At 74.5% G+C, this 56,650-nt stretch carries 54 protein-coding genes and 1 riboswitch (1 of these 55 cut by a window edge); of the genes, 23 read left to right on the top strand and 31 right to left on the bottom strand.

From position 1 onward, the window contains the following. The 3 genes from F593_RS0104495 to F593_RS0104485 all read right to left on the bottom strand — a co-directional run. On the bottom strand, positions 1–824 hold the start of the coding sequence (locus F593_RS0104495; RefSeq protein WP_022927566.1) for a 3-hydroxyacyl-CoA dehydrogenase/enoyl-CoA hydratase family protein. The gene continues 1,207 nt to the left of window position 1, outside the view; 824 of the gene's 2,031 nt are visible here — the first part of the coding sequence; its start codon is at positions 822–824; its stop codon lies beyond the left edge, outside the window. A gap of 146 nt (positions 825–970) precedes the next feature. Beyond that, complete coding sequence (locus F593_RS0104490) at positions 971–1,459, bottom strand: PadR family transcriptional regulator (protein ID WP_022927565.1); 489 nt, start codon at positions 1,457–1,459, stop codon at positions 971–973. Between the two features lie 130 nt (positions 1,460–1,589). Continuing rightward, positions 1,590–2,261, bottom strand: a complete 672-nt coding sequence (locus tag F593_RS0104485) for a hypothetical protein (RefSeq protein WP_022927564.1) — start codon at positions 2,259–2,261, stop codon at positions 1,590–1,592. A gap of 151 nt (positions 2,262–2,412) precedes the next feature. Here F593_RS0104485 and F593_RS0104480 point away from each other — a divergent pair, with 151 nt between their 5' ends. Next, a complete protein-coding gene (locus F593_RS0104480) occupies positions 2,413–2,832 on the top strand; it encodes a hypothetical protein (RefSeq protein ID WP_022927563.1) in 420 nt (139 codons plus the stop codon). 24 nt (positions 2,833–2,856) lie between these two features. Here F593_RS0104480 and F593_RS30230 read toward each other — a convergent pair whose 3' ends face one another. Continuing rightward, entirely contained in the window at positions 2,857–3,969 is a 1,113-nt protein-coding gene (locus tag F593_RS30230; protein WP_022927562.1) for a hypothetical protein, read from the bottom strand. A 78-nt stretch (positions 3,970–4,047) separates the two neighbouring features. Between F593_RS30230 and F593_RS0104470 the strand changes: the two genes are divergently transcribed. From F593_RS0104470 to F593_RS22430, 4 genes are all read left to right on the top strand, one after another. Further along, positions 4,048–5,394: a D-glucuronyl C5-epimerase family protein gene (locus F593_RS0104470; RefSeq protein WP_022927561.1), complete on the top strand. Its 1,347-nt coding sequence runs from the start codon at positions 4,048–4,050 to the stop codon at positions 5,392–5,394. A gap of 73 nt (positions 5,395–5,467) precedes the next feature. Then, the gene (locus F593_RS22435; protein WP_022927560.1) at positions 5,468–6,655 is read left to right on the top strand and encodes an ArsA family ATPase; all 1,188 of its coding nucleotides are present in this window, start codon (positions 5,468–5,470) and stop codon (positions 6,653–6,655) included. Further along, a complete protein-coding gene (locus F593_RS0104460; RefSeq protein WP_022927559.1) occupies positions 6,652–7,116 on the top strand; it encodes a hypothetical protein in 465 nt (154 codons plus the stop codon). The genes F593_RS22435 and F593_RS0104460 overlap by 4 nt, the downstream gene beginning before the upstream one ends. 5 nt (positions 7,117–7,121) lie before the next feature. Continuing rightward, on the top strand, positions 7,122–8,174 hold the full coding sequence (locus F593_RS22430; RefSeq protein WP_022927558.1) for a hypothetical protein: 1,053 nt from the start codon (positions 7,122–7,124) through the stop codon (positions 8,172–8,174). Between the two features lie 9 nt (positions 8,175–8,183). On the opposite strand, the gene F593_RS0104450 is transcribed toward F593_RS22430, so the two are convergent. Then, positions 8,184–8,486: a hypothetical protein gene (locus F593_RS0104450; RefSeq protein WP_022927557.1), complete on the bottom strand. Its 303-nt coding sequence runs from the start codon at positions 8,484–8,486 to the stop codon at positions 8,184–8,186. 62 nt (positions 8,487–8,548) lie between these two features. Then, positions 8,549–9,904 (bottom strand): hypothetical protein, encoded by a 1,356-nt coding sequence (locus F593_RS22425; RefSeq protein ID WP_022927556.1) that lies wholly within the window; start codon positions 9,902–9,904, stop codon positions 8,549–8,551. Between the two features lie 129 nt (positions 9,905–10,033). Here F593_RS22425 and F593_RS0104440 point away from each other — a divergent pair, with 129 nt between their 5' ends. From F593_RS0104440 to F593_RS22405, 6 genes are all read left to right on the top strand, one after another. Then, complete coding sequence (locus F593_RS0104440; RefSeq protein ID WP_028721430.1) at positions 10,034–10,957, top strand: AAA family ATPase; 924 nt, start codon at positions 10,034–10,036, stop codon at positions 10,955–10,957. A gap of 141 nt (positions 10,958–11,098) precedes the next feature. Then, a complete protein-coding gene (locus tag F593_RS22415; RefSeq protein WP_022927554.1) occupies positions 11,099–12,562 on the top strand; it encodes a VWA domain-containing protein in 1,464 nt (487 codons plus the stop codon). 42 nt (positions 12,563–12,604) lie between these two features. Then, entirely contained in the window at positions 12,605–13,135 is a 531-nt protein-coding gene (locus F593_RS0104430; RefSeq protein ID WP_022927553.1) for a PaaI family thioesterase, read from the top strand. A gap of 98 nt (positions 13,136–13,233) precedes the next feature. After that, positions 13,234–14,031 (top strand): ABC transporter ATP-binding protein, encoded by a 798-nt coding sequence (locus tag F593_RS0104425; protein WP_022927552.1) that lies wholly within the window; start codon positions 13,234–13,236, stop codon positions 14,029–14,031. Next, positions 14,028–14,813, top strand: coding sequence for an ABC transporter permease (locus F593_RS22410; protein ID WP_022927551.1), 786 nt, complete (start codon positions 14,028–14,030; stop codon positions 14,811–14,813). Before F593_RS0104425 ends, F593_RS22410 begins: the two co-directional genes overlap by 4 nt. Before the next feature lie 53 nt (positions 14,814–14,866). Beyond that, positions 14,867–14,976, top strand: a riboswitch (TPP riboswitch). Between the two features lie 46 nt (positions 14,977–15,022). Then, entirely contained in the window at positions 15,023–16,096 is a 1,074-nt protein-coding gene (locus tag F593_RS22405) for an ABC transporter substrate-binding protein (protein ID WP_022927550.1), read from the top strand. Between the two features lie 148 nt (positions 16,097–16,244). Here F593_RS22405 and F593_RS0104410 read toward each other — a convergent pair whose 3' ends face one another. The 3 genes from F593_RS0104410 to F593_RS0104400 are packed head-to-tail and all read right to left on the bottom strand — an operon-like array spanning position 16,245 to position 18,878. After that, entirely contained in the window at positions 16,245–17,249 is a 1,005-nt protein-coding gene (locus F593_RS0104410) for a DNA-3-methyladenine glycosylase family protein (RefSeq protein ID WP_022927549.1), read from the bottom strand. Positions 17,250–17,292: 43 nt separating this feature from the next. Next, the gene (locus F593_RS0104405) at positions 17,293–17,610 is read right to left on the bottom strand and encodes a hypothetical protein (protein ID WP_022927548.1); all 318 of its coding nucleotides are present in this window, start codon (positions 17,608–17,610) and stop codon (positions 17,293–17,295) included. Positions 17,611–17,648: 38 nt separating this feature from the next. Then, positions 17,649–18,878, bottom strand: coding sequence for a GNAT family N-acetyltransferase (locus tag F593_RS0104400; RefSeq protein WP_022927547.1), 1,230 nt, complete (start codon positions 18,876–18,878; stop codon positions 17,649–17,651). 192 nt (positions 18,879–19,070) lie between these two features. Here F593_RS0104400 and F593_RS0104395 point away from each other — a divergent pair, with 192 nt between their 5' ends. Further along, entirely contained in the window at positions 19,071–20,375 is a 1,305-nt protein-coding gene (locus F593_RS0104395) for an aminotransferase class I/II-fold pyridoxal phosphate-dependent enzyme (protein WP_022927546.1), read from the top strand. A gap of 345 nt (positions 20,376–20,720) precedes the next feature. Next, positions 20,721–21,089, top strand: coding sequence for a hypothetical protein (locus F593_RS0104390; RefSeq protein WP_022927545.1), 369 nt, complete (start codon positions 20,721–20,723; stop codon positions 21,087–21,089). On the opposite strand, the gene F593_RS0104385 is transcribed toward F593_RS0104390, so the two are convergent. The 6 genes from F593_RS0104385 to F593_RS0104355 all read right to left on the bottom strand — a co-directional run bounded on the left by F593_RS0104385 (position 21,079) and on the right by F593_RS0104355 (position 28,341). Next, entirely contained in the window at positions 21,079–21,609 is a 531-nt protein-coding gene (locus tag F593_RS0104385; protein WP_022927544.1) for a hypothetical protein, read from the bottom strand. The genes F593_RS0104390 and F593_RS0104385 overlap by 11 nt on opposite strands. Before the next feature lie 12 nt (positions 21,610–21,621). Further along, positions 21,622–22,581 (bottom strand): TlpA family protein disulfide reductase, encoded by a 960-nt coding sequence (locus tag F593_RS27760; protein WP_022927543.1) that lies wholly within the window; start codon positions 22,579–22,581, stop codon positions 21,622–21,624. Beyond that, positions 22,578–25,427 (bottom strand): efflux RND transporter permease subunit, encoded by a 2,850-nt coding sequence (locus F593_RS0104370; RefSeq protein ID WP_022927542.1) that lies wholly within the window; start codon positions 25,425–25,427, stop codon positions 22,578–22,580. The genes F593_RS27760 and F593_RS0104370 overlap by 4 nt, the downstream gene beginning before the upstream one ends. Positions 25,428–25,675: 248 nt before the next feature. Beyond that, on the bottom strand, positions 25,676–26,797 hold the full coding sequence (locus F593_RS0104365) for an ABC transporter ATP-binding protein (protein WP_022927541.1): 1,122 nt from the start codon (positions 26,795–26,797) through the stop codon (positions 25,676–25,678). A 9-nt stretch (positions 26,798–26,806) separates the two neighbouring features. Beyond that, entirely contained in the window at positions 26,807–27,604 is a 798-nt protein-coding gene (locus F593_RS0104360) for an ABC transporter permease (protein ID WP_022927540.1), read from the bottom strand. After that, on the bottom strand, positions 27,601–28,341 hold the full coding sequence (locus F593_RS0104355) for an MlaE family ABC transporter permease (protein WP_028721427.1): 741 nt from the start codon (positions 28,339–28,341) through the stop codon (positions 27,601–27,603). Before F593_RS0104355 ends, F593_RS0104360 begins: the two co-directional genes overlap by 4 nt. Positions 28,342–28,645: 304 nt before the next feature. Here F593_RS0104355 and F593_RS0104350 point away from each other — a divergent pair, with 304 nt between their 5' ends. Next, positions 28,646–29,191: a hypothetical protein gene (locus F593_RS0104350; protein ID WP_022927538.1), complete on the top strand. Its 546-nt coding sequence runs from the start codon at positions 28,646–28,648 to the stop codon at positions 29,189–29,191. A 90-nt stretch (positions 29,192–29,281) separates the two neighbouring features. Here the strand turns inward: F593_RS0104350 and F593_RS22395 are convergent, their stop codons facing one another. Continuing rightward, positions 29,282–29,653, bottom strand: a complete 372-nt coding sequence (locus F593_RS22395) for a P-II family nitrogen regulator (protein ID WP_022927537.1) — start codon at positions 29,651–29,653, stop codon at positions 29,282–29,284. Further along, a complete protein-coding gene (locus F593_RS22390; RefSeq protein ID WP_022927536.1) occupies positions 29,650–31,182 on the bottom strand; it encodes an ammonium transporter in 1,533 nt (510 codons plus the stop codon). The genes F593_RS22395 and F593_RS22390 overlap by 4 nt, the downstream gene beginning before the upstream one ends. 361 nt (positions 31,183–31,543) lie before the next feature. Between F593_RS22390 and F593_RS0104335 the strand changes: the two genes are divergently transcribed. Beyond that, positions 31,544–33,691 (top strand): glutamine synthetase III family protein, encoded by a 2,148-nt coding sequence (locus tag F593_RS0104335; protein WP_022927535.1) that lies wholly within the window; start codon positions 31,544–31,546, stop codon positions 33,689–33,691. Positions 33,692–33,885: 194 nt separating this feature from the next. Here the strand turns inward: F593_RS0104335 and F593_RS22385 are convergent, their stop codons facing one another. Then, complete coding sequence (locus F593_RS22385; protein WP_022927534.1) at positions 33,886–34,338, bottom strand: DUF488 domain-containing protein; 453 nt, start codon at positions 34,336–34,338, stop codon at positions 33,886–33,888. 109 nt (positions 34,339–34,447) lie between these two features. Between F593_RS22385 and F593_RS0104325 the strand changes: the two genes are divergently transcribed. Together F593_RS0104325 and F593_RS22380 are read left to right on the top strand one after the other, a co-directional pair. Continuing rightward, the gene (locus tag F593_RS0104325; protein ID WP_022927533.1) at positions 34,448–35,398 is read left to right on the top strand and encodes an NAD(P)-dependent oxidoreductase; all 951 of its coding nucleotides are present in this window, start codon (positions 34,448–34,450) and stop codon (positions 35,396–35,398) included. Between the two features lie 132 nt (positions 35,399–35,530). Continuing rightward, positions 35,531–39,217, top strand: a complete 3,687-nt coding sequence (locus F593_RS22380) for a methionine synthase (protein WP_022927532.1) — start codon at positions 35,531–35,533, stop codon at positions 39,215–39,217. 79 nt (positions 39,218–39,296) lie between these two features. Here F593_RS22380 and F593_RS22375 read toward each other — a convergent pair whose 3' ends face one another. From F593_RS22375 to F593_RS0104305, 3 genes are all read right to left on the bottom strand, one after another. Further along, on the bottom strand, positions 39,297–40,256 hold the full coding sequence (locus F593_RS22375; protein WP_051160429.1) for a TerC/Alx family metal homeostasis membrane protein: 960 nt from the start codon (positions 40,254–40,256) through the stop codon (positions 39,297–39,299). 228 nt (positions 40,257–40,484) lie between these two features. Beyond that, positions 40,485–41,048 carry an MOSC domain-containing protein gene (locus F593_RS0104310; RefSeq protein ID WP_022927531.1) on the bottom strand — a complete coding sequence of 188 codons (564 nt, stop codon included), beginning with the start codon at positions 41,046–41,048 and terminating at the stop codon, positions 40,485–40,487. 75 nt (positions 41,049–41,123) lie between these two features. After that, positions 41,124–41,915, bottom strand: coding sequence for an SDR family NAD(P)-dependent oxidoreductase (locus tag F593_RS0104305; RefSeq protein ID WP_022927530.1), 792 nt, complete (start codon positions 41,913–41,915; stop codon positions 41,124–41,126). 119 nt (positions 41,916–42,034) lie between these two features. On the opposite strand from F593_RS0104305, the gene F593_RS0104300 reads away from it, so the two are divergent. Beyond that, positions 42,035–42,853: a shikimate 5-dehydrogenase gene (locus F593_RS0104300; RefSeq protein ID WP_022927529.1), complete on the top strand. Its 819-nt coding sequence runs from the start codon at positions 42,035–42,037 to the stop codon at positions 42,851–42,853. A 315-nt stretch (positions 42,854–43,168) separates the two neighbouring features. Further along, positions 43,169–43,450 (top strand): hypothetical protein, encoded by a 282-nt coding sequence (locus F593_RS0104295; protein WP_157251567.1) that lies wholly within the window; start codon positions 43,169–43,171, stop codon positions 43,448–43,450. A 97-nt stretch (positions 43,451–43,547) separates the two neighbouring features. On the opposite strand, the gene F593_RS22370 is transcribed toward F593_RS0104295, so the two are convergent. From F593_RS22370 to F593_RS0104275, 4 genes are all read right to left on the bottom strand, one after another. Beyond that, a complete protein-coding gene (locus tag F593_RS22370) occupies positions 43,548–44,387 on the bottom strand; it encodes an alpha/beta fold hydrolase (protein WP_022927527.1) in 840 nt (279 codons plus the stop codon). Between the two features lie 253 nt (positions 44,388–44,640). Then, positions 44,641–46,998: a lysylphosphatidylglycerol synthase domain-containing protein gene (locus F593_RS22365; RefSeq protein ID WP_022927526.1), complete on the bottom strand. Its 2,358-nt coding sequence runs from the start codon at positions 46,996–46,998 to the stop codon at positions 44,641–44,643. Positions 46,999–47,118: 120 nt separating this feature from the next. Then, a complete protein-coding gene (locus tag F593_RS0104280; protein ID WP_022927525.1) occupies positions 47,119–48,504 on the bottom strand; it encodes a hypothetical protein in 1,386 nt (461 codons plus the stop codon). A 176-nt stretch (positions 48,505–48,680) separates the two neighbouring features. Beyond that, positions 48,681–49,031: a HesB/IscA family protein gene (locus F593_RS0104275; RefSeq protein ID WP_022927524.1), complete on the bottom strand. Its 351-nt coding sequence runs from the start codon at positions 49,029–49,031 to the stop codon at positions 48,681–48,683. 115 nt (positions 49,032–49,146) lie between these two features. On the opposite strand from F593_RS0104275, the gene F593_RS0104270 reads away from it, so the two are divergent. From F593_RS0104270 to F593_RS0104255, 4 genes are read left to right on the top strand one after another with little or no spacing between them, the layout of a single operon-like run. Beyond that, positions 49,147–49,371 (top strand): BolA/IbaG family iron-sulfur metabolism protein, encoded by a 225-nt coding sequence (locus tag F593_RS0104270; protein ID WP_028721424.1) that lies wholly within the window; start codon positions 49,147–49,149, stop codon positions 49,369–49,371. 11 nt (positions 49,372–49,382) lie between these two features. Then, positions 49,383–49,778 (top strand): Grx4 family monothiol glutaredoxin, encoded by a 396-nt coding sequence (gene grxD / locus F593_RS0104265; RefSeq protein WP_022927522.1) that lies wholly within the window; start codon positions 49,383–49,385, stop codon positions 49,776–49,778. 28 nt (positions 49,779–49,806) lie between these two features. Then, positions 49,807–52,221, top strand: coding sequence for a M14 family zinc carboxypeptidase (locus F593_RS0104260; protein WP_022927521.1), 2,415 nt, complete (start codon positions 49,807–49,809; stop codon positions 52,219–52,221). 31 nt (positions 52,222–52,252) lie between these two features. Further along, the gene (locus F593_RS0104255) at positions 52,253–53,161 is read left to right on the top strand and encodes a DegV family protein (RefSeq protein WP_022927520.1); all 909 of its coding nucleotides are present in this window, start codon (positions 52,253–52,255) and stop codon (positions 53,159–53,161) included. Positions 53,162–53,315: 154 nt separating this feature from the next. Here F593_RS0104255 and F593_RS22360 read toward each other — a convergent pair whose 3' ends face one another. The 6 genes from F593_RS22360 to F593_RS22350 form a co-directional block, all read right to left on the bottom strand. Continuing rightward, positions 53,316–53,540: a hypothetical protein gene (locus tag F593_RS22360; protein WP_022927519.1), complete on the bottom strand. Its 225-nt coding sequence runs from the start codon at positions 53,538–53,540 to the stop codon at positions 53,316–53,318. Further along, positions 53,537–54,037, bottom strand: coding sequence for a phage holin family protein (locus tag F593_RS27755; RefSeq protein ID WP_022927518.1), 501 nt, complete (start codon positions 54,035–54,037; stop codon positions 53,537–53,539). The genes F593_RS22360 and F593_RS27755 overlap by 4 nt, the downstream gene beginning before the upstream one ends. Then, positions 54,024–54,443 carry a hypothetical protein gene (locus F593_RS29715; RefSeq protein WP_022927517.1) on the bottom strand — a complete coding sequence of 140 codons (420 nt, stop codon included), beginning with the start codon at positions 54,441–54,443 and terminating at the stop codon, positions 54,024–54,026. Before F593_RS29715 ends, F593_RS27755 begins: the two co-directional genes overlap by 14 nt. Continuing rightward, positions 54,440–54,574, bottom strand: a complete 135-nt coding sequence (locus F593_RS30760; RefSeq protein ID WP_022927516.1) for a hypothetical protein — start codon at positions 54,572–54,574, stop codon at positions 54,440–54,442. Before F593_RS30760 ends, F593_RS29715 begins: the two co-directional genes overlap by 4 nt. A 74-nt stretch (positions 54,575–54,648) precedes the next feature. Then, entirely contained in the window at positions 54,649–55,260 is a 612-nt protein-coding gene (locus F593_RS0104230) for a TetR/AcrR family transcriptional regulator (RefSeq protein WP_022927515.1), read from the bottom strand. Beyond that, the gene (locus F593_RS22350) at positions 55,260–56,210 is read right to left on the bottom strand and encodes a carbon-nitrogen hydrolase family protein (protein ID WP_022927514.1); all 951 of its coding nucleotides are present in this window, start codon (positions 56,208–56,210) and stop codon (positions 55,260–55,262) included. The genes F593_RS0104230 and F593_RS22350 overlap by 1 nt, the downstream gene beginning before the upstream one ends. Positions 56,211–56,650: the final 440 nt, after the last annotated feature.

Below are 56,650 nucleotides of genomic sequence, written 5' to 3'. Positions count from 1 at the left end.
CGGGCGTGCACGAAGAAGCGGGCGGCCGGGGACGTGTCACCCCCGTCGTACTCCTCCACCATCTGCTGCTGCAGGTGCTGCGAGGGATCCAGGCCGAGCGAGTTCATCAGCACGAACGGGCCCATCGGGAGCGCCTTGCCCTTCAGGCCCTCGTCGATCTTCTGGATGGACAGGCCGCCCTCCTCCTGGGCGCGGAAGATCTCGGACGTGCCGGCCGCGAGGATGCGGTTGACGACGAAGCCGGGGACCTCGCCGACCACGATGGGCTGCTTCTTCGTCGTCTGCGCGAACGCGAAGGCCGTCGCGACGGTGTCGGGCGAGGTCATCTCGCCCTCGACGATCTCGAGCAGCGGCATGACGGCCGCGGGGAAGAAGTAGTGGCAGCCGATGACCTTGTCCGGGCGCACCGTGGCGGCCGCGATGTCGGAGATCATGAGGCCCGAGGTGTTCGACGCGAGGATCGCGTGGCCCGGGGTGACGGCGTCGAGCTCGGCGAAGACCGCCTGCTTGATCTCGAGCTTCTCCGGCACCGCCTCGATGACGAAGTCGACGTCACCGAACCCGTCGTAGCTCAGCGTCCCGTGGATGCGGCCGACGATCTCGGCGACCTGGGCCGCGGCCGCGCCCTCTTCGAGCTTGCCCTTCTTCACGAGCTTGCCGACCTGGCGCTCCGTGACCTTCTGGGCCTCGGCGATGCCGTGGTCCACGAGCTCCTGCTTGACGTCCTTGAGGACGACGTCGATGCCGGCGGCGGCGATCGTCTGGGCGATCTGCCCGCCCATGGTTCCGGCGCCGACGACGGCGGCCTTGAAGACAAACGACATGGCGCGGTGCTGCTCCTGGGGATCGGGTGCGGTGGCGACCCCGGCCGCAGCGCGGACGCGCGTGGGCCGGACGTCCCGGAGCCTATCGGTGCCGTTGACTGGCTGGTCGACCGAACTCGGCGACGACGTGCCGCGGGGCTCGCGGCTCAGTCCTGCAGCTCGCGACGGAGCGCCGCGACGGCCTCCGCCACCTCGTCCAGCGCCGGCAGCACGTCGTCGCGCAGCCCCTCCCGCGCCGCGATCCCCGCCGGGGTGATGCGGTAGAAGCGCCGCGAGCGGCGGACGGGATGCTCCCACTCTCCCACGCAGAGCCCCTCCTCCTCGAGCGTGCGCAGCAGCGGGTACATCGTGTTGGGGTTGACCGTCACGAGCCCCGCCGAGAGCTCGCGAATCCGCTCGATGAGGCGGTTGCCGTAGGCGGGCTCGTCGCCGTCGAGGAGCTGGAGGACGAGGAGCCGCACGAGACCCGCGCGCCGCAGCGCCCCGGAGAGCGGGTCGCTCGGCCCGCCGGGACGCCCGCCGCGGGCAGCGGGCTCGTCCGCGCCCTGCTCGGGTCGGACGGCCTCGCGCGCCGCCTCGCGCGCGGCGCGGCGCGCCTGCTGGCGGCGCTCCGTGGTGGATCCGTCCGACGCCACGGCCGCAGCATCGCAGGCGGGACGGGGCCCGCGCGAGCCGCGACCGCGTGGTGCCCCGCGTGCCACGGAGCGGCCGGGGACCGACCGGCCCACGGGCCGACCGGCACCCGCCGGCCGCCGCACCCTGGGCTCAGGCCCGCGGCGGGCCCAGGGTCGTCGTCGTGGAGATCGCGGTGGGCTGGCGCGTCACCGCGATCCAGTCGCCCTTGCCGGCCGTCACCGTCATCTCGTGCAGGTACACCGGCGTCCCGGCGACGACCTGCAGCGTGCCGGGGATGTCGACGGTCAGCTCGTAGGACCAGGGGGCGCCGATCCGGCGGATCCGCCCGGGAACCGCCACCGCGATCGAGGCCGGGTTCGTCATGGTCACGTAGAACCAGACGCGGGTGGCCCCGCCGTTGACGACGGTGATCCGCGGGCGGGTCTCCGCGAGGTCGGCGTCGGCCTTCGCGCCCCCGCGGCCCACGATCGACCCCTTCGGGCACGCCGACGGACCCTTGCGCGCGATCCGCTCGGCGGCGCAGGCCGGCGTCCTGCCGCCGTTGTAGACCGCCCCGCGGGGGAACCGCATGACGAGCCGTTGCAGCGTGACCCGCTCCTCGTCCTTCGGGAGCTCCCACCGCAGGCCGACGTCGAGCGTGACGGGGCGCGGCCGGCGGGCGGACGGTTCCGCGCCCGGGGCGACCCGCGCCTCGACGCGGACCTCGGACGTCTGCGGTCCGGCGGCCTGGACGGTGGGCACCGCCGCGAGGACGGCGACGGCCGCCAGCGGCAGGGAGCGACGGAGCGCACGGGCACGCATGGCGGAACCCTACCGGCGGTACGGGCGGCCGTCGGCACCGTACGCCGCCCCGGCGCACGCATCGGCTCGGGGGACAGGTCGCCGGCTCGGTGCGGCACGGCGCGAGGAGCGCATCGTCCCCCCGCGGGGCCGGGTCGGGCAGACTGGTGGGGTGCAGTCCGTGTTCGGCATCGTGGTCTTCTCCGTCGTCGGGATCTCCGGGCTGATCGCGATCGGCGCCTTCCTCTTCGCCGGGCCGCCGCACAGCTCCATCGGGGGCGGCGGGTTCGCGCCCCCCGCCCCGTCGTCCGGCAGCGAGCCGGCGGAGATGCGCGAGGACGACGTGCGGCAGATGCTCGAGGCCCGCAACCGCCGGCGGATCGCCCGCGGCGAGCCCGGCGGCGACGTCGAGGCCGAGCTGGCGGCGCTCCTCGCCCCCGAGGCGTCGAACGCCCCGGTGTCCGGCGAGGTGCGCGCGGAGGCCGAGGCGATCGTCACCGCCCGCCAGTCCCGCCGCCGGCGCCGCGGACAGCCCGAGGGCGACTTCGAGGCCGAGGTCGACGAGCTGTTGCGGACCATCGGCGCCGGTTAGCGCCAGGGTCGCAGGCGGCGCCGGCTACTCGACGTCGGCGCAGGCCTGGAGCTTGGAGACGCTCGTGCCGGCCGCCGCGACGCACTCGTCGTAGGCGGACGTGCCGGCGCCCGGCGCCGTGCCGGAGCCGGACGCCGACCCCGTGCCCGACGCCGTGCCGGAGCCGGAGCCGGAGGAGGCGGCACCGTCGTCGGCCGCGGCGCCTGTCTTCCCGGACGTGCCGGCCGTGCCGGACGCCTGGATCGCCTGAAGCAGCTGCTCGAGCGGCAGCGCGTTCTTCGGCGCCGTGATCTTCACGGGCTCGTTGACCTTCGACAGGCCGAGGTCGAGCACGACGCGGCCGGAGGTGAGGCGCATGTCGACCTTCATGCGCCGCAGCGCGCCCTCGCCGTCGGCGGCCCAGACGTCGATGCGGGCGGTCTTGATGTCCTTCTTCAGGCGGTCGATGGTCTTCGACGCCTGCGTCGCCTCCTTCTTCTGCGACGACGTCTGGGCGACCTTCGTGGCCTTGCCCAGCAGCTTCTTCAGGTCGGCGCCGAGACGGTCGACGTCGACGCCGGAGCGGACGTGCGTGACGTCCTCGCCGGCGAGCTCCTCGTCGCCCACGGTCTCGGGGTCCTTCAGCCACGAGCGCGGGTCCACGCCGAGGGAGGAGAAGGAGAGGCCCGAACCCTTCGCGGAGCCGTCGTCCTTGGCGTCGTCGACGACGGCGGAGGAGACCTCGAACGGCTGGCCGCCGAGCTTGAGGAACGTCTTGCCGCCCGCGCCGAGCAGCCCGAGGCCGTCCGCGCCGCCGGCCGCCTGCCCGTCGAGGCCGAGGGCGAGGTCGAACGACGCGCGCCCCTCCTTCCCCGCCTCGTAGGGCCCCTTCACCGCGAGGTTCAGCGGCTGGTCGCCGCCGGCGGCGCTGCCGGTGAGCGCGATGTTCGCGTCGACCTGGGCCGACTTCACCGCCTCGCCCTTGCCGAACGCGCGCTGCACCGTGTCGGCGGCGGACTCGGAACCGCCGAGCGTGACGGCGGCGATCACCGCGACGACGACGACCGCCAGGACGGCGGCCAGGATGGCGCGCCGTCGCCGCGCGGCGACGGACACGCGGGGGCGCAGGGGCGGACGGGGCGAGGCGGACTCGGACATGCGTGCTCCTTCTGGCGGCGACCCGGGGCGCACGAGAACCTGCGCGGCCGCGAAGGGCGCGAGCCTACCATCGGTCGGGTGTCGCCCCTCGCAGTTCTCCCCCGCCCCCGCGCCCGTGCGCTCGTCGCCTCGGCGGTGATCGCCGCAGGAGCCCTGCCGGCGGTGCTGCCCGCGACGGGCGGCCCGCTGGGGACGGACGCGGCCGCCGCGGCCACGAAGGGCTCGACGCAGAAGAAGCCGAAGAAGCCCGCCAAGCCGAAGTACACCGTGGAGGGCGAGCTGCGCAAGCTCCGGGCCGCTCGCGAGATCGGCGCGACCGACCTGCGCACGTGGCGCACCCTCTACCGGGACGCGAAGGCCAAGGCCGCCGTCCTGCCGAAGGGCACCCGCCGCACCGAGCTGCTCGAGGTCCTGAAGAACACGGACGAGATCGCGGGTCGCCGCAAGCTCACGGCCTCGCTCGCCCCCAGCGTCTTCCTGACGCTGCAGGTCAACCGCGACTGGTGGACGGGGACCGCGCCGACGCCGGCCCCGAACTCCCGGCCCGTGGTGGCCGGCAGCCCGCTGACGTGGCAGTACTACCGCGGCGAGGGGCTGCAGATCCAGTGGCTCGCGACCTTCGGGACCGCGAACGCCCTCGCGACGACGAACACGCCGGCGAAGCTCGAGACCCTGCGCGCGATCCAGGACGAGGCCGTGCGCCTGGCCTCGGACCGCGCCGGCGGCCCCTCGTGGGAGTACCTGTTCGACTTCGGCGGCGGCGCGCCGCCGTGGGGCTCGGCGATGGCGCAGGTCACGGGCATGCAGTCCCTCGTGCGAACCGCCGGCAAGCTCGGGCAGGACTCCTACCGCACGACCGCCCTGTCGGCGATCGGGCTGCTCCGGCGCACCGCCCCGACCGGCGCGCGGCTCAAGCAGCCGGGCGGCGACCACCTGCTGCTCTACACGTTCACGAAGATGCGCGTGCTCAACGGGTTCGCGCAGGCCGTGTCGGGACTGCACGAGATCGCCGCCGCCACGGGCGACACGAAGGTCGCCGCGACGTACGTGCGCGCCGAGCGGCAGCTGCGCGCGGAGCTGCCGGAGTACGACCTGGGCACCTGGGCGCGCTACAGCGCAGGCGGCAAGCCGGAGACGCCGAGCTACCACACGCTCTCGCGCGACCTGCTGCGCGGGCTGTGCCGGACCCTGAGCGCCGACGCCGTGGCGTTCGCCGCCGGGCAGCCCGTCGCCGGCGGGCTCCCGCCCGCGCCGGCCGAGCCGTACTGCACCATGGGCGAGCGCTTCGCGCAGGACCTCCTGCTGACCCCCGCGGGCCCCAAGGCCGGTGCGCGCGCCACGACCCGCTCGGGTTCCGCGCCGGCGCCCGCGCCCGTGGCGGATCCCGCCGCGACGCTCGGCTCGCCCGCGCTGACCCGCCCCTGAGCGCGGGGCGGCCCGCCCCGGGCGGGCCGCGGCCGGCGGGCGCGCGCCGGCCGGCCGGTACGCTCGCGGGCCGATGGCGACGCGGATCGTGCTCTACACCGGCAAGGGCGGGGTCGGCAAGACCTCGGTCGCCGCGGCCACCGCTCGCCGCATCGCTGCGGGCGGGGACCGCGTGCTCGTGCTCTCGACGGACCCCGCGCACAGCCTCGGCGACGTGCTCGGCGTGCCCGTAGGCCCCGAGCCGACGGGGCTCGGGCCCGGCCTCGACGCGCTGCAGGTCGACGCGCGGGCCGAGCTGACCCGGCACTGGGGCGCCGTGCGCGCCTGGGCGTCGCGCACGCTCGTCGCCCGCGGCGTCGACCGGATCTCGGCCGAGGAGCTCAGCGTCCCGCCGGGGCTGGAGGAGCTCCTCAGCCTGCTGCGGCTCGTCGCGCTGCGGGACTCCGGGGAGTACGACGTGCTCGTCGTGGACTGCGCCCCGACCGCGGAGACGCTGCGGCTGCTCGCGTTCCCCGACGTCGCCCGCTGGTGGCTCGGGCGGATCGCCCCGCGCCAGGACGAGCTGCTCGGCGCCGTCCGCCCGCTCGCGCGCGCGCTGCTCGACGTCTCGCTCCCCGACACCGGGGTGCTGGAGGAGGTCGGCCGGACGATGGAGAGCCTGCTGGCCATGCACGAGCTGTTCGTGGACCGGGAATCCGTGACGATGCGGCTCGTGACCACCGCGGACCGCGTGGTCGTCGAGGAGACCCGTCGCACGTTCACGGCGCTCGGCCTGCACGGCGTCGCGACGGACGCGGTCGTGGTCAACCGGCTCTTCCCCGCCGACGTCGGTCCCTACTTCGCCGCGTGGCGCCGCCGCCAGCAGGACGCGCTGGCCGGCATCGAGGAGGCGTTCGCGCCCGTGCCGATCCTGCAGGCCCCGTACTTCGACCGCGAGGTCGTGGGGCCCGAGGCGCTCGACCGGCTCGGGGAGGCGCTGTTTCAGGACGTGCGGGCGCAGGACGTGCTGCACACGGGTCTGGCCCGCGAGCTCGAGATGACGGAGGACGAGGCGCGCCTGCGGATCGCCGTGCCGCTGACCGCCCGCGAGGACGTCGCGCTGCGGCGCGCGGGCGACGAGCTGGTGGTCGAGGTCGCGGGGCGGCGGCGGACCGTGCTGCTGCCCCCGGCGATCGCGCACTATCGTCCGACGGGAGCGGTGCTGCGGGACGGGGTGCTCGACGTCACCCTGCGTCCCCCGGAGCACCCGGACGCCCCATGACCGAGCGCGGCACGACTCCCCCGACCGACGACCCGGCCGTTCCGCTCGCGGGCGGCACGCCCGCCGGCGATCCGACGACCGCCGCGCACGACCCGCTCGCCGACCTGCGCGCGCGGATCGCCGAGACGAAGGCCGCCGCGGAGCGCCTGCACGCCCAGGCGGAGGACGCCCGCGCCACCGAGGATCGCGGCGAGGTGCCGCCGAACGGCTGGGCCACGCCCGCCGACCGCGGCGCGCGCGCCGACGAGGTCCACGCGCTCGCCGAGCTCGTCCGGGCCCTGCGCGACCTCGTGCCGACCGAGCTGCAGGCGCAGGTCACCGAGGTGCTGCGCCAGCTGCTGCTGCTCGTGCGGGCGATCATCGACTGGTGGGTCGACCGGCTCGAGCTCGAGTCCGCCGCACCGTACCCCCGCGCGACGGCCGGTCCCGGCGCGCGCGTCGAAGACATCCCGATCGGCTGAGCGCGATGTCGGCGCCCGCCCCCTCCCGTCCGCCGCGCGAGCGCCGCCACGGCGGACCGCATCTGTGGACCGCGCTGTCCACCGCGCAGAAGCGGACGGCCGCCGCCGCGCTCCTGCTGCTCCTGAGCCTCGGCACGCCGTGGTACGCCACGGAGGTCGTGTTCCGCGCGCGGCCCGGGGAGCAGGCCCCGATCACCCACGGCACGATGTCGGGGTTCTCCGCCTTCTCCTTCGTCGAGGCCGCGGTGCTGCTCGTGGCCGTCGCCGTCCTCGTGCTCACGTGGGCGCGCGCCACGGACCGCGCGTTCTCCCTCCCCGGTCGCGACGGCACGTTCGTCACGATCGCGGCGGGCTGGATCGGGCTGCTCGTCGTCTACCGCCTCTTCGACCGCCCCGAGGGGCAGAGCACGCCGTCGAGCACGACGCTCATCGGGCTCTCGTGGGGCATCTTCGCCAGCCTCGTGGCGGTCGGGCTGCTGCTGGCCACCGGGCTCGACCAGCGCCGGGCCGTGCCTTCGCGCCGCGAGAGCCGGGGCGCGGCCGACGACGGTCCCGTCGTCGACCCCGCCGACGTCGTGCGCCCGCGCGCCGGCGAGGAGGACGTGGCCTGGTCCGGCCCGGCCCCCCGCGACCGCGCCGCCGACGGGCGTCCCCGCGAGGAGCGCGGCCGCGACCGTCCCGCGTCCCCGGACCGCGCGCCGCGCCGGCCCGCCGGGCACGAGGACGACACCCGGTTCCTCGGTCGCGACGACGCCGCCGCGGTCCTGCGCGACTCGGGCCTGGGGCTCGACGCCCCGGCGCGCACCCCGGCCCGCGACGACGACGCGCCCACCCGGGGAGTGCGCCAGGACGAGCACCCGACGCGGGCCGTCCGCCCGGACGAGGACCCCACCCGCGCCGTCCGCCCGGACGAGGACCCCACCCGCGCCGTCCGCCCGGACGAGGACCCGACGCGGGCCATCCGCCGGGACGAGGATCCGACGCGGGCCGTTCCGCCGCGAGAGGACGCGCCGCCCGCGGACGACCCCACGCGGGTCCACCGCCGCGACCGCTCCTGACCGCCGCGCCTAGCGCTGACCGTCGCCGCGCTCGATGGCGCGGTTCTGGCGCGCCTCGCCGACGGTCTCGTTCGGCGGCAGCTGGCGGTCGTCGCCGCGCAGCGGATCCGGCGCGGGGCCGGGAGAGGCGCTCCAGGCGCCGAAGCCGCCGAGGAGCATCCCGAAGGTCGCGAGGAAGAGCAGCAGGAGGCCCGAGGTCAGGAGACCGCGGATCCGGGTCATGTGGCCGAGGATGGCCAGCACCATCGCGACGCCCATGAGCGCGACGACGGTCGTCGAGGAGATCGCGACCGCGAGCGTGACGGGGAGCACGCACCCCAGGATCCCACAGGCCGCCCCCGGGTGCGGCGGCTGCGCCTCCCCGCGTCGAGTACCTAGCGCAGGGTCCAGCGCCCGCCGGGCAGGGGCCGGGCCACCGTCTCGCCCGGCCGGGGCCGCGAGGACGCGGCGGGGACGGACTCGTGCAGCGTCTCCGCGACGAGCGCCCGGAGCCCGGGGTCGCCGCTGCGGACCGGCCCGGAGCGGCGCACGGCGTCGAGCCCGCCCGCGTCCTGCACCGCGTCGGCGAGCCCGCGACGCACCGCCGCTCGCTCGTCGAGCTGGCGCGCCTGGTCCCGCACCTCGCCGGCGCCCACGACCGCCAGGACGACGAGGACGAACACCGCCATCGCCGCGGGTCCCCGCGCCGCCCACCCCTGGGCGGTGGGCACCGTGCCCGCCGCACCGGCGCGCGCGTCCGCCACCGTCGCGCGGAAGGCGTCGGGGAGCGCCACGACGACCCCGGTGACGGCGGCGAGCAGGACCAGCGCGGGCACGAGGTAGCGCGGGTTGCCGGCGAACCCGACCTGGGCCATCACGGCCACGAGCAGCGTGTAGGCCAGGACGAGTGCCAACCACCAGACGGGGCGGCCCCTCCCGCCGCGCCGCACGAGGCCGCGGTGCCTCAGCGTGTCGAGCGCGCCCAATCCCGCGAGCGCGGCGGTCAGACCGAACCACGGCGCCTGTTCCCCCAGGTCGACGAGCACCGTGCCGAAGGGGAAGGACGTGAGGCCGGCGGACCCGGCGCTCGCCGTCCCCGTCGCCCCCGAGGTCGAGGCGAGCCCCGACGACAGCGCGTCGGGGATCACCCACAGCGCCAGCACCCCGGCCCCGGCGCCGAGCGCGTGCGCCCACGGCAGGCGCCCCGTCCGCAGCAACCACAGGGCGTAGAGCGCGAGGAACGGCCAGACCTCGGGGCGGATCAGGGCGCCGGCGACGGCCAACCAGAACGCGGTGCGCGGCCGACCGTCGTCGAAGGCCAGGAGGGCCCAGACCACGAGGGCGCCGAGCAGCGGGTCGGCGTTCCCCAACGCGCCGTTGAGCAGCCACCACGGGGAGAGCAGCAGCGTGCCCGCCGCGACGACCCCGGCCCACGGTCCCGCCGCCCGCGCCGCGAGCCGCGCGGCGCCGACCACGGCCATCAGCGCTCCGGCCCGGGCGACGACGAGCCACGCCGCACCGGCGCCGTCGCCCAGCACGGAGAAGGGCGCGGTGAAGAGGACGGGGAACGGCTTCCAGGAGGGGCCGGCCCCGGTCTGCAGGTCGAGGTTCCAGACCTCGCGGCCCCACACGACCCAGGCGGACGCGTCGAAGGCGAGCGCGTGCCCCAGCGGCAGCGAGGCGAGGGCGACGAGCAGGGCGGCCAGGACGGCCGACCGGGCCGGCCGGTCGCGGACCGTCTGCGGGAGCACCGCGGCAGCATGCCACAGGAGGGGTGCGGCTCCCGCCCCGAGCGTCCCGGACCAAACCGCGCAGGACGTCGGCGCGGCTCGGGGCACCCGGCGCGCGGCGGGGCGGGGGTGGCGGAGGACGCCCCTATGATGCGGAGGATCGTGAGCACCGTTCCCCGGACCGTCGACGATCTGGCCGCCGCCCTGCGCGGGGTCGGCTACCTGCCGGGCCAGCGCACCGCGCTCGTGTCGCACCTCGCGATCTCGCTCGACAAGCCCGTGCTGGTCGAGGGGCCCGCCGGCGTCGGCAAGACCGAGCTGGCCAAGGCGCTCGCCAAGGTCCTGGACCGCGACCTCGTGCGCCTGCAGTGCTACGAGGGGCTCGACGAGGCCAAGGCGCTCTACGAGTGGAACTACCGCAAGCAGCTCCTGCGGATCCAGGCGCGCAGCACCGTCGCCGACGCCGGCGGCGACCCCGACGCGCTCGAGGCGGTGCAGGACGACGTCTTCGGCGAGGAGTTCCTCCTCCAGCGCCCGCTCATGCGCGCGATCGCCTCGGAGCGCCCCGTCGTGCTGCTCATCGACGAGATCGACAAGACGGACCAGGAGTTCGAGGCGATGCTCCTCGAGCTGCTCTCGGACTTCCAGATCACGATCCCCGAGCTCGGCCGGGTCGAGGCGACGAGCCAGCCCGTCGTGCTGCTCACGTCGAACAACTCGCGCGAGCTGACCGAGGCGCTCAAGCGCCGCTGCCTCTACCTGTGGCTGGACTACCCGGAACTGGAGCACGAGCTCGCGATCGTGCGCCAGCACGTCCCCGAGCTGTCGGCGACGTTCACCCGCAAGCTCGTCGAGGTCGTCGCCGAGATCCGTGGCCTGGACCTCAAGAAGCCGCCGTCGATCGCGGAGTCCGTCGACTGGGCGCGCGCACTGCTGCTGCTCGGCGCGGACGACCTGGACCAGGACGTCTTCCGCGACACGCTCTCCGTGATCGTGAAGCACCGGACGGATCTCGACCTCGTCGCCGAGCGCGTCGGCCTGCGGCTGCCGCAGGCCTCCGCCTCCGCGGACTGAGGCCCCTCGGCCTCCCGCTTCCCCGCCCCCGCACCCGCCGACCCGGTCCACGCCATCGCCCCCTCGCCCTCCCAGCCGCCGAAGGCCCCCACGCCGCGCCAGCTGCGTCAGGCCGCGATCCACGCGAGGGCGCCCGGCCGCGTGCCCGGCGGGTTCGCCGGGCAGCTCGTCGTGTTCTCGGAGGAGCTGCGCGGTGAGGGGATGGCCGTGGGCACGAGCGAGCTGCTCGACGCCACGGTGGCCCTCGGCGCGATCGGCTGGGGTAGCCGCGACGACGTGCGCGAGACGCTCGCCGCCACGCTGGCGAAGTCGCCCGAGGACCGCCACGTCTTCGACCTGGTCTTCGACCGCTTCTTCTTCCGCGCCGCCGAGGCCGAGGCGGTGCTCCGGAACGCGACGGACGCCGACGTCGCCGCGGCGCTGGCCGACGAGCAGGCCGGCGAGGGCGACGCGGAGCAGGGCGGGGAGGGCGTCGACGAGGGCGCCGACGCGACCGGCGAGAGCGGCGAGCTCGACCTCGACGCGATCCGCGACGCCATCGCCCAGGCGATCGCCTCCGGCGCGCACGCGCAGATGGCCGACCTCGCCGCGCTCGCGATCGGCTCCGTCGGCGGGGCGGTGACCGACACGGGCGTCGTGGGCGTCGACGTGCAGCGGATCCGCCGCGCGCTCGACCTGCGCCCGGACCCCGACCCGCAGGCGCCCGAGGACGACCCGCGGCGCAAGGGCCTGCCGCGCGAGGGGATCCGCGAGTTCGAGGCCGCGCTGCGTCGCGAGCTGGAGCGTCGCCGCATCGCCCGCCTCGGCGAGCTGCCGCCCGCCCGGCCGCTGAACCAGATGGACCGCGCGTTGCCGAGCGCCGCGGGGCAGAGCCTCGCCGACATCCACCGCGTCGTCCGCCAGCTCAAGCGCCGCCTGAACACCCAGGGCCACGAGCTGCGCGGCCAGCGCCGCCGCACCCAGGTCGACCTGCGCGCCACGATGCGGGCCTCCCTGCAGACGGGCGGCGTGCCCGTGGTCATCAAGGAGCGCGCCGTCCGCCCGCGCCGGCCCGAGCTGTTCGTGCTCTGCGACGTCTCGACGTCCGTCACGAGCGCGTCCCTCTTCTTCCTCTCCGTGCTGCACGCGCTGCACGACGCGTTTCGCAAGATGCGCTCCTTCGTCTTCGTGGAGCGGATCTCCGAGGTCACGGAGCTCTTCGAGCGCGAGCGCGAGTTCGAGAAGGTCTCGCTGGCGATCGGCCGCGACGCCGGCGTGGCCGACGTCACGGGCTACACGGACTACGGCCGCGTCTGGCGCGAGTTCCTCGAGCAGACCGAGGACGACCTCCACGGGCGCTCCACGGTGATCGTCCTGGGCGACGCGCGCACGAACGGCCGCGACCCCGCTGACGCCGCGTTCGCCCGCATCGCCGAGCGCGCCGGTCGCACGTTCTGGCTCAACCCGGAGCCCGCGCTGTACTGGGACTACGGCGACTCGGTGATCTCGCGCTACGCCCCGTTCTGCGAGGTCCACGAGTGCTGGACCGCCGACCAGCTCGAGGACTTCGTGGCCGCGCTGACGGGCCAGGCGCCGCCGCCGGACGGTCCGCTGCGCCGGCGCTGAGCCGTCCGACCGGCCGTTGCGACCCGCGGTAGGGTGGGTCGCATGACCGAACCCACCCAGCCCGCCGCGCCGCTCGCCACGCGCGAGAAGACCATCACCTGGGAGGACCCGATGGCGACCGCGGCCGCCGGGACGGCGCTGCCCGGCATCGCGTTCCTGCGCGAGATGGCCGCCGGGCGGATCCCCGCGCCGCCCATCGCCCGGCTCATGGGCTTCGATCTCGGCGAGGTCGCGGAGGGTGCCGTGACGTTCGTCGGGGTGCCCGACGAGTCCGTCTACAACCCGATCGGCCTCGTCCACGGCGGCTACGTCTGCACGATGCTCGACTCCGCGCTCGGGTGCGCCGTCCACAGCACGCTGCCGGCCGGGGTGGGCTACACGTCGATCGAGATCAAGGTGAACTACCTGCGTCCGGTGCACGCGAACGCCGGCGAGGTGCGGGTGCACGGCCGCGTGACCAAGCCGGGGCGTCGCGTGGCCTTCGCCGAGGGCGAGGTCGTCGACGCGGCGGGCAAGGTGCTCGCGACCGCCCAGAGCTCGCTGCTGATCATGCCGGGGCCGGGTGCGGCCTGAGCGGCTGTGGCCTCCGCCGCGGCCGACGGCCCGCCCGATCACACGACAGCACGTCGGGCCGCGGGATCGGCGCGGCGGTCGGATAGCCTGCCGTGCCGGTGCACGAGACGACTCCGCAGGCGGCCGCCCCGGTCGCCGACCCGCTCGTGGCGCGTGGCGTCCGGCGCCGGCTCGGCACCCTCCCCGTCCTCGACGGGATCGACCTGCGGATCGCCCACGGCGAGGTCGTCGCCCTCGTCGGCCCGTCCGGCTGCGGCAAGTCGACGCTGCTCGAGATCGTCTGCGGCCTGCAGGCCCCCGACGCCGGGGAGCTGACCGCGCAGGCGGCCGCGCTCATGCCCCAGCGCGACCTGCTGCTCCCCTGGCTCGACGCCCGCGACAACGTCGCCCTGCCCCTGCGGATCGCCGGGGCCGGCCGCCGCGAGGCCCGCGCCCGCGCGGGCGAGCTGCTCGAGCGGGTCGACCTGGGGCGGTTCGCGCGCTCGCGGCCCGACGCGCTCTCCGGCGGCATGCGCCAGCGCGTCTCGTTCCTCCGCGCGCTGGCCACCGAGCGCGAGCTCGTCTGCCTGGACGAGCCGTTCGGCGCCCTCGACGCGATCACCCGCGAGGAGCTGCGCACCTGGCTGGCCCAGCTCCTCGACGCCCGACCGCGCAGCGTCCTGCTCGTCACCCACGACGTGGAGGAGGCCGTGCTGCTGGGCGACCGCGTCGTCGTCCTCTCCCCGCGTCCCGCGCGGGTCGTGGCCACGATCCCCGTGGCGGACCCGCGCACCGCGGCCGGCGGCACCGTCGCCCGCCGCGACCCGGCCGATCCCGCGATCGTCGCCGCCCGCCGCGCGGTCCACGACGCCCTGCACGCCGCGATCGCCGCCGGCCGCGAGGCGTCCGCCGCGTGAACGACCGCTCCCCCCTCCCCCGCCCGCTCCGCGTGCTGCTCGGCGTCCTCGGACCGCTGCTGCTGCTCGGCGGCTGGCAGGCGTACGTGCGGATCGCCGGCGTCGACGAGATCCTGCTGCCCGCGCCGACCACGGTCCTCGACACCCTCGTGGACGACCGTGCCCTCCTGTGGGAGGCCTTCCTCCGCACGGCGCAGGAGATCCTCTTCGGCCTGGCGATCGCGCTCGTCGTCGGCGCGCTGCTCGCGGTGGCCATGCACCTCTCCCGCGTCGTCCGCGCCACGCTGGGCCCGCTCGTCGTCGGCAGCCAGGCCATCCCGCTGCCCGTCCTGGCCCCCGTGCTCGTCTTCTGGCTCGGGTTCGGCCTGCAGCCGAAGCTCGCGATCGTCGCGATCATCTGCTTCTTCCCCGTCACGATCGCCACCCTCGACGCGCTGGACCGCACGGACCCGGACCTCGACCGGCTGCTGCGCACCATGGGCGCGAGCCGCTGGCAGCGGATGCGCTGGGTCGAGCTGCCCGCCGCCCTGCCCGCCGCCATCTCCGGAGCCAAGGTCTCCGTCGCGATCGGCGGGATCGCGGCGATCTTCGCGGAGTACGCGGGCTACGAGCAGGGCCGCGGCGGCCTGGGCGGGGTCATCCAGACCGCGCAGCTCGACACGGCGCGGGCGTTCGCGGCCGTCGCGATCCTCGCCGCGTTCGCGATCGTCACCACCGGGGCGCTCGCCGGGCTCGGCCGGCTGCTGGCCCCGTGGGCCCACCGCGGCGCCGACGGCCGCTGACCCCACCGGCCCGCCCCGCGGCGGCGGTCCGGGACGACGCGATACCCTCGCCGTCCGTACAACCGGGGAGTCCTGGCAGGGGCTGAGAGGACGCTTGGGCCGCGTCGACCCGACGACCTGATCCGGTTCATACCGGCGGAGGGAGCACCGTGGAAGCACGACCGATGGAACGACCGGCGCGTCGACGCACGACCTCGAGGACCCGCCCGTTGGCGCTGCTCCTCGCCGTGGCCACCGTCCTGGGCCTCGCGGCCTGCGGCGAGAAGCAGGAGGACGTCGCCGCGGGCCAGGGGCCGCCGCAGACGAAGCTCTCCCTGCTGCTCGACTACCTGCCCAACCCCGACCACGCCGGGATCTTCCAGGCGCAGGACGACGGGTCGTTCCGCAAGGTCGGCCTCGACGTCGACGTGCGGACCCCGGACGACCCCGCCACCGTGCTGAAGCTCGTCGCGTCCGGCAAGGTCGACGTCGGCATCACCTACGAGCCCGAGCTGCTGCTCGCGCGCGCGCAGGGCCAGGACGTCACGGCGATCGCCGCCCTCGTCCAGCGGCCGCTCACCTCGCTGATCAGCCTGCCGAAGGGCCGGATCACCGGGGCGAAGGACCTCAAGGGCAAGACGGTCGGCACCGCGGGCATCCCGTACCAGGACGCCTACCTCGACACGATCGCGAAGACCGCCGGCCTGCAGCCGACGGACATCAAGCGCGTGGACGTCGGCTTCAACCTCAACCAGGCGCTGATCTCCGGGCGGGTCGACGCCACCCTCGGCGCCTTCTGGAACGTCGAGGGCGTCGAGCTGCAGCAGAAGAACCGCAGCCCCCGCGTCCTCCCCGTCGACGAGCTGGGCGTGCCGAACTACGCCGAGCTCGTGCTCGTGGCCCGCGGCGACACGCTGCGCCGCAAGGAGTCCTCCATCCGCCGGCTCGTCCGCGCGATCGGCCAGGGCTACACGACGGTCCGCGACAACCCCCGGGAGGGCGTGAAGCCGCTGCTGCGCGCGAACCCGGAGCTCGACCCCGACCTGCAGACGGCGTCGCTCGAGCGCACCGTCGGCGCCTTCTTCCCGAAGGACCCGAAGCGCCCGTGGGGCTGGCTCGACACGGACGAGTGGGCCCGCTACGCCCAGTGGATGCTCGACAACGGCCTGCTGCAGAAGCAGATCCCCCTCGACACCGCCGTCACGACGGACTTCCTCGCCGGCGAGGGCGCCGGCGTCGGCCGCAAGACTCCGGACGGCGCCGCCCGGCCGGACCAGACCCTCCCGGGCTACCGCGGGAGTTGATGCGGGCCCCGGCCCGGGGAGAACGTGCGGGCCCCGGCCCGTGCTTCTCGGGTTCGGGCCTCGTCGGACTTCGCGAGGCACGGTCCACCCGCGTTCGTCCTCGGGTGGCCCGGCGTGGCGCGAGCCACCGGCGGCCCCCGTCCCCGCCTCAGGCCGCGGCCGGGATCGCGTCCGGTGCGTCGGGGCCCGTTCGGGTTCCGCGGGCCGGGCGTGCCTCCGCCGCCGCGCGGCCCGGGAGCAGATCGCCCCGCGTGGCCATGATGTGCGCGGCGGCCAGCGCGCCCCACGGGGCGTAGCGGGCCAGCCACGCGTCGACGTCGGCCTCGGGCACCCGCGCACGCGGGTCGCCCGTGAGGATGCGGCCCAGGGCCTTGCGCAGGTTCAGGTCGCCCGAGGGCGGGCGGTCGTCGCGACCCAGGCCCTGGGAGGAGACGAGCGCCAGGGTCCACGTGCCGATCTCGGGCAGGCGACCCAGGCGCAGCAGCAGGCGCTCGGGATCGCAGCCGGCGGAGGCGTCGATCCGCCCCGCCGCGATCTCGCGAGCCGCGCGGTGGAGCGCCGCGGCCCGCTTCGGCGACAGCCCGCAGGCCTCGAGCTGCGCGGGGACGAGCTGCGTGGCGACGCGGACGGCGTCGGGCGCGTCGCGCAGGCGCGGGTGGCTCGCCACGTCCGGGTGCCGGGTCGCGCCGTGGCGGGCGATGATCCGCCGCTCGATCCGCACCGCGTCCTCGTACGCGATGAGCTGCTCACAGACGGCGCAGAGCAGCGCCTCGAACGCCGAAGGCCGACGCTGCGGGGCCAGCCACGGGCGGCGACGCACGGAGGGCCCGATGAGCGGGTCGTCCGCGTGGGCGCGCACGAAGGCGGACAGGTCGACGTCGACCCCGAGCGAGAACCGCCACCGCTGCAGCGCGTGCCCGAGGGCGTCGCGCGCCGCGGTGGGACCGGCGGGGCCGTCCGCCGTGCGGGCGCCGAGCACGACCCGCCCGTCGCGGAGCTGCGCGGCGCGCAGCAGCACCCCGTGCCCCTCGACCCGCAGGAACCGGAAGAGCACGTCGCCGCGGCGACGCAGCAGGCCGTCCGCGGACGGCCGCGGCAGGCGGTAGGGCCCGGGAGGCCGGACCTCCGCGCGCTGCTCGATCGGCCCGTTCACGACCGAGCCACCCTACGCGGCGGGCCGGACGGGCGGCGCTGGATCAGCGGTCGCCGAGGACGTGCACGTCGACGAGGAACCGCCGGGTGCCGACCACGGGCGGGAGGCGCTTCGCGTCGCGGCGGCGCCGCACGGCGGTCACGCGCCCCGATACGACAGCGGTGGCGATCGCGCCGGCCACGAAGCCGGTGGTGGCGACGGCCGCCGCCTGGGCGGCCACGACGGCGGGGCGGCGGCGCACGACGTCGGGCGCGTGGACCGCGGACTCCGTCCCGAGCGCGGTGACGGCGACGACCTCGGCGTCGACCAGCTCGGCGACGTCCTGCTCCTCGCCGTTCTTGGCGGACTCGGGCGGCAACACGCGTCCGAGGATAGCGGCGGCAGCCGCCGGACCGGCCGTCAGGACGCGACGGACCCGTGCGCGAGGACGGAGTCCTCGTCGACCCAGTCGCCCGTGAACTTCGTCGCCTTCGCCGGCGCGGACGGCTCGGCGCCCGGCTCGAGCAGGCGCTCGTAGAACCGGTAGCGGCGCGCCACCGTGCCGCCCATCTTCTGCATCGCCTTGTTCATGGCGGTGTTGGACTCGAGGATCCAGCCCGTCTCACCGCCGCCCTGGGGCGTGCGCATCGCGGACTGGTAGTGCATCTCGTAGAGCTTGGCCCCCACCCCGGTGTGCTGGTACTGCGGCTTGACGCCGAGGGCGAAGACCCGCACGCGGTCGATCTCCTTGCGGTGGCGCAGCAGCGTGAGCCAGCCGAAGGGCAGCAGGCGGCCGTTCCGGACGCGGGCGAGGACCTGGTTGTAGTCCGGGATGGAGAGGGCGGCACCGACGACCTCACCCGTCTCCGGGATCTCGGAGACCATCGCCCAGTTCTCGTCGAGCATGGGCCCCAGCTCCTTCGCGTAGTGCCGGACCTCCTTCTCGTTCAGTGGCACGAAGCCCCAGTTCTTCTCCCACGCCGCGTTGTAGACCTCGAGGAACCGCCCGACCTCCTCGCGGATGTCCTTCTTGCGGAAGTGCCGCGAGACGATCCCGTGCTCGGACTCCACGCGGTCGGCGATCTTCCAGATCATGGGGTGCACGCGCTCGCGGTCGCGCACGTGGAGGTCCCACATCAGGGTGTCCATCGCCCGCACCAGGCCCGCGTTCTCGAGCAGCGTCCGGTAGTAGGGGAAGTGCCAGCCCGTCAGCACGATCGGCGGACGGTCGTAGCCGTTGACGAGCAGCCCGCACTCGTCGTTCGTGGTGAACGAGAACGGTCCGACGACGCGGTCGCAGCCCCGGCTCCGCACCCAGGCGGCCGCGACGTCGATCATGGCCGACGCGGCCTCCTGGTCGTCCTCGCACTCGAACCAGCCGAACTGGCCCCAGCGGGTGCCCTGGAACTCGTGCAGCGCCCGGTCGACCTGTGCGGTGATGCGCCCGACGACGCGCCCGTCGCGCTCCGCGAGGAAGTACTCCGCCTCGGCGTGCTCGAACCACGGGTTGCGCCCCCGGTCCAGCTCCTGCTTGAGGAACAGCCGCGGCATCGAGACCCAGTGCTCCGCGTCGCGGTACAGGCGGAAGGGGAGGTCGATGAAGGCGTTGAGGTCCCGGCGCGTGAGCACGGGACGGATCTGCAGGGTCACGGTTCGACCCTACCGACCGTCGGACCGGGGCCCGGTGCGCCCGCGGCGGACGCCCCCAGGCGTCGCGGGCGGGCGCCGGGCGAGCTCGCGGTTCGGAAGCCGGGCGGCCTCGGCGGCGGACGGAGGCGCGAGTCGTGTGCGCGTGCGCCTGCACGCCGAAGACGCTGGTCCGTAGATTGGACGGGAACGCCCATGACCGACCCCGCCACCGCACCCGCCCCCGTCGACGTCTTCGCGAAGGTCCGCGGCCACGAGCGCGCCGAGCAGCTCGCCGCGGCGCGCGAGGCCGACCTGCTGCCGTACTTCCACGTGCAGGAGAGCGCCGCGCAGCCCGTCGTCACGATGGAGGGCGCCGAGCGGATCCAGCTCGGGTCCAACAACTACCTCGGCCTGACGTCGGACCCGCGCGTGATCGCGGCGGCCCACGACGCGATCGACCGGTACGGGACCGGGCTGACGGGCTCGCGCCTGCTCAACGGCACGATCCCGCTGCACCTCGAGCTCGAGCGCGAGATCGCGGAGTGGATGGGCACGGAGGACGCGATCGTCTTCTCGACCGGCCACCAGGCGAACGTCGGCACGCTCGGCACGATCCTCGGGCCGACGGACACCGTCATCGCCGACTCCGGCGACCACGCGTCGATCCTCGACGGCTGCCTGCTCTCGAAGGCGAAGCTGCGTCCGTTCCGCCACAACCGGCTGGACAAGCTCGAGAAGCAGCTGCAGCGCGCCCGGGGCGACGGCGGCGGCGTGCTGGTCGTCGTCGACGGCGTGTTCTCCATGGAGGGCGACATCGCCCCGCTGCGCGAGATCGCCGACCTGACGGAGCGCTACGGCGCCCGGCTGATGGTCGACGAGGCCCACGGCGCCGGCGTCCTCGGGGCCCGCGGGGCCGGCACGAGCGAGCTGCTCGGCGTGGAGGACCGCGTCGACCTGCGGATGGGCACGTTCTCGAAGTCGCTGGCCTCGTGCGGCGGCTTCATCGCCGGCACGACCGAGGTCGTCGAGTACCTGCGCATCAGCTCGCGCGCCTTCCTGTTCACGGCCTCGGCCGTGCCCGCCGCCGTCGGCTCGGCGCTCGCGGCGCTGCGGATCGTCCGCTCCGACGAGGGCCCCGCGCTCCTGAGCGCCGTCCTCGACAACGCGCGCTACCTCCGCGACGGGCTGGAGGCTCTGGGCTACGCCGTCGTCCAACCCCAGCCGATCCCGACGGACGTCGCCACGGGCCGCACCGACGTCGTCACCCCCATCGTCACCGTCACCGTGGGCGACGACTGGAAGGCCGTGCTGCTCTGGCGCGCGCTGTTCGACGCGGGCGTGTTCGTCAACACCGCCCTGCACCCGGCGGTGCCGCCGGCCGGCGCCGCCCTGCGCACCTCGGTCATGGCGACGCACACCCGGCAGCACCTCGACGAGGCGCTCGAGGTCTTCGCGCGGGTCAAGCGGGCGTTCGAGGCCGAGCACGGCGCGCTCCCCGGTCCCGGCGTCCACGCCTGAGTCGCGGCATCGGCCGCCCCCGGGGGGGCCGGCGTCCGGGCCGCCGCGTCCGGGCCGCCGCTCGCCGCCGCCCCCGCGCCGGCCCGGCCCGCCGGATGGCGGACCCGCCGGTCGTCTACGACCTCCGGCGGAGTGCGCGGTCCGTTTTTCCCGCTACGAGCGTGCACCGAGCGCTCGGGCCGTTGACCGCCTTCGTCGACCGCGGGTAGGTTCGAGGCGAGTGGACCTCGTGGGGTTCGCGGAGCACGCGCGCACGGTCGTCGGCGACTGGCTCCGCGCCCATACCTCCCCCGGGCGAGGTCCTCGTCCCCGGCGATCAGCAGCCCCGAAGGAGGCGCGCACCGCGTGCTCGCAACGACCCAGGACATCCATCCTCCCCGGACGGCCACCCCGTCGCGGGACGACCAGCGCCGTGCGGCGCTGGCCCAGGCCAACGCCGTGCGGACCGCCCGCGCCGCGCTGCGGCGCGCCGTGCACGACGGCTCGTGCCTGGCCGCCGACGTCGTCGCCGACCCGCCTCCCGAGGCCCGGTCGATGTCGGTCGGCGAGCTCCTGGCCGCGCAGCACCGCTGGGGTGACACGCGGGCCGCGCGGACCCTCCGCCGCGTGCCCGTGCCGGAGACGAAGGTCCTGGCCGCGTTGACGCCCCGGCAGCGGGCGGCGCTCGTCGCGCTCCTGGGCGGCGTGAGCGGCCGCCCGGGGCTCACACCCTGAAGGACAGCCCCCCGCTGCGCCGGCGGAACGCCCGGCGCAGCAGGGTGAAGGCGGGCGCGAACACGAGCAGGACGATCGCCGCGAGCGCCCAGACGGGCAACGCGACGACGTCCAGCGCACGCAGCGCGACCGCCCCGCCGGGACCGACGATCAGCGCGAGCACCCCGGCCAGCATCGCCGAGTGCGAGCGGTAGCCGGCGAAGTGCTCCCGCAGCGCGAGCTCGAGGGAGGGGACCATCACGATCACGAGACCGGCGAGGACCACCGCCGGCGTGGCGCGGACGACGCCCACGACCGCCGTGACGATCCCGACGAGGATCAGCAGCTCCGTGACCGGCAGCGGCGCCCAGATCGGCTTCGGAGCCTCGTCGCGGGACGCCTTGATCGACGGGGTGCCCGTCGGCGGCGGCGTGACGCGCGGCGCGGGTGCCGGACGCGGCGGGGCGCCGGGGGCGCGGCGCCCGCCGGACCCCTGACGCTTGCGCGCCGACCGGCGCTTGCTGTTCCTCGACTGGGCCACGGCGAGCCGAGGTTACCGGCCGTCCGCGGGCGCGGCCTGCGTCGTGGTCGTGCCCGCTGCGGGGGCCGTCGCGCCGGTCCGCAGCAGACGCTCGGCGCGGACCCGCACCCCGGCCTCCGTCACGTCCCCGACGATGCGGTCCGCCACGGAGCCGTCGCGGCGGACGAAGAGCACGAGCGGGCAGACCGCGGCCCCGAGGCGCGAGGCCAGAGCGCCGTCGCGGTCGTAGACCACGGGCAGGCCCCACCGCCGCGCGCGCACGGCCTCGGCGGCCTCGGCGTGCTCGGCGTTCGTGGCGACCGCGAGCGTGCCGAGCCGCGGCAGGGCGCGGCGCACCGCCTCGACGTCGTCGACCGCCCGCAGGCACGCGTCGACGCCGCGGCTGAAGACGACGATGACGAGCGGCCCGTCGCGCAGGAGCGCGCACGAGGTCACCGCGGAGGGGTTGCGGATGCTGCACGCCGCGCGGCGTCCGGCCTGCCCCTGGTCGTCGCGCTGGGCGAGGTTGACGTCGTCCTGGGCGAGCTTGGGCCGCGTCGCCAGCGGGGCCGCGAACGCCGGCAGCCGCTCGCCGGGGCGCACCTGGGCGTCGTCGCCCCCGCGCCCGGCGAGCAGCGTCGAGCCGACGGCCAGGATCAGGATCAGCACCACGCCCGCGATCAGCCAGCGGGTCGACGCCGCCTGGGCGGTGCGGGACGCTTCGTCCGCCAGCAGCGCGCGCCGGGCGGCCGCCTCCTCCGCCACCCGGGCCCGCGCCGCCTCGCGCTCGCGCTCCGCGGCCACGTCGGCGGGGTCGCCGACGGGGCCCCCGGAGTCGGTCTGCTCACGCGTGCCGGGCTCCGCGTCCGAGCCCGGCCCCGCGCTGGGGCCAGACGTCGTGCCCGTCTCGAGGGCGTCGCGCTCGTCGGGCGCGAAGGCGAACGGGTCGTCGTCCTCCGGGCGGTCGGGGTGGGGGTCGTCCCGGTCGATCATGCGCGCAGCTCCTCACGGGCGGGTGCGGGGGCGATGCCGACCCCGGTGTCGGGCGCCGGCGGCGTCGCCTCCGGGGCCCCGGAGGCCGCCCGGCGCGCGGCCACGGCGGCCACCGCCGGGAGCACGAGGACGACGGCGAGCACCGCGACGCAGAGGTCGAGGACCGTGATCAGCCCGAACTGCCGCAGGAGCGGGATGTCGCTGACGGCCAGGACGCCGAAGCCGGCGACGGTGGTGGCGGCGGAGGCCCCGACGGCGCGCCCCGTGGAGGCGGCGGTGCGAGCAATGGCGACGGCGTCGGGGTGTCCGGCCCGGCGCTCCTGCCCGTAACGCTCGACGAGCAGCACCCCGAACTCCGTGCCGATGGCGACGATGAGCGCGCTCAGGACCACGGAGAGCGGGTTGAGGGGCAGACCGAACGCCCAGGTCAGGACGCCGGACCAGCCCGCGGCGAGCGCGACGGGGAGCACGGGGACGAGGCCCCGTCGCCAGGAGCGCGTGACCGCGACGAGCAGCCCGCCGACGAGCACGATGCTCCCCAGCAGCGTGAGCAGGCGGCGCAGCGGCGAGGAGACGGCCTCGCTCGCGTCGCCGACGAGGACCGGGAGCCCTGTCACCGTCGCCGTCACCCCCGCCGGCGGGTTCGCCACCGCGGCGCGTACGCGGTCGAGCGTGCGCTGCTGCTCGTCCAGCGGGGCGAGCGGCAGGCCGAGGCTGATGAGCGCCTGGCTCCGGTCCTCCGTGATCGCCGACTCCGTGAAGTACGCGGGCAGCGCCGCGAGCGCGGCCTCCGTCTGCTCCGCACTCTTCAGCGTCTTCGGCGGCGAGGTCAGCATGAGGGTCGAGAAGGGTGCCGAGAGCGGGCAGAGCGCCGCCCCGTCCGTGCAGCCGCGCGCGGCGTCGTAGCCGGCTTCGCGCAGCACACGGGTGCGCGTGTCGTCGATCCACGCGAGCGTCCTCGGCGTCGCGAGGTCCCGACCGCGGACGAGGACCCGGACCTCGCCCGACTGCCCGGTCGCCGCCTCGAGCGCCCGGGCGTCGCGGAGTGCGGGCAGGTCGCCCGGGACGAGCCGCTGGATGTCGGTCTCGACCGCCTCGGTGGAGCCGACCGCCACGCCGACGATCGCCAGCAGCGTGCCGACGACGAGCACGGGCCACGGCCGGGCGTGCGCCCCGGACACGAGGCGCCGGACGACGGGGCCGCTCCCGATGCCGCCCGTCGCCAGCGCGGGGGCGCTCCCCGTGGCGACGACCGAGGCGCCCGCGGGCGGGGCACCGGGCGTCGCGGCGTCCTGGCCGGCCGCTGCGGCACCGTCGGCGCGCGTCCCGTCGACCGCGCCCACCCCGGCTGCTCCGGCGTCCGTCGCAGCCACATGGGCCGCGGTGGCGTCGTCGGCCGCGACCACACCGGCCGTCCCGGCGCCGTCGGCCGCGACCACACCGGCCGTTCCCTCGACGGCGTCGGCACCCGACGCCCTGTCCCGGCGGCGCCACAGTCCGGCGTGGAGCACCAGGCCGATCGTGAAGGAGGCCACCACGGCCAGCGCGACGCCGGCGAAGAGGACGAGGGCGAATCCGCGCACGAGCGGCGTCGGGGACGCGAAGAGGGCGACGAACCCGGCGAGGGTGGCTCCCGCGGCCAGGAGCACCGGCCGCCCGCCGCGCCGGACCGCGTCGCGCACGGCGTCGGGCCCGTCGAGCCCCGCGCGCCGGGATTCCTCGACGCGCGCGTGGAGCTGCACGCCGTAGTCCACGGCGAGCCCGAGGAGCACGGGCAGGGTGGCGATCGTGCCGAGGTTCAACGAGAGCCCGAGCAGTCCGATCGCGCCGAAGACGACGCCGACGGTGCCGAGCGCCAGCAGCAGCGGCCGCAGGCGCCGCCGCTCCGGGAACGTGAGCGCGAGCACCACGGCCATCACGAGGACGCCGACCGCCAGGAGCGCGAGCAGCGCGCCCTGCAGCTCGTCGGCGACGGCGCCGACGATGACGGGGGTGCCGGAGACGACGTACCCGCTCCCCCGCGCCAGCCGGAAGTCGGGGAGCGCGACGGCCTGCCGCACGAGCTCGACGACCCGATGGCGGGCGTCGTCGCCGAGGTCGTGGCGCAGCCGCACCGCGATCAGCCCGGCGTCGGGGGACGGCAGCACGGGACGGAACAGGGCCTTCGGCGTCCGCAGGTTCGCGGCCTCGCCGCCGAACACGAAGCGCGAGACGAACGGCGCGTCGGTGATCTGCACGCCGGTGGGGTTCACGCCGTAGGACTGGGCGACCCGGAGCGCTGCGGTGGTGTCCTCGTTCGCGGCGCGCTCGGCGGCACGGCCGGCCGCGGCGACCTGGGCGGCCGAGCGCCCCGCCTTGCGCGCTGCGGCCTCGGCGTCGGCCTTCGCCTGCGCGGGGGCCGTCTGGGCGCTCTGCGCCGCCCGGGCGATCTCGCCGTTGACGAGGTCGACGCCGGTGCCGATGAACGTCGCGGGCCCGTAGACGACGTGCACCGGGTCCATGCGGCGCAGCGCCTCGCACGGGCCGTCCTTGCCGCCGGGCAGCTCCTGCTCCTCGGGGACCTTGCCGCCGAGGCACGCCTCGAGCCCGAGCACCCGGCCCACGTCGTCCGTGAGCGCGATGTCGCGGGCCGACGCGCGGATGAGGACCACGATGGCCTCGTCCCCGAACGCCTTCGCCGACGCCCGGTCGGCGCGGTAGGCCTCGGAGCCCGTGCCGGTGATCGTGCTGACCGCGGCGCTCGTCCCCCCGCGCGTCAGGCCGGCGACCGCGAGCAGCAGCAGCAGCCCCGCGAGCACACCGACGCGCCGCGGGTGGCGCAGGGACCACTCGACGATGCGGGTCATGCGGCCGCGAGCCTAGCGGCGGAGGGCTCACCCGAGCGCCGGTCGACGGCGGGACGGACATCGACTCGCCGGCACATCGGTGCACCGCCAGGCGGGCAGCCCACGACAGCCGGGCGCACCCCGCCCCCGGCGAGGACCCACGCCGCCAAAGGGCGTCGCAGGCGGCCGCGGCCGGCCCGTCGCACGGACGAGCGAGCGGGCGAACCCGCGGCAGCGGCCAGCCGACAGCCCCTGCCTGCGCCGCCCACCTAGTTCATGCCGAGCGGGCCGCGCGAGGCGCCCGCCAGGAACTGGTTCACGAAGGCGTTCTCCGAGTTGAACAGCTCGTCGGCCGGTCCCGCCTCGACGATCCGCCCGCGCCACACGACGTTGATGTACTCCGACACGCGTCGCGCGGTCATGATGTCGTGCGTGATGAGGGTGAAGGCCGGCAGGTGCGGCCAGTTCTTCTCCTTCGCGCTCTCCATCGTCTCGGCGTGGATCTCCTTGATGAGCTCGCCCAGGAGCGCGGTGCGCACCGGGTCCAGGCCGGAGTCCGGCTCGTCGAAGAGGACGATGGACGGGTCGAGCACGAGGGCGCGCGCGAAGCCGGCGCGCTTGCGCATGCCGCCCGAGAGCTCGTTGGGGAACTTGTCCTGCGCCTCGGCCAGGCCGACCTCGTCGAGGCGGGCGTCGACGATGCGCTTGACGTCGTCCTCGCCCTTGTCCGTGTGCTGGCGCAGCGGGAAGGCGACGTTGTCGTAGATGTCCATCGAGCCGAACAGCGCGCCGTCCTGGAACAGCACGCCGAACTTGCGGCGCATGGCCAGCAGGTCGTCCAGCGGCATCGCCGGGACGGACTCGCCGTGCACCAGGACGTCGCCGTCGTCGGGATAGAGCAGCCCGACCATGTGCTTGATGCAGACGGACTTGCCGGTACCGGACGGCCCGAGGATCATCGAGATCATCCCCTCCGGCAGGCCCATGTTGAGGCCGCGGAGGATGCGGTTGCGGCCGAACGCCTTGTGGGTCTCGACGAACTCGACGGCGTCCGGCGCGCCCGTGGGGCGGCGCTGGCCCGTGTGCCACTGGTACTCGTCGTCGGGATCCTCGACGGCCGGTTCGTGCACGACCTGGACGCCGCCGGAGCCCTGCTTCGCGTCGTCGTCCTCGTCGCGGGCGACCTGCTCGCCGTCGCGCGTGGCGACGGACGCGCCGCGCTCGCCCGCGGGGTGCTCGCGCTCCGCGTCCTGCTCGGCGCGCTCCCGCTCCTCGCGAGTCGGCTCGTCCGGGTCGACGAACAGCCCGGACTTGTCCGGGACGGCGTCGTCGGCCTTGCGGTCCGAGACCTCGTCCTGCGCGCCGTCGTGGCGCTTGGGGATGAACGGCATGGGGCCTCTCTACCCTCCGATGGGTGCTCGTGGGTTGGCTCCCCAGAAGAGCTGGGTGCCGAGCATGGCGATGAGGTGGACCATGATGAGGTTCACCACCATCGACTTGGCGGTGGCGGTCCCCACTCCCACTGGACCACCACTCGCATTGTACCCGTAGTAACACCCGATCAACACGATCACGGTGGCCATGAGCATGGCCTTGATCAGGCTGTACAACAGGTCGGGCGGGTTCTGGAACATCCAGAAGATCAGCAGGTAGCCGCCGGAGGACACGTCGCCGACCTGGATGACGACGGCCATGTAGCTGGCGAAGAAACCGGCGCCGATCGCGACGATGTACATGAACGGCAGGACCACCCACGCGGCCAGCAGGCGGGTCGCGCACAGGAAGAGCACGGAGTCGAAGCCCATCACCTCGAGGGCGTCGATCTCCTCCGAGATCCGCATGGAGCCGAGCTCGGCGACGATGCCGGTGCCCACCTTCGCGGCCATCATGTAGCCGAACACCGTGGGGACGAGCTCACGCAGGTCGCACCAGGCGGTGAACACGCCGGCGTAGGCGGGGGATCCGACGGACCGCGTGAAGTACGCGCCCTCGATGCCGCACTGCAGGCCGATGAAGAAGACCAGGCCCCAGATGACGACGGTCGAGCTCGTGATGAGCACGCCGGCCTGCCGTAGCGCCTCGCCCAGGAACCGCAGGACGCGGAGCGACCAGACCTGGCCGACGACCTTCGCCGAGAACTTGGCGGTCTCGCCGACGGAGGCCAGGAGCTCCTTGGGCTGCTCGAGCCACGTGCTCACTTGATCACCAGCATCTCGGGGTTCGTCGCCAGCAGGGTCTGCGTGAAGACGTAGTTGAAGGCGAAGATGCCCAGGAAGGCGATGACCACCGCCTGGTTCACCGCACGGCCGACGCCCTCGGCGCCGCCCTTCGCCGTCATGCCCTTGTAGGAGCAGACGATGGCGATGATCGCCCCGAACAGCGAGCACTTGACGAAGGACGCCCAGAGGTCGGTGGTCGACGCGTTGGAGAAGAACGTGGCCCAGAACGGACCGAGGGGGGCGCCGTTGACGAGCGTGGCGAGGATGCCGCCGAAGACGCCGAAGATGATCGCGTAGACGTCGAAGAGCGCCGTCACGATCATCAGCGCCAGGAAGCGCGGGACGACCAGGCTCTTCACCGGGTCGACGCCGAGCACCTGGAGGGCGTCGAGCTCCTCACGGATCTTGCGGGCCCCGAGGTCGGCCGTGATGGCCGTGCCGGCGATGCCGGCGAGCACGATGGCGGTCACGGTCGGCGCGAACTCGCGGATCGTCGCCAGGACGAAGAAGCCGCCGAGGCGGTCGATCGCGCCGAAGAGGATGAGGAAGTTCGCACCCTGCAGTCCCGGGGCGCCGTACGAGATGGCGACCGTCGAGATCAGGAGCGGGAACCAGCAGAGCCGGAGCGCGAAGAGGAACTGGTGGACGAACTCGTCGCCGTAGGAGTACGGCGGCCGGACGGCGGAGACGATCGTCTTCCCCGTCAGGAGCATCATGTCGCCGACTTCCTCCAGCGCCCCCTTGGCCGGTTCGAAGATGCGATCGGAGACGGTGCGGACCATGAGGTTTCGGCGCCGGACGAGAAGGCTCGACCGGACTCGGGAAGCGTACGCCATGGCCCCGTTGTGTGCCAGCGGCCACACGCATCCCCAGTGTCCACGGGGGTTCCGGGGCTACTCGCGGGTTCGACCGCGGGTAGGTTTGGTTCCTGTTGGGTTTCGCGACCGTCGGTGTGGACTCCGTAGACCGGCCCGGAAACGTGCTGGTCCGGGCCGCACCCTGTGTTAGCCTGCCCGCGCGATGAGCCCCTCTCCCCCCATCCGTCTGGGCACGGCCCTCGTGCTCGCGGGATGCGCCGCCGCCCTCTCCGCGTGCGGCAGCGAGGAGAAGACGCTCGTCGACGCCTCGAAGGGCACGCCCTTCCGCGTCTCCGCCAAGGCCTCCTTCGACCGCACCCAGGAGCTCTCGGGCGCCGAGACCCTGCGGATCACGATCACGAACGAGGAGGACCGTCGTCGCATCCCCGACGCGGGCATCGTCCTCGAGGGCCTCGGGCGGACGATCAACGACGAGGACAACGGTGCCGGGCGCGTCTCGGACCCGCGGCGTCCGATCTGGATCGTCGACGAGCCGCCGCGCGGCGCCTCCACGGCGTACGTGAACACCTGGTCCATGGGCATGCTGAAGGCGGGCGAGCAGCGCACGTTCACGTGGAAGCTCACCCCGGTGGTCGCCGGCGAGCACACCGTGCGCTGGCGCGTGGTCGGCGGCCTCTCCGAGCGGGCGCCGGTCAAGGCCTTCGGTGGTGCCTCGAGCGGCACCATCAAGGTCACCGTCGCGGACTGAGCCGCCCGAGAACGCGGACGGGCGCCGCCAGCTGCTGGCGACGCCCGAGGAAACCACGGTGGCGGCGGGCCGAACCCGCCGCCCTGCCGATCACTTCGGCGGCATGTCCTGGGCCGAGTGGGCCTGCAGCGTCTCGCTGCCGGCCTCGCCCGTACGGATCCGGTACGACTCCTCGACGGGGACGATGAACACCTTGCCGTCGCCCACCGCGCCGGTGCGGGCGTGCTTGAGGATCGAGTCGACGATGGTCTGCACGTCGCCGTCGTCCACCACGCACTCGATCTTGAGCTTCGGGCGCAGGTAGTTCGTCAGCTCGGCGCCGCGGTAGCGCTCCGTGATGCCCTTCTGGCGGCCGGAGCCCTTGACCTCGCTCACGGACAGGCTCGGGAAGCCGAGATCCAGGAGCTCACCCCGGATGGGCTCGAAGGCCTCGTGGCGGACATATGCGACGACCATCTTCATGCGGGGATCTCCGTGCGGGGGGCCGGACCGACCGACGGGGAGGCGGCGTGCTGCGCGCCCACGAGCTCGGCCTCGGGGATGAACTGCTCAGGGTAGCCATACATGCCGTGCTCGGAGATGTCGAGGCCGGCACGCTCCTCCTCGGCGCTGACCCGCAGGCCGATCGTCTTCTTGATGAGCCAGAAGACGAGGTACGAGGCGGCGAACACGAAGACGAAGGTGATGACCACCACGATCGCCTGCACGATGAGCTGGTCGAAGCCGCCACCGGTGAAGAGGCCACCGTTCGGGTTCCCGCCCAGGTCGTTGTACTTCGAGAGCTCGGGCGACAGGAACAGGCCGACGGCGAGCGTGCCCCAGATGCCGGCCAGGCCGTGCGCGGAGGTGGCGCCGACCGGGTCGTCGATGCCCATGCGGTCGATCGCGATGATGCCGAAGACGACGATCAGGCCACCGACGAAGCCGATGATCGGCGCCGCCCACATCTCGACGTAGCCCGCGGGCGCCGTGATGGCCACGAGGCCGGCGATCGCGCCGTTGCCGAGCATGCCGACATCGAACTGCTTCGTCTTGAGCCACATCATGAGGCCGGCGCCGACGACGCCCGCCGCGGCGGAAAGGTTCGTGACCGCGATGACGTGGGCGAAGAAGCCGCCGTCCGTGTTGAGCGACGAGACACCGTTGAAGCCGAACCAGCCGAGCCACAGGACGATGACGCCGATGCCGAAGATCGGCATGGAGTGGCCCGGGATGGCGCGGGGCTTGCCGTTCGCGTCGTACTTGCCCAGGCGCGGCCCGAGGACGATCGCGGCAGCGAGGGCCGCCGTGGCGCCCGTGAGGTGCACGACGCCGGAGCCGGCGTAGTCGAGGGCGCCCGCGGCGTCGCCGACGGTGATGCCCTTCTCGCCGCCGAAGAGGCCCATGCCCGACCACGTCGCGTGGGCGACGAGCGGGTAGATCACGGCGATGAAGACGATGCCGAAGATCGGGTAGGCGATGAACTTGATCCGCTCGAGCGTCGAGCCCCAGACGATCGCCAGCGCGACGGCCGCGAAGGTGAACTGGAAGAAGAAGAACGCGAAGCCGTCCGCGCCGCCGGTTGCCGTGGGGGCGCCGGCGTCCCAGGACATCTTGTAGAAGGCGTCGCTGCCGCCGCCGATGAGCTTCGTGCCGCCCTCGCCGAACGCGACGGCGTAGCCGATGGCCCACCAGACGATCGCGGCGATCGCGATGTTCACGAAGATCTTCGCGATGCCGGAGGCGACGTTCTTGCCGCGCGAGAAGCCGACCTCGAGGCCGAGGAACCCGACCTGCATGAAGAAGACGAGGCAGGCGCCGAGGATGAGCCAGACGGCGTTGAGCTCGTTGGCGATGCGGAGGAGGTCCCCGCCGATCTGCCCGGGCTCGTTGCCGGTGTTGCCGTCGTAGGCCTCCGGCGCGTAGATCGCCATGGACATCGTCGGCGCGGCGATCGCCGACGTGACGATCGCGATCAGCGCAGCGATGCTGAGCTTCTTGCGGGACGGCATGGTCCACCGAGCGGCGGGCCGTGCGATGGGTGCGGATGAGTGCTGGGGTGCGCCGGCAGCGTCTTGCGCGCCGGCCCTGCGAAGCGTCAGGGACATGCGGGGTTCCTCCTTGAGCGGACAGCACAGAGGCTCCCGGTCGCCGGCGGGTGGATCGCTGGACGGTTGGCGAAAGCCGCGATGTACAGATGCTCCACATCGGCGGGGGGCATCCCTCGTGTCGAGCGGACGAACCGCCCCCTTGGACATCGGGATAAGGTCTGCCACCCCAAGTCGGACCTACTGTCATCGCTGGTCCCCTCGCGCTGGGCCGCAATCTCCCGCGCGATGGCCGGTCACCGACCCCGAGGAGCACCTGCAGCCCATGACCCATCCCCGCCAGAGGAACGTCTCCGCCGCCCGCTGGAACGCCGATGACGTCGCGTTCGGCATCGACGACCTCACCCGCCCGCAGAACCAGATCTTCGGGGTGGACGCGTTCAGCCCGGCGGTCCAGCGTCAGCGGCTCCCGAAGGACGTCTACAAGCGCCTGCAGCGCACGCTCGAGCGCGGCGAGGCCCTCGACGTGACCCTCGCCGACGCCGTCGCCTCCGCGATGCGCGACTGGGCGCTCGAGAAGGGCGCGAGCCACTACACCCACTGGTTCCAGCCGCTCACGGGTTCCACGGCCGAGAAGCACGACTCGTTCTTCGGCCCCACCGGTGACGGCGGCGCGATCGCCGAGTTCTCCGGCAAGGAGCTCATCCAGGGCGAGCCCGACGCGTCCTCCTTCCCGTCCGGCGGGATCCGCGCGACGTTCGAGGCCCGCGGCTACACCGCGTGGGACCCGACGTCGCCGGCGTTCATCCTCACGAACCCCAACGGCGCGCTGCTCTGCATCCCGACGGCGTTCACGTCGTGGACGGGCGAGGCGCTCGACACGAAGATCCCGCTGCTGCGCTCGATGGACGTGCTCTCGCGCTCCGCCGTTCGCGCCCTGCGCCTGCTGGGCGACACGGACCCGCAGCGCGTCTTCACGACGATCGGTGCCGAGCAGGAGTACTTCCTGATCGACGAGCAGTACTACTACGAGCGTCCCGACCTGCAGATCACGGGCCGCACGCTGTTCGGTGCGCAGCCGCCGAAGGGCCACGAGCTCGACGACCACTACTTCGGGTCGATCCCGGAGCGCGTCCTCGCGTACATGATGGACACGGAGCGCCAGCTCCAGCGCCTCGGCGTGCCGGTCAAGACCCGCCACAACGAGGTCGCCCCGGGCCAGTACGAGCTCGCGCCGCTGTTCGAGACCTCGAACGTCGCCGCGGACCACCAGCACCTCGTCATGCAGGTGATGGAGCAGACCGCGCCCCACTACGGCCTGATCTGCCTGCTGCACGAGAAGCCCTTCGCCGGCGTCAACGGCTCGGGCAAGCACAACAACTGGTCCATGGGCACGGACCTGGGCGGCAACCTGCTGGACCCGGGCGACACGCCGCACAGCAACCTCGTCTTCCTGTTCTACTGCTCGGCCGTCATCAAGGCCGTCAACAAGCACCAGGGCCTGCTGCGCGCGACGGCGGCGAACGTCGGCCAGGACCACCGCCTGGGCGCCAACGAGGCCCCGCCGGCGATCATCTCGATCTTCCTGGGCTCCGAGCTCGAGGCCGTCTTCGAGGCCATCGAGGCCGGCGAGGGCGACCCGTCCGCGCCCGGCTCGTTCCTCGGCATGGGCACCCCGGTCCTGCCCCCGCTGCCCCGCCACGGCGGCGATCGCAACCGCACCTCGCCGTTCGCCTTCACGGGCAACAAGTTCGAGTTCCGCGCGCTGGGTTCGTCCCAGTCGCTCGGCCTCACGAACACCGTGCTGAACACGATCACGGCCGAGGCCATCGACGAGCTCGCCGACGAGCTCGAGAAGAAGATCGAGTCCGGCACGGAGCTCGCCGCGGCGGTCACCGAGGTCACGGCCGAGACGTACACCGCGAACAAGCGGATCGTCTTCGGCGGCGACGGCTACGCCGACGAGTGGCAGGAGGAGGCGGCCCGTCGCGGCCTGCTCAACCACCGCACCACCCCGGACGCGCTGCCCGAGCTCGTCACGCCCGACGCGATCGCGCTGTTCGAGAAGTACGAGGTCCTGTCGGAGCGCGAGATGGAGGCCCGCTTCGAGGTCCTCGTCGAGCAGTACGGCGTGAAGCTCAACATCGAGGCGGAGACCGCGGCCCAGATGGCGCGGACGCTGATCCTGCCCGCCGCGACGGCGCAGATCAAGCGCTTCGACGAGGCCGGCCTGGAGGCCCCGACCGCGGAGGTCCGCGGCCTGACGGAGGAGCTCTACGCCTCGATCCTGAAGCTGGAGGAGCTCAACCGCAAGGAGGGTGAACTCAACGACATGAACCACATCCTGTTCCAGCGCGACCAGGTCATCCCGGCGATGAACGAGGTCCGGCGCGTCGCCGACCGCCTCGAGAAGGTCGTCGCGGACGAGCTGTGGCCCCTGCCGCTCTACTCCGAGATGCTCTTCATCAAGTAGCGCCCCGTCCGCCCCGGCGGGCGAGCCCAGCAGGACCCGGAGGCCCCGCGACGCGGGGCCTCCGTCGTTGCGGGCCGGCTACGGACGGCCCTGAGGCGTCGCGTCGGCGAACAGGGGCGGGCCGGCCGGCAGAGCCACGTCGCCGGACGCGGCGGCCGGGCCCCGACGTCGCCCTGACGCGGCTCCCTCGTCCCTCAGAGATCCAACACGCGGAGCCCCGGGATCCGGTCGCCGAGCCGCTGCGCGAGGACGTGGCGGTGGCACTCCTTCGCGTCGTCCTCGAGGCACATGAGGACGGTCCGAGCCGCGTCGTCGGCCACGAGCTCCGCGGCGAGCTCGTCGAGCGCGGCGTGGTGCTCCTCCTCCACGTAGTGCTCGAAGCGCTCGTGGCCCGCCGCGACCCGGCCGTGCTTGTAGTCCGAGCGGATGTCGGGCGGCGTGCCGAGCGCGCGGCGGTGCTCGTACGCGATCCGGTGCTCGCCGAGCAGCAGGCCGAGCTTCGTCTTCGACATCCCGGCGCGGCGGGACTGCGGGCGGAAGCGCACGTCGATCAGGCGCTGCACCCCCGCCTCCTGCAGCGTCGCGACGAGCGCGTCGGGCGGCAGGCGCTCGTAGCCGACCGTCCAGAGCGTGGGGCGTGCGGGCATGCCCCCACCCTCGCACGGCGTGCCGACGACACCGGGCGGACGGGGCGGACGACCGGGCGCGTCCGGGGCTCACCCGGGCCGCGCGGCGCGGTCGCCTAGCGTGGGGGCCATGACCCCGCCCTCCCCCACCGGCGACTCCGACGTCACCCTCGTCCTGGTGCCGGAGCCCGCCGGGCTCGACGCCCTGGCCGACGTGCCCGGCGTGCGCGCGCTCGCGTACGACCCGCGCGGCTCCTCGCTGCCGGGCGGCGCCGACGCTGCCACCGTCGTCGTGGTCGACAACCCGCACGCGGAGACGACGCTGCCGCTGCTGCGGCGGCTCCCGCAGCTGCGGCTCGTGCAGAACCTGAGCGCGGGCTTCGACCCGTGGGACGGCCGCGTGCCCGACGGCGTCGCGATCAGCAACGCTCGGGGCGCCCACGGGCGGGCGACCGCGGAGCTCGCCGTCGCCCTGCTGCTGGCGACGCTCCGCGAGCTGCCCGCGTTCGCCGACGCGCAGGCGCGGCGGTCGTGGGAGCCGCAGGACACCGGGTCCCTCGCGGGCGCGCGCGTGCTCGTCCTGGGGGCGGGCGACCTCGGGGCGCACGTCGGCGCGATGGTCGCCCCGTTCGGGGCCACCGCGACCCTCGTCGGCCGCACCGCCCGGGACGGCGTCGTGACCATGGAGGACGTGCCCGCGCTGCTGCCGCAGCAGGACGCGGTCGTCGTCGTGCTCCCGTTGACGGAAGCGACTCGTGGCACGGTCGACGCCGCGTTCCTCGGGCGCATGAAGGACGGAGCGGTACTGGTGAACGCGGGGCGCGGGCCGCTCGTGGACACGGACGCCCTGCTCCGCGAGCTGCACGCCGGACGGCTGCGGGCAGCGCTCGACGTGACGGACCCCGAGCCGCTCCCGGAGGACCACCCGCTGTGGACGGCGCCGGGCCTGCTGATCACGCCCCATGTGGGCGGCGACGTGCGCGGATGGCAGGCTCGCCAGTGGGCCGTGGCGGCCGCGCAGGTCGCGGCGTTCGCGCGCGGTGAGCGACCGGAGAACCTCGTGGCGGGGGAGCTGCCGTAGGGGCCGCGAGGTGCTCTCACCGCGTCGTCCCTCGCCCGCGGGGTCGGGCCCGCGCGCCGCTTCCGACGCCCGGATCGGCCAACCTTGACACAGCTGTGGCAAGGTTGGCCGCGCCTTCGGTAGACTGCCTGCATGGCCGAGCGCGATTACCTGGCAGCCGTCCGCGATCACGTCGTGGTCTTCGACGGATCGATGGGTGCCCTGCTGGAGGACAAGAACCTCTCCCTCGAGGACGACTACAAGCTTCCCGGCCGCGCGCACGAGGTCCTGGTCCTCAACCGCCCGGACGTCATCGAGGAGCTGCACACCACGATGCTCGACGCGGGCGCCACGGTGCTCGAGACGGACTCCTTCCAGGCCTCGCGCCTGAAGCTCGAGGAGTGGGGCCTCGCGGACCACACGCTCGAGATCAACGTCCGCGCGGCCGAGATCGCCCGCAAGGCCGCCGGCCCGGACCGCTTCGTCGCCGGCTCGATCGGCCCCACGGGCTTCCTGCCCAGCTCGGACGACCCGACGCTCGGCAACATCAGGTTCCGCGACCTCGTCAAGGTCTTCGAGGAGCAGTCCCGTGGCCTGATCCAGGGCGGCGCCGACCTGCTCATCATCGAGACCGCGCAGGACATCCTCGAGGTCAAGGCCGCCATCTTCGGCGCCCGCGAGGCGTTCAAGGCCACGGGCCGCAAGGTCCCGCTCCAGATCTCCGTCTCGCTGCTGCCCAACGGCGGCAAGATGCTCCTGGGCACGGACATCGCCTCCGTCGTCACGACGCTCGAGGCCCTGAAGGCCGACGTCATCGGGCTCAACTGCTCGACGGGCCCGGAGGACATGCGCGACGCGATCCGCTACCTCGGCGAGTACGCCTCGGTGCCGGTCCACTGCATCCCCAACGCCGGCATCCCGCAGCAGGGCATCAACGGCGAGACCGTCTTCCCGGAGAAGCCGCAGCCCCTCGCCGACGCGCTGGGCACGTTCGTCGAGGACTTCGGCGTCTCCATCGTCGGCGGCTGCTGCGGCACCACGCCGGAGCACATCTCCGCGATCGCCGAGCGCGTCGCGAAGTCCGCCCCGGGCGCGACCGCCTTCAATGTCGGCGCGAACTCGAAGGACAAGCGCGCGATCCAGGTCTCCTCGATGATCGGCGCCGCCGACCTCGTGCAGCACCCGCGCCCGACGATCGTCGGCGAGCGCGTCAACTCGCAGGGCTCCCGCAAGGCCAAGGAGCTGCTGCTCGCCGACGACTACGACTCGCTCGTCACGATCGCCGAGGGCCAGGTCGAGGGCGGCGCCCACGTCCTCGACGTCTGCGTCGCGCTCACGGAGCGCGCCGACGAGGCCGAGCAGATGCGGCAGGTCGTCAAGAAGATCTCGCTGACGCAGCCCGCGCCGATCCAGATCGACTCGACCGAGCCCGACGTCATCTCGGTCGCGCTCGACCAGATCCCGGGCCGCGCGATCGTCAACTCGGTCAACCTCGAGGCCGGCCGCGACAAGATGGACCTCGTGGTGCCCATGGCGCTCGAGCACGGCGCCGCGGTCATCGCGCTGACCATCGACGAGATCGGGATGGGCAAGACCGTCGAGCGCAAGCTCGAGATCGCCGAGCGCATCCACAAGATCGCCGTCGACGAGCACGGTCTCGAGCCCGAGGCCCTGATCTTCGACCTGCTCACCTTCACCCTGACCACGGGCGACGAGGAGTGGCGCGACTCCGCGGTGCAGACGATCGAGGCGATCCGCCAGATCGGCGACCGCCTCCCGGGCGTGAAGACGTCGCTCGGCGTCTCGAACGTCTCCTTCGGCGTCGGCCTGGCCGCGCGGTCGGTCCTGAACTCGGTCTTCCTCTACCACTGCGTGGAGGCCGGGCTGGACCTGGCGATGGTCAACCCGGCGCACATCATCCCGATGGGCGAGATCGACCCGAAGGAGCGCGAGCTCGCGGAGAACCTCGTCTGGAACAAGAGCGAGGACGCGCTCGAGCACTTCATCCAGCACTTCGAGTCCAAGGGCCCGGGCGCGGAGGCCGAGGAGAAGGCCGATCCGACGGCCGAGATGGAGCCGGAGGACGCGCTGCACTTCCGCATCCTCAAGCGCAAGAAGCAGGGCGTCGAGGCCGACATCGACCGCGCCGTCGAGAAGCTCGGCGCCGTGCCGACGCTGAACGACGTGCTGCTGCCGGCGATGAAGGAGGTCGGCGACAAGTTCGGCGCCGGCGAGCTCATCCTGCCCTTCGTCCTGCAGTCGGCCGAGGTCATGAAGAAGGCCGTGGCCCAGCTCGAGAACTACCTCGAGCGCACCGCGGACTACACCAAGGGCACCGTCGTCCTGGCGACGGTCTTCGGCGACGTGCACGACATCGGCAAGTCGCTCGTCAACACGATCCTCTCCAACAACGGCTACACCGTGATCGACCTGGGCAAGCAGGTCCCGGTCGGCACGATCCTCGAGGCCGCGAAGGAGCACGACGCCACGGCGATCGGCCTCTCCGCCCTGCTCGTCTCGACGTCGAAGCAGATGCCGCTGGCCGTGCAGGAGCTGCACCGCGAGGGCCTGAAGTACCCCGTCCTCCTGGGCGGCGCCGCGATCAACCGCAACTTCTCGTACCGCGCGCTGCACCCCAACGGGTTCGACGACGACACGACCTACGAGGGCGGCGTCTTCTACTGCAAGGACGCCTTCGAGGGCCTCGGCGTCATGGACCGCATGATCGACAAGGGCGAGCTGCCCGAGATGATCGAGGAGATCAAGCAGGGCGCGATCGACCTGCGCAACCAGGCGAAGGTCGAGGAGGACCTGCCGCCGCTGGACGACTCCTCCGTCCGCTCCCCCGTCGCCACCGACGCGCCCGTCCCCGAGCCCCCGTTCTGGGGCGTGCGCGAGATCCCGGTGGACAAGGACGAGCTCTACCACCACCTCGACACCCACGTGCTGTTCAAGCTCCACTGGGGTGGGCGCGGCATCAAGGGCGAGGCCTGGCGCAAGCTCATCGAGGGCGACCCGACCGACCCGGACGCCGGCGAGGGCTTCCGTCCCAAGCTCGAGCGCATGTGGGCCGAGGCCGACTACCTGCACCCGCGGGCGCTGATCGGCTTCTTCCCGTGCTACGCCGACGGCAACGACGTCGTGGTGCTCGATCCGGAGGACCGCAAGACGGAGATCAACCGCTTCGTCTCGCCGCGCCAGCAGAAGGGCGCGCGCATGTGCACGGCCGACTTCTTCCGCCCGGGCGTGAAGCAGGACGACGGCACCGTCGGGCCCCCCGAGGAGCTCGACGTCGTCGCCGTGCAGGCGCTGACGGTCGGCGACGAGGTCACCGAGCTGATGGCCAAGCTCGAGCAGGAGGGCGAGTACGCCGAGCAGCTCTTCGTCCACGGCCTGGGCGTGCAGACGGCCGAGGGCCTGTCGGAGTGGCTGCACTGGAAGGTCCGCGGCTGGTTCGGCATCCCCGAGACGCAGGGCCGCCGCCTGTCCTGGGGCTACCCGGCGGTGCCCGACCAGTCCGAGCACGAGAAGGTCCGCGACCTCCTCGACATCGGGCAGATCGGGATGGACCTGACCGACGGCTACTCCCCCACGCCGGAGCAGTCGACGCTGGCGATGGTCCTGCACCACCCGCAGGCCGTGTACTACGGCATGCGCAACGGCCGGTTCCTCGAGAACGGCGCCCCGGACGACATCATCCGCGGCACCAAGCGCGACGCCACGCGGATCGAGGCCGACTTCCTCGAGTCCGAGGTCGACGAGCAGACCGAGGGCGTCCAGGCCGACGGCGCGCCGGCCACCGGCGACGTGCCGACACCGGACGCCGCACCCGCCGGCTGAGCCGCGGCGCCCCCGCCCGGGGCACCCCCGCAGGACCCGAGGCCGGCGCGCGAGCGCCGGCCTCGGTCGTTCTCCGGGGTCAGACGGCGTCGGGGGCCACCCCGCGGCGCCGGTCACGGCGGTCGGCGACCAGCGAGGCCACGACGCCCGCGCCGAGGATGAGCGCGATGGCGGGCAGGCTGTACTCCGGCCCGATCTTGCCGAACAGCTCGCCGGCGAACATCTTCAGGCCGATGAAGATCAACAGCGCCGCCAGGGCCGTCTTGAGGTAGCGCAGGCGCTCGACGAGGTCGGCGACGAGGAAGAACAGCGGGCGCAGGCCGAGCAACGCGAACGCGTTGGCGGCGAAGACGATGAACGTGTCGTCCGTGATGGCCAGGATGGCGGGCACGGAGTCGACGGCGAAGACGATGTCGACCAGCGCGATGGCGACGAGGGCGGCGCCGGCGGTCGTCAGGAGCCGCCGGCCGTCCTCGCGGACGACGAGCTTGCGCCCTGCGGGCTTCTCGCTCAGCGGCAGGCGGGCGCGCAGGCCGTCGACCATCCGCTGCTCGCCCTCGTGGTCGTCGCGGTGGCGGAACATGCGCCAGCCCGTCCAGATCAAGAACGCGGCGAAGACGAAGCTCACCCAGCCGAAGGTGTCCAGCAGCGCGGCGCCGGCGACGATGAAGATGCCGCGCAGGACGAGCGCCAGCACCACGCCGTAGGTGAGCAGCCGGTGGCGCTCGGCCACGGGCAGCGCGAACGCCGAGAAGACGAGCAGGAACACGAAGACGTTGTCGAGCGACAGCGACTTCTCGACGAGATAGCCGGCGAGGAACGCGTTGGCCTGCTCGCCGCCGCTCGTCAGGAGCAGGACGCCGAAGAAGGCGAGCGCGACCCCGACCCAGGCGGCGCTGGCGATCGCGGCGGTGCGGACGCCCATCTCGCCGCCCCGGCCGCGCACGAGGGCCAAGTCGATCACGAGGAGGACGGCGAGCGCGCCGATGAGCGCCAGCCAGGGGCCGGCACCGCCGAGGACGGAGGAGAGGACGAGCATGGGGCCTTTCGCGGGTCGTGGATACGGCTCGCGAAGGTCTCCCCGCCCCCGGGCTCACCGGGGGTGCGGGCACCGGGGGATCCCCGTATTGACGGCGCCCGCCGAGGGGTACTCCCCTTCGACCGGACGGACGTTACGGACGCGTGCTCAAGCGGCCCTCAAGGGTGGCTCCCGATCTCCTGACAGGGGCCGGTCGTGCCGCGGGGCCGTCCCCGGACGGGGCGGCCGTCAGACCGGCTCGAGCGCCTCGAACGGGCCAGACGGCCGCTCGACCGCGATGGCGTCGCCGGGGCGCACCGTCCCACCGCCCAGCACGACGGCCATGACGCCGGAGCGGCGCACCAGGCCGCCGTCGACATCGCGGTCCAGGACCGCCTGCATGAGCCCCGACCGCAGGGCGTTCAGCTGCCGGCACGGATTGCGCAGGCCCGTGACCTCGAGGACGGCCCCGCCGAGCCTGAGGACGGTCCCGCGCGGCAGCGCCAGCAGGTCCACGCCCCGCGTGGTGACGTTCTCGCCGAGCGTCCCCGGCGCCACGTCGAACCCCCGCGCGGTCAGCTCGTCCAACAGCTCGCCCTGCAGCAGGTGGACCTGGCGGAGGTTGCGGATCGTCGGGTGCGTCCGCGCCCGGGAACGATGCTGGACCGTCGCCCCGAAGTGGGCGTCGCCGACCACGCCCCGCTCCTCCACCAGCTCGATGACCTCGACCAGCGGCTTGTCGGGGCCGTGCTCGGCCTTGCGGGCAACGGCCTCCACGCGAGCGGCCGGCGCGGGCGGATCCTCCGGCACCATGCTCTGAGCATGCCACGGCGGTCGGCCGCCCCGGCCCTCCCGGGACCCGGCCTGGTCCCCCGGCGCTCGCGCCCCCTACGGCACGATCGCCGGGATCAGCCCGCCGTCCACGCGCAGCGCGGCCCCCGTGGTGGCCGAGGCCTCGTCCGAGCCGACGTAGCGGACCATGCTCGCGACCTCCTCCGGGCGGATCAGGCGCCCCAGCAGCGAGGTCGGGCGCTCCTCGGCCATGAACCGGCGTTCGGCCTCGTCGAGGGGCACGTCGGGACCCACGCGGTCGCGGAGGAACTCCTCCACGCCCGGGGTCAGGGTGGAGCCGGGCAGGACGGTGTTGACGGTGACGCCCGTGCCCTTCAGCTCCTGGGCGAACCCGCGGGAGACCGCGATCTGCGCCGTCTTCGTCATGCCGTAGTGGACCATCTCGGTCGGGGTCATCACGGCGGATTCGCTGGCGATGAAGATGACCCGGCCCCACCCGCGCTCGGCCATGGCCGGGGCGTAGAGGCGCGTCAGGCGCACGCCGCTGAGCACGTTGACCTCGAAGAACCGGCGCCACTCCTCGTCGGGGATCTCGAACACGGGCTGGGCGCCGAAGATGCCGAGGTTGTTCACGAGGACGTCGACGTGCGGGACGGCGGCCAGCATCGCCTGCGCACCCTCGTCCGTCGCCAGGTCGGCGGCCACGGGCTCGACGGCGGTGCTGCCCGTCGCCGTGCGGATCTCGTCGGCTGCGGCGGCCGTGCGCTCCTCGTCGCGGCCGTTGACGATCACGCGGTGGCCGTCACGGGCGAAGGCGAGGGCGATCGCCTCGCCGATGCCGGACGTCGATCCGGTGACGAGGACGGTGCGCTGGGTGGTCTCGGTCATGGGGCTCCTGGGTGGCGCCCGCGGGCGCCGTCGCTTCCGGTCCCCCGACCGTACGGAATACGGCGGAGAAGCCCGCGTCGGAGGGCCTTCGGAGGTCCCGCCGTGCGAGGCTTCGCGGCGTGCGCCCGCCGATCTCCAAGGACACCCAGCTCTGCATGTCGCTGTCGGGGCGACCCGGCAACTTCGGGACCCGCTTCCACAACCACCTGTACGACGCGCTCGGGCTGGACTACCTCTACAAGGCCTTCACCACGACCGACCTGCAGGCCGCCATCGGCGGCGTGCGCGCGCTGGGGATCCGCGGCTGCGCGGTCTCCATGCCGTTCAAGGAGGACGTGATCCCGATGATGGACGAGATGGACCCGTCCGCCGCGGTGATCGAGTCGGTCAACACGATCGTCAACGACGACGGCCGGCTCTCGGCCTACAACACGGACTTCATCGCCGTGGCGAAGCTGCTCGAGCAGCACGAGGTGCCCACGGGCGCCACCGTCGCGCTCCGCGGCAGCGGCGGGATGGCCAAGGCCGTGGCGTTCGCGCTGCGCGAGGGCGGATACCGCTCCGGCACCGTCGTGGCCCGCAACGAGGAGACGGGCCGCGCGCTGGCCGACGGCGCGGGCTTCGCCTGGGCCGCCGACCTGGGCGACGCCCGGGCCGACGTCCTGATCAACGCCACGCCCGTCGGCATGGCCGGCGGCCCCGAGGCCGACGACCTGCCCTTCGCCGCCGAGACGGTCGACGCCGCGTCCTACGTCTTCGACGTCGTCGCCCTCCCGCCCGAGACGCCGATGATCCGCCGTGCCCGCGAGCGAGGAATCCACGTCATCACGGGCGCAGAGGTGGTAGCGCTGCAGGCCGTGGAGCAGTTCGTGCTCTACACCGGGCAGCGGCCGACGGACGAGCAGGTCGCCGCGGCCGCGGAGCACGCGAACGGCTGAGCCCCACGTGCCGGCGACGGCGGCGGCGGCTTGCGGGGCCGCACCGCGTACCGCACCGCGTACAGGGGTTCACGCGCGGACGTCGGCCGTCCGCGCCCTCGCCCGAACGGCCGGTCGGACGTTCCCTGGGGGACGCAGGAGCTGCGCGTCACGGCACGGGCTGACTTCCATCCTCCGCCGCTTCACCGCACCGGTGAACGCGGCCGACAGTGCCGTATGGATCCTGCGCCGCATCGACGGGTTGGCCGCGTGCGCCTCTCGGATCGCCGCGAAGAACTCGTCGATGATGTCCTCGCCGGGTACGCTCGCGTGCAGATGCGTTTCGTGTGGACAGCCGCCCTGTGCAGCACCGTGCTGATGAGCACGGGCTGCTCGGAATCGGAAGAGAGCCGCGACAGGGATGCCCGCCGCAACGTCGAGCAGCTCGTGGCGGCCAAGAGCCCGGAGCAGCCGGTCAAGTCCGTGAGCTGCGTGGAGCTGCCGGCTGAGCGCCACTACCGCTGCGAGGTCACCGAGGGCGCAGACGGCTCGGAGGGCTCCATCTACGAAGCCATCGTGAGCAAGGACGGCGAGGCCGTCCAGCTCATCGCGCGCTGACGGAGCGCTCTGGCGCCGGGCGGGGCGGCCGGTAGCGTGGATCAGGACGAGGCGACGGCACGCCGGAGGCGCAGGTGCGCGCGCAGGTCGTAGACGGTCAGTCCGCCCGCGCCGCCGCCTCGAGCGCGATCCGAACGGCCCGCTCCGGGTCCTCCCAGAAGAACAGGTGTCCGGCGCCCTCGAACGTCTCGAGAACCGCGCCGGGGATCCGCTCGGCCAGGACGAGGCCGTTGGGGTAGGGCAGCATGCGGTCCAGCGTGCCGTGGGCGACGGTGGTCGGCACCCGGATCTCGCCGAGGCGGTCGCGGGCGTCGTGGCGGGCGAGGGCGTGCATCTGCTCCGAGAGCACGCGGAGCGAGACGCGGCTCTGGGCCGAGACCTCGCCGAACTCGGCGTAGGCGTGCGAGTCCTGCGCCGCGAACGCCGGCGAGACGTTGATCTCCCACGCCGCGCGGAGGGCGCGCTCGGCGTCGCGGCTCTGCAGCGCGCGGACGAGGCCCTCCATGTCCTGCGGGTCCGTCCAATGGGCGCCGGGGCCGCCCGGGGTGGTGCAGCCGAGGACGAGGCTGCGGATCCGCTCGGGGTGCTGCAGCGCGAGCTCCTGCGCGGTCATGCCGCCCATGGAGATGCCGAAGACGTCGATGGGCTCGTCCACGCCGAGGGCGTCCAGGGCGAGCTCCTGTGCCTTGGCAAGGTCGCAGATGGTGTACTCGCGACCGCCGGAGCGGGTGGAGCCGGCGACCCCGACGTGGTTGATCGAGATGACGTGCCGACCCGCCTCGACGAGGCCGTCGATCAGGGCGCGACCCCAGTGCAGGTGGGTGCCGCTCATGCCCTGCACGAGCAGCAGCGGGCGGCCGTCGCCGCGTTCCATGACCGTGCGGACCGTGCCGTCGGCCAGCTCGAGCGGCCGGGCCTCGTAGGGGGTCTCGGTCACCGGTGCACCGTCGTTCATCCAATCCCAGAGTAGCCCGGCCACCGCGCCTGAACGCCGTGTGCGCGCAGTCTCTCGCCCGGTCAGGGGGGCGGTTCCGCCCGGTCAGGGGGTGCGTCCTGGGACGCACCGCAGACGCCGCGTCCCGCGTACGGCGGCACGCAGCGCGTGGTCCGGGCGGCGCGGCGACGTACCCCGGCGAGCCCGGCACGCGCCGCCCCGTCGGGAGCGCTGCGACGTGCGGCGTCGACCCGCCCTAGGACTCGGCTTCGACGCCGACCGCGGCGCCGCGCGGGAGCGGCGGCAGCTCGACGGGTGTGGCGTGCAGCGCGCGGGCCTTCACGTCGCGCCACGTCACGCCCTCGCCGAGCATCGCCGGGACGCCGAGGATCAGCGCCGTGCCGACCTCGACGACCTGGAGCACGATGCCGTAGCCCAGGGCGTCGGCGTACCCGACGCCGTATCCGGCGCCGAGCACCGTGACGCACGCCGCCTGGAAGACGCCGAGGTTCGACGGCGTGAGGGGCAGGACCGCGGTGACGTTGACGGCGAAGAGGACGGCGGCGGCGGCGCCAAGCCCCTCGTCGATGCCGAAGGCCCGCAGGAGCAGGAAGCACGAGATCCACTGCAGCGCCCACGCCATCAGCTGGGAGCTGACGGCGACGCTGCCGAGGCGGGGGCTGCGGAACACGCGCAGGCCGTGGCGCAGCGCGTGCGCCCAGCCACGCAGCTTGGCCTGGAACCGGTGCAGCCGGCCGGAGCGCTCGCCCTTGCCCCACCGCACGCGCAGCAGGACGGGGCCGAAGAGCAGGACGAGCAGGAGCGCCGCCGGGGCGATCGCGAGCGTGACGAGCGCGCCGTCATGGCCCTGGAAGAGCCGGATCGAGCTGATCATCACCGTGCCGAGGATGATCAGCGCCAGCACGTTGATGAGCGTCTGGGAGACGAGGGTGCCGAGCACCACGGGCAGCCGCTCGCGGGGCCGGCCGATCCGCCGGGCCATGATCAGCGCACGCGACGGCTCTCCGAGGCGGGCCGGCAGGGTGGCGGACATCATCACGCCGATGGCGGTCGCGCGGAAGGTGTCGAGGCGCGTCATCGTCGCCTCGGGGATCGCGGCGCGCAGGATGGCGTGCCACGAGATCGCCCGGAAGGCCATGGACAGGCTCATCACCGCGAGCGCGAGCAGCACCCACAGGGGGGAGGACTGGACGAGGCTGCGGCCGATGGACTCCAGGCCGATCCGCTGCAGGGCGAGCGCGCCGGCACCGACGGTGGCGACCGCGCCGGCCGCGACGAGGCCGCGGCGGGCCAGCCGCCGGCGGGAGCGTGAGCGCTCGTCGCGGGTCGGCGGCTCCGTCGGCGCGTCGGGGCGCGGCAGCCGGCGGGCGGGGACGGCCGGGCGGCCGTCGGCGGGGAGCAGGCCGCGGCGGACGGCGAAGCGCGCCATCCGGGTCGCGGGCTCCGGCGCCGTCAGGGCGTCCTCGTAGACGGCGGTGACCCGCTGGGCGATGCGCGGCCAGGCGTACTTGTGGGCGGAGCGGGCCGCGGCCTCGCTCATCGTGCGCCGGCGGGCGGGCCGCAGCGCGAGGTCGCGCAGGGCGTGGGCCAGGGCGAGCGCGTCGCCGGGCGGCACGAGCACGCCGTCGCGGCCGGCCGTGACGACGTCGCGGTAGCCGACGATGTCGGAGGCGACGACCGGCACGCCCTGGGCGAACGCCTCCGTCAGCACCATGCCGAAGCTCTCGCCACCGAGCGAGGGCGCGCAGAGGACGTCGCAGGCCGCGAGCTCGCGGTGCTTCGTCTCGTCGTCGACACGGCCGAGCACGCGGACGCCGCGGAGGCGGTCGTCGAGCGCCACGCGCCGGACCTCCTCCTCCTCCGGGCCGATCACGACGAGCTCGACGGGCAGCTGCTCGCGCAGCGCGTCGAAGGCCCGCAGCAGGATCGGCAGGCCCTTGCGCTCGACGGCCTGGCCGACGAAGCCGATCCGCATCGTGCCGGCGGGACGGTCCTCGCGCGCCTGGGAGACGGCCTCCGGGTCGCCGAGGTCGACGCCGTTGGGGATCACCCGGTAGCGGCCGCCGTAGTAGCGCTGACCGGTCCAGGCCGCCGCGTCGGAGACGGCGATGCGCTCGACGAGCCGGTTCAGCCGCAGCCGGGCGCCGGCGGCGACGCCGATGCCGTTCGTGAGGTTGTTGGCCGAGTAGCAGTGGAACGTGCCGACGAGCGGCGCGGCCTCGCAGGAGAGCAGCGTGTCCCAGCCCAGCAGCGGCGCGTGCGGCTCGTGCAGGTGGATGACGTCGTAGCCGCCGGTGTCGAGGGCCTGGCGGAGCCGACGGATCGCGCCGGGGCTGATCGCGAGGTTGGAGACGCCACCGTTGGCGGGGATGCCCACGGTGCGACCGAGCGGCACGAGCCACTCCGGTGGAGTCCGATCCTGGGGTGGCGCACCTCGGTGCATCCGGGCAGCGAGGCGATCGGGCGGATCGAACGGCGCGAGCACCTGGGCGTCGTGCCCCTGCTCCTGCAGTTCCCGCGCGAGCGACTCGATGTGCCGGGCGACGCCTCCGGGATACGTCCACGAGTACGGCGATACCAGCGCAACGCGCATCGAAAGGACAGTACACGCGAACCCGGAAAAGGGAACAGCGCCGTCCCGCACACCGATCCCGCGACGGGTGTGCGCACTCCCCGGAGGATGGGCGCTCGCCCGTGAGCGCGCAGGCGGGGCTCAGCCCGGGGGCGCGGTGTCCGCGGCCCCGGAGGCGTCGTCCGCGCAGTCGGCGGGCGGGGCCGGCGGCGCGGCGTCCGGTTCGCGGTCTCCGCCCCAGGCCGCCCAGACGCCAGCCACGGGGTACGTGCGGTCGACGGCCTCGTTCGTGAGCCCCGTGGGGAACGCCGGGTCCTCGCGCACCGCGTACTGGAACGCGGCCGTGACCCGGGGGTCGTGGTACCAGCGGTCGAGCTGGCGGTTCATGAGCCGGCACTCCGCGCGGAGGGTCGAGGAGCGCTCGTCGCGCTTGCCGCCCGCGCGGGGTGCACCGACCGCGGTCTCCGTGATCCACGCGGGGCGGCCGTCGAGGCACGGTCGGCGGTCGAACTCGCGTAGCCCGGCGGCGACGGGCTCGCCGCGGCCGCTGCGAGGCCGCGCCTCGAGGTACCCGTGGAGGGACAGCACGTCGGCGCGACACAGCACGTCGTCGGGGAGCGCGCGCAGGAACTCGTCCGCAGGCACGGCCCGCTCCGAGGGGGCGGCCCACGCCGCCAGCTCGCCCAGGACCAGGCGGTCCTCCCGGGCGGGCGAGTCGGCCGGGGCCGCCGCCCGCAGGCGGTCGAGCTCCTCGTCCATCGCGACCGCGAGGCGGCCGAACTGCGCGGGCGACGCCGGCTTCGCGTCCGCGTCGCAGGTCGCCCGCTGGGGGTCGAGGAAGTAAGGGGCGTTCGGCTCGTTCCAGGGCGTCCAATCCGCGCCCGGCAGGCCCGCGGTGCGGACGGCTCCCCAGACCGCCGCGACGGCGGCCCGGTAGGCCGGCTCGGCACCGGGGGCCAGGGGGCGGGCGCCCTCGCGAGCCTCGGCCGCGCGGCAGCCCTCGCCGGGCGCGCCCGCCCACGCCGGCATGCCCCAGAAGGTGATGAGCGGGCGGTAGCGGCCGGGGTGCGCGTCCTGCGCGGCCTTCAGGGTCTGCAGGGTCCGCAGCAGGGACGCCGTCCCGGAGCACGGCTTCGCCCCCTCGCGGCCGCAGCCGTCGCCGACGGGGCGCGCCGCGTCGAACGGGGCGCCCTGGTCCGGCTGCAGCAGGTCCCAGCGCACGTCGACCCGCACGAACCGCGGGGCGATGGCGTCCGTGACCGCCTGCGCGGCGGAGAAGCCGGCGACGGGCTGGCCGGGCGGCGTGAGCGCGCCCGCGTCCGTGGTGACGAGGCCGACCGCCAGGGTCGGCTCCCGCAGCGGCGGTCGTTCCGCTCGGCGGTCGGGGCCCGTCGGGGCGGGCGGCGTGGCGGCCTCGCGCGGCGAGACGGCCGTCGAGCGGCCGAGCAGTACGCCGGCACCCAGGAGGACGACGACGAGGGCGCCGAGCAGGACCAGGCGCAGGGTCCGGGAGCGGACGGGAGGCACCGCCGGGACGCTACCGGCGGGCGGCGACGCGCGGGTCGGTGGCCGGACAGCCGGACCGACCAGTCGGTCGCGCGGCGCCGGTGACCGGACGGACCCGTCGGGCGACCGCGCCTGGCGGATCGCCGCCCGTGGGGTCGCCGCGCGAGGTGGGCGGCCGCGAGGGCCGCCCGGGGCGGTCAGACCGCCGAGACCTCTTCCTCGTCCGGCACGCGGAACGAGGAGCCGCAGCCGCAGGCGGCCGTGACGTTGGGGTTCTCGACCTTGAAGCCGGCGCCCGTCATGGCGTCGAGGTAGTCGATCGTCGAGCCCGTGACGTAGGGGAACGACTGGCGGTCGCACAGGACGGTGATCCCGTGCGTGTTGAAGCTCATGTCGCCGTCGCGCTTCTCGTCGAACGCGAGGACGTACTGGAACCCCGAACAGCCGCCGCCGCGCACGCCGACGCGCAGGCCGGCCTCGCCCTCCTGCGGGTTGCTGTCGAGGAACTCGCGGACCTTCTCCGCGCCCTTGTCCGTGATCGTGATCATCGTGCCGTCCTCCGAAGCGTGGGGAGGTTCCCCACAGGTCCAGTACTTCAGGAAGTGTAGCGACCTCGAAGCCCGGCCTGGAAGGCCCAGCTGCGGACCCTCTACTCTTGGACGAATGCCCACCGCCGACGAGATCAAGCAGCGCATCGAGAGCACGATCCCAGAGGCCTCCGCGCAGGTCGACGGCGCCGACGGCGTGCACTTCCAGGCCGTCGTCACGTCCCCCGCGTTCGCCGGCAAGACCCGCGTCGCCCAGCACCGCATGGTGATGGACGTGTTCGCGGGCGAGCTCGGCGGCTCGATCCACGCGATGGCCCTGACCACCAAGACCCCGTCTTGAAGGACACCAGCATGAGCGACAACCAGCTCCGTGACGCGATCGCCGAGGCGATCAAGGAGAACGAGATCATCCTCTTCATGAAGGGCACGCCGGAGCAGCCGGCCTGCGGCTTCTCGGCCCGGACGGTCGGCGTGATGCAGGCGCTCGACGTCTCCTTCGCCAGCGTCGACATCCTGCCCGACCCGCGGATCCGCCAGGAGCTCTCCGCGCTGTCCCAGTGGCCGACCATCCCGCAGCTCTTCGTCGAGGGCGAGCTCGTCGGCGGCTGCGACATCGTGATGGAGATGTACGAGAGCGGCGAGCTCGCGCAGCTCGTCGGCGGCGACAAGGACGCGGACGCCGCCCCGGCGGGCGAGCCGCCCGTCGCCGACTCCGGCCTGCTGCAGCCCGAGAACCGCCTCGGCTGAGGCCTCCGGGCGGCGTCGTGAGCGTGCGGTGACGCCCGCCCGCACCGGCGCTCCCCGCGGGGGACGCCACCTCCCGCCGGCGGCGGCCCTCGGGCTCGCCGCCGCGGGCCTCGCCGTCGTGGCGCTCGCCGCGCCGGCCGTCGTCGCCGCGCCCGCCGCTGCGGCGGCGACGAGTCGCGCCTGCCCCGTCGTCGCCGGCGCGCGCGCCGTCCCCGCGGCCCGCCAGGTACTGGGCCACCGCCTCACGGCCTCCGCCCCCACGCCGGGCGAGGTCGACGCCTACCTCCTCGCCCTCGACGCCGCGTCACCGCGGATCACGACGGTGCTCGCCGGCCGCACGCCGGAGGGCCGCCCCCTGCGCTACGCGCTGCTCGGCGACCCCGACGCGCTGCGTCCCGCCGCGCTCGCGGCGACGTCGGCGGCCGTCCGCGCCGTGCGGGCGGGACGCACCGGCCGCGCCGCCGTCTCCCGCGCCGCCCGCCGGCCCGCGGTCGTCTGGATCGGCGCCGGCGTCCACGCGAACGAGCCGTCGGGGACCACGGCGGCGCTCGCCCTGCTCGCGCGGATGGCCGCGTCGAACGCCTGTGCCGACCGGCGCACCCTGCGCGGGACGCTGGCCGTCGTCGTGCCGGACCAGAACCCGGACGGCCGCGTGCTCGGCACGCGGACGAACGCCGCGGACATCGACCTCAACCGCGACTGGTTCGCCGCGTCGCAGCCCGAGACCCGCGCACGTCTGCGGACGTTGGAGCGGTTCCCGCCGGTGCTGGCGATCGACGCGCACGAGCAGACGGGTGGCGCGTACTTCGCACCGCCCTACGCCTCGCCCGTCGTCGCCGGGCTGCCGCGGGCAATCCGGCGCTTCGCCGACGGCCCCGTCTCCGCGGCGGTGGACGCGGCGCTGCGCCGCGGCGGCCCGGCCGCGGAGCACGGCGGCTACGACCTGCTCTATCCGGGCTACGCGGACTCCGCCACGAGCCTGCTCTACGGCGCCGGCGGGATGACCTTCGAGCAGGGGTCCGATCCGTCGCTCCAGGCCAAGACGGTGCGGCACGAGACGGCGCTGCACGCCGCGCTGGGGGCCGTCGCGCGCCGCCGCGTCGCCGCCGTCCGCGCCTGGGCGAGCGGGTTCGCCGCGGCCGTGCGGAACGGGCGCGCGGGCCGCGGCACGACGGGCGACCGCACCTACGGGTGGGTGTTGCGCACGGACGCCCACGCCGCCGACGCGACCGCCCTCGCCACCCGGCTGCGCGCCACGGGCGTCCGCGTGCGTGCCCTCCGCCGCGCGACGCGGCTGCGGATCGACCCGCTCGGCCCGCCACGCGCGCGCCGCGCGCTCCTGCCCGCGGGGACCCTGGTGGTGCCCGCCGCGCAGCCGCTCGGCCGCTGGGCCGACGTCCTCCTGGGCCGCGACGCCGACGAGGCCGGCCGGGCCTCGGGCGGCTCGGACACCTGGTCCGCGCCCCGCCTGGCGGGGGTGGCCGCGGCCGCGCTGCGCGCGCCCCTCCCGGCCTCCGCCTCGGTGCCGTTCGCGGGCCCGCGGGCGCCGCGGGTCGCCGACGGCGCCACGGTGAGCTTCGCCGCCGACTCCGCCGCGGCCGCGCGCCTGGCGGTCGCGGCGCTGGGCGCCGGTCGGCCGGTCGCGCGCACCCCGGACGGCCGGTTCCGCACCGTCGCCCCGGAGGGGTGGGCGAGGGCGGCCGCGCGCACCGGCGTCGCGGTGCGGGCCGCCACGGGCGCCCCCGACACCGACGCCGGCGCCGTCGCCCTGCGCGCGCCCCGCGTGGCCGTGCTGCCGGACCTGACGCCGCTCATGCAGGGCCCTCCCGCGCTGCTGCCGGTGCGCGACCGCCCCGCCGGCTGGCTGCGCGACGCGCTCCGCGCGGCCGGCGCCGCCCCGCAGACCGTCCTGCCGGACGCGCTGAGCGCCGGCGTCCCCGCCGGCGTCACCCACCTCGTGCTCGGCCCGGGGATCGCCGCCGCCCTGCGGCCCGCGGCGCGCGACGCCGTCGTGGCCTGGGTGCGCGCCGGCGGCACGGCGCTCGTAGTCGACGCGGCGGGCGTCGAGGCCGCGTGGGGCCTCGGGCTCACGCGGGTCGTCGCCGCACCGGCGGCAGGCCGCGCCGCGGTCTCCGTGTCCGCCGTCCCGGGGACGGATGCCGTCGGCCGGACCCTCGGTCCCGACGCCACCGTGGTCGTCGCCGGCCAGCCGCGCCTGCACGCCCCGCCCGGCGCGGCGGTCCCGCTGCGGGCGGCTCGAGGCGCGGCGCTCGCGCCGTCGGGGGCGGTCGGCGCCGCCGACGGCCTGGCGGGACGCCCCCTGGTGGTCGACGAGGCGTTCGGCGCGGGCCACGTCCTCACGCTCGGCTTCTCCCCCGCCTTCCGCCGGCAGAGCGACGGCGGCGAGCGGGTCCTGCTCGGGCTCCTGCTCGCCCCGCGCTGACGCCGACGGATCGGTCGCTAGGCTGGCCGGCATGTCCGTCGCGGTCGTCACCGATTCCACGCACTACCTCCCCCGCGAGCTGGTGACGGAGCACGGGATCCACGAGGTCAGCCTCTACGTGACCCGCGGCGACGACGCGCAGCGCGAGCTCGACATCACCGACCTCGACGCGTTCTACGCGGGGCTGCGCGAGGAGCGCGACCTGCCCTCGACGTCGCAGCCGTCCCCCGGCGACTTCCTCGCGGTCTACGAGCCGCTGCTGGCCGCGGGCCACGGGATCGTCTCGGTCCACCTCGCGGGCGGGATCTCGGGCACCGTCGAGGCCGCGCGCCAGGCCGCCGAGATCGCGGTGGAGAACGCCGGGGGCGGCCGCATCGAGGTCATCGACTCGCGGCTCGCGTGCGGCGCGCTCGGGCTGCCCGTGCTCGCCGCGTCGGCCGCGGCGGCGGGCGGCCAAGACGTCGACGCCGTCGCGGCCCGGGCGCGACAGACGATCGACACGATGCTCGACAAGTTCATCTTCGCCGTGGACACGCTGGAGTACCTGCGGCGCGGCGGCCGCGTCGGCAGCGCCCAGGCGTGGATCGGCGGCGCGCTGAAGATCAAGCCGATCCTCACGCTCAACGGCGAGATCACCCCGATCGAGAAGGTCCGGACCTCGCGCCGCGCGTTCGACCGCATGGTCGCCGTCGCCGAGGCGCTGAAGCAGGACGGCTCGGACGGTTGGTGCGTCCAGCACATCCAGGCGCACGGCGAGGCCCAGCGGCTCGCGGACGCGGCCCAGGAGATCATCGGCACGCCCCCGCTCTTCGTCAGCGAGATCGGCCCGGTCATCGGCGCCCACGTCGGCCCCGGCCTGCTCGGCGTGGGCGGGATCCCGACCACCCTGCTGGAGAGGGGTGCGGGGCCCGCCCCGAGCGTCGCGGGCCCGGCCGCGTAGGACGTCGACGCGGCTCGGCGCACCCGCAAAGGGTGCGGGCCCCGCCGTGTAGACCTGCGGGACGAGAAAGGGCCCGCCGATCGGCGGGCCCTTCGTCGTGCCGGTCCCTACGAGGGGCCGATTGGCCGGGGAGCGCGCCCGGCCCGAGGACCGCTCAGCCGCGGCGCAGGAGGCCGGTGAGGCCGCCGATGCCGCCGGCCAGCACGAAGCCGGCAACGGCCACCGCGATGACGGCGGGCTTCTCGTGCTTGCGGATCTGGGCGCGCCAGTCCGACAGCTCGGCGACGTCGTCGCGCAGCAGCTCGATCGACGAGGTCAGCTCGCGCCGGTGGTCCTCGAGGGACGCCCGGATCTGCTCCGGGGTGCGGGCGGGACTCATCGACGCTCCTTCATCTCGGTGGCGCCCAGCGTCCGCGAGGGACCGTGGGGGGCGGACTCCAGGGCGTTCGACGACCCCTTGCCCGTGTTCTGCACGCTCTCGCGGATCAGCTTGGCCTCGTCGATCGCCATCGTCGGGACGGGCGGGGCGCCCTTCTTGACGAACTTGCGGGCGAGGAGCCCGGCGACGGCCGCGAGCACGAACAGCAGCACGGCCACCACGAGGTAGCCCCAGAAGATGTTGTCGCTGAAGACGACCTGGCCCAGGAAGAAGGCGAGGAAGTGCAGGAAGAACAGCGCGCCCACGGCGACGAACACGCCGGCGGCGATGCCGACGGCGGCCCCGCGGCCGAGCGCGGCCGCCTTCTCGGCGACCTCCGCCTTCGCGAGCTCGATCTCGTCGCGGACGATGTGCTGCGTCCGCTCCGTGACGGTGGCGAGGTTCTCGACGACGGACTTGAGCGACGCCTCGCGGCGCCCGGGATCAACGCTTGGCAAGGGACCGGAGGAGGATCGCGGCCAGCACGCCGCCCGCGAGGGCGACGCCGAGGAGGACCTCGGGACGGTCCTCGGGGACGAGGCCCCAGAGGTTCTTGGCCTGGTTGGTGGACTGCGGAGCGTCCTGCTCCGCGTCCGGGTCGCCCCACGCCGGCGGCAGGTCGGACGCCGGGGGCGTCTTCCAGGCCGGGGGCGCGTCGGAGCCGGAGGCGGCCGTGGCGCCGCCACGGTCACCGGCGGCGCCGGACGCCAGGGGCGTCACGCTCGTGGGGCTGGCGGTCGGCGCGCCGGCGGGCGCGGTGCCCTCCGGCGTCACGGCCGTGAACTCGGTCGTGGGGGGCACGGGCTGCTCCGCGGTCGGGACCCACGGGCGGTCGCCGCCGGTGGATGGGGTCTGGTCGCTCACTCGGGCGGCTCCTCGTTGAAGACCCGGCGCCAGATCATCGCGGCCGCGCGTTGCGCGAGCATGCTGCTGGCGACGCCGAGGCCGGCGATCAGGCCGGACCAGGCCAGTCGTTTGACGAGCTCGTTGTCCATAGGTAGCGATCCTACCCACGCCCACGGCGGGGCATGCGGTCGCACCACCCGTGCCGCCGGACCGGCCGGGCCGGTCAGCGGGCGTCGAGGCCACCGCAGATCGTCTCGACGAGCGTCTTGACCGCGGCGCGGCGGTCCTCGGGCTCCGACGGCATCGTGTCGAAGATCCACGACGTGAGGATCTGCTCGATCCCGCCGTAGAACACGATGCTGGCGAACGCCGGCGGGATGTCGGGCCGCAGCTCCCCGCGCGCCTGCGCCTCCTCCACGATCCGCGCGAGCCCCGCGTGGCCGTCCTGGATCGTCGCCCAGTGCTTGCGGCCGAAGGTGTTCGCCTGCCGGGTGACCTCGACGATCACGACCTGCATGACGTCGGGGTGGCGCCCGTAGCTCTCGACGATGAACGTGGCGACCTTCGCGAGCTTGTCCCGGGCGCTCAGCGACTCGTCCTCCGCGGCCTGGCGGATGACGTCGAGCATGAGGCCCCAGCGCTCGAGGAAGACCTCGTCGAGGATGCCGTCCTTGCTCTTGAAGTAGTGGTAGACGAGCCCGTAGGCCACGCCCGCCTCGTCCGCGATGTCCGACACGCGGCAGTGGTTGAACCCTCGCTCGGCGAAGACGCGGACGGCGGCGTCGAGGATCGCCCGGCGCTTCTCGGCGCTGGCCGCGGTGGTGCGGGCGGCCATCAGGCGCGCTCCCCCGGGCCGGCCGCGGCGGACGCGTCGCCGGTCACGCCCGGAGCGGTCCCTCCGCCGGCGGTCGACGCCTCGGGCGCCGCCGTGTCCCACGCGGCAGCGAGCTCGCCCGCGGGCAGGCCGGCGAGCGCGGCCGCCACGTCGGCGCGGCGCTGGCGCAGCACGGGCAGCCCCTCGCGCACCGCGTCGACCCGGTCCAGGTCGAGGTCGGCGAGGACGACGGCCTCGTCCTGGTCGGGCGCCTCGGCCAGGACGGTCCCCCACGGGTCGACGATCATCGACCGGCCGCCCGAGCGGACCCCGGGCGCATGCTCGCCGTGCTGGTTGGCGGCGAGCACGAAGACGCCGTTCTCGATCGCCCGGGCGCGCAGGAGGATCTCCCAGTGCGCCTGGGTCGTGCGCTCCGTGAACGCCGCCGGGACGGTGATGATCCGCGCGCCGCGCACGGCGAGCGCGCGGTGCAGCTCGGGGAAGCGCAGGTCGTAGCAGACGGTCATGCCGACGCTCGTGCGTGCGTCGTCGGCCAGCGTCGTGGTCACGAGGCCGTCGCCCGCCACCTCGCGGTCGGACTCGCGGTACCGCGTCCCGGCCACGTCGGCGTCGAAGAGGTGCAGCTTGCCGTAGGCCGTCAGCCGGCCGTCCGGGGAGACGTGCAGCGCGGTGTTCTGCTGGCGGCCGTCCTCGCGGCGCAGCGCGACCGAACCGGCGAAGAGGTCGATCCCGAGCTCGACGGCGGTCTCGCGGGCCCAGGTCACCGCCGTCCCGTCCGCGGGCTGGGCGCCGGCCGCGACGTCGTCGTCGCGCCCCAGCACGGACCACTTCTCCGGCAGGAGGACGAGCCGGGCCCCGGCGGCAGCGGCCTCGCGGACCAGGCGGTCGGCCGCCGCCTGGGCGGCGGCGACGTCAGGGGTGGCGAGGAGTTGGACGACGGCGGCGCGCACGGTGCTCCGGGTGTTGACTGACTGGTCAGTCAGTGACTATACCCCCGTCCTCCTACGGGACGGTAAACCACGCCGGGCCCCGTCCCGAGCTTCGCGGGCCGGAGCGCGCACGACGCCGGCGCGGCTCGGGCCACCCGCGAACCACGCCGGGCCCCGTCCCGAGCTTCGCGGGCCGGAGCGCGCACGACGCTGGCGCGGCTCGGGCCACCCGGGAACCACGCCGGGCCCCGTCCCGAGCTTCGCGGGCCGGAGCGCGCACGACGCCGGCGCGGCTCGGGCCACCCGGGAACCACGCCGGGCCCCGTCCCGAGCGTCGCGGGCCGGAGCGCCCGGGGCTACGCGGCCGGGCGGCGGGCGCGCTCCCGCTCGAGCTCGCGGCGCAGGACGTGTCCGTGGACCGCGCCGACGAGCTCGCGCAGCGGGTCCGTGGCGGAGAGCAT

It is taken from the genome of Patulibacter americanus DSM 16676 (assembly GCF_000420025.1).
Lineage (GTDB): Bacteria > Actinomycetota > Thermoleophilia > Solirubrobacterales > Solirubrobacteraceae > Patulibacter > Patulibacter americanus.
This window is presented reverse-complemented; position numbering and strand designations above follow the sequence as displayed.

What these genes read in the sequence shown, in the direction of transcription:
- F593_RS0104485 (WP_022927564.1), bottom strand. Translation starts at nt 2,261, where the DNA reads ATGCGTGCCCGTGCGCTCCGTCGCTCCCTGCCGCTGGCGGCCGTCGCC.
- F593_RS30230 (WP_022927562.1), bottom strand. Translation starts at nt 3,969, where the DNA reads ATGTCCGAGTCCGCCTCGCCCCGTCCGCCCCTGCGCCCCCGCGTGTCC.
- F593_RS22435 (WP_022927560.1), top strand. Translation starts at nt 5,468, where the DNA reads ATGGCGACGCGGATCGTGCTCTACACCGGCAAGGGCGGGGTCGGCAAG.
- F593_RS0104460 (WP_022927559.1), top strand. Translation starts at nt 6,652, where the DNA reads ATGACCGAGCGCGGCACGACTCCCCCGACCGACGACCCGGCCGTTCCG.
- F593_RS22430 (WP_022927558.1), top strand. Translation starts at nt 7,122, where the DNA reads ATGTCGGCGCCCGCCCCCTCCCGTCCGCCGCGCGAGCGCCGCCACGGC.
- F593_RS0104440 (WP_028721430.1), top strand. Translation starts at nt 10,034, where the DNA reads ATGCGGAGGATCGTGAGCACCGTTCCCCGGACCGTCGACGATCTGGCC.
- F593_RS0104430 (WP_022927553.1), top strand. Translation starts at nt 12,605, where the DNA reads ATGACCGAACCCACCCAGCCCGCCGCGCCGCTCGCCACGCGCGAGAAG.
- F593_RS0104395 (WP_022927546.1), top strand. Translation starts at nt 19,071, where the DNA reads ATGACCGACCCCGCCACCGCACCCGCCCCCGTCGACGTCTTCGCGAAG.
- F593_RS27760 (WP_022927543.1), bottom strand. Translation starts at nt 22,581, where the DNA reads ATGATCGACCGGGACGACCCCCACCCCGACCGCCCGGAGGACGACGAC.
- F593_RS0104370 (WP_022927542.1), bottom strand. Translation starts at nt 25,427, where the DNA reads ATGACCCGCATCGTCGAGTGGTCCCTGCGCCACCCGCGGCGCGTCGGT.
- F593_RS0104365 (WP_022927541.1), bottom strand. Translation starts at nt 26,797, where the DNA reads ATGCCGTTCATCCCCAAGCGCCACGACGGCGCGCAGGACGAGGTCTCG.
- F593_RS0104355 (WP_028721427.1), bottom strand. Translation starts at nt 28,341, where the DNA reads ATGATGCTCCTGACGGGGAAGACGATCGTCTCCGCCGTCCGGCCGCCG.
- F593_RS0104350 (WP_022927538.1), top strand. Translation starts at nt 28,646, where the DNA reads ATGAGCCCCTCTCCCCCCATCCGTCTGGGCACGGCCCTCGTGCTCGCG.
- F593_RS22395 (WP_022927537.1), bottom strand. Translation starts at nt 29,653, where the DNA reads ATGAAGATGGTCGTCGCATATGTCCGCCACGAGGCCTTCGAGCCCATC.
- F593_RS22390 (WP_022927536.1), bottom strand. Translation starts at nt 31,182, where the DNA reads ATGCCGTCCCGCAAGAAGCTCAGCATCGCTGCGCTGATCGCGATCGTC.
- F593_RS0104335 (WP_022927535.1), top strand. Translation starts at nt 31,544, where the DNA reads ATGACCCATCCCCGCCAGAGGAACGTCTCCGCCGCCCGCTGGAACGCC.
- F593_RS22385 (WP_022927534.1), bottom strand. Translation starts at nt 34,338, where the DNA reads ATGCCCGCACGCCCCACGCTCTGGACGGTCGGCTACGAGCGCCTGCCG.
- F593_RS0104325 (WP_022927533.1), top strand. Translation starts at nt 34,448, where the DNA reads ATGACCCCGCCCTCCCCCACCGGCGACTCCGACGTCACCCTCGTCCTG.
- F593_RS22380 (WP_022927532.1), top strand. Translation starts at nt 35,531, where the DNA reads ATGGCCGAGCGCGATTACCTGGCAGCCGTCCGCGATCACGTCGTGGTC.
- F593_RS22375 (WP_051160429.1), bottom strand. Translation starts at nt 40,256, where the DNA reads ATGCTCGTCCTCTCCTCCGTCCTCGGCGGTGCCGGCCCCTGGCTGGCG.
- F593_RS0104310 (WP_022927531.1), bottom strand. Translation starts at nt 41,048, where the DNA reads ATGGTGCCGGAGGATCCGCCCGCGCCGGCCGCTCGCGTGGAGGCCGTT.
- F593_RS0104305 (WP_022927530.1), bottom strand. Translation starts at nt 41,915, where the DNA reads ATGACCGAGACCACCCAGCGCACCGTCCTCGTCACCGGATCGACGTCC.
- F593_RS0104295 (WP_157251567.1), top strand. Translation starts at nt 43,169, where the DNA reads ATGCGTTTCGTGTGGACAGCCGCCCTGTGCAGCACCGTGCTGATGAGC.
- F593_RS22365 (WP_022927526.1), bottom strand. Translation starts at nt 46,998, where the DNA reads ATGCGCGTTGCGCTGGTATCGCCGTACTCGTGGACGTATCCCGGAGGC.
- F593_RS0104275 (WP_022927524.1), bottom strand. Translation starts at nt 49,031, where the DNA reads ATGATCACGATCACGGACAAGGGCGCGGAGAAGGTCCGCGAGTTCCTC.
- F593_RS0104270 (WP_028721424.1), top strand. Translation starts at nt 49,147, where the DNA reads ATGCCCACCGCCGACGAGATCAAGCAGCGCATCGAGAGCACGATCCCA.
- grxD (WP_022927522.1), top strand. Translation starts at nt 49,383, where the DNA reads ATGAGCGACAACCAGCTCCGTGACGCGATCGCCGAGGCGATCAAGGAG.
- F593_RS0104255 (WP_022927520.1), top strand. Translation starts at nt 52,253, where the DNA reads ATGTCCGTCGCGGTCGTCACCGATTCCACGCACTACCTCCCCCGCGAG.
- F593_RS22360 (WP_022927519.1), bottom strand. Translation starts at nt 53,540, where the DNA reads ATGAGTCCCGCCCGCACCCCGGAGCAGATCCGGGCGTCCCTCGAGGAC.
- F593_RS30760 (WP_022927516.1), bottom strand. Translation starts at nt 54,574, where the DNA reads ATGGACAACGAGCTCGTCAAACGACTGGCCTGGTCCGGCCTGATCGCC.
- F593_RS0104230 (WP_022927515.1), bottom strand. Translation starts at nt 55,260, where the DNA reads ATGGCCGCCCGCACCACCGCGGCCAGCGCCGAGAAGCGCCGGGCGATC.